Here is a 57,671-nt window from a genome sequence, read left to right on the forward strand (position 1 = left end):
TAGCCTTCCGTCTACTAATTTTGACTCTTGATCAAATTCAGGTGCTATATATGGTATATTTAACGCTGATTTTGTTGTATCTGAATATAATTTTGTATTATAATTATCCTCTTCTCTCTTTAAATTTTTATTGAACCATGTGATAAGATCTGACTTAGCCGCTATATTTTCATCCCTTATTATCCTTAAAATCTTCCTAACAAAATGATAGATTTCTCTTTTATATGGATTAGTAATTTTTAAAAAAATATCTTTTTGCTGACTAATAAATACTTTTTTGGAACTTTGTAATTCTAATAAATTCACTAGTTGCATGGCTTCACTTTTAATGGAATTTAATGATTCTCTATACTGATTCCATGCTATTTTTTGATGTTTCTTCACTTCTTCTTTCACAGACTCCTCTAACTCTTCCAACTCATTTTCTGAAATTAAAGATCGTGAAGTGTTATTATCTAAATTTGGGACTTTAAAGTCTAATATCCACTCTTTAAATTTTTTTAAACAATCAAACTCTTTTTCCCATTGCAAACGCTCTTTAGACTTGTATCTTTCATGAGACCCTGAGGAAGAATGTCCTTGAGGCTGTGTTAATTCATCTACGTGAATAATTACAGGAACATGTTCATTTCTGGCTAACTCTTCTGCTTTGCTGTAAGTTTCAATTAATTCTGGGTAATTCCATCCTTTCACATGAAAAATTTTACAGCCTTTTTTCTCACCGGATTTTTTTTCAAATCCTTGCAATAGTTCTTTAAATTGTTTTTTGGCTCTTTGCTCCGTAGAATCAACAGAAATCCCATATCCGTCATCCCATATGGAAAGAACCATAGGGATTTGTAAAGCGCTGGCTGCATTAATGGCTTCCCAGAAATGTCCTTCGGAAGTACTTGCATCTCCAATGGTACCAAAAGCGATTTCATTTCCTTGATTTGAAAAATTGGATTGTTTTGACAATCCTTTTTCTTGTCTATATATTTTAGAAGCATAAGCCAATCCAAATAATCTAGGGATTTGTCCTGCTGTGGGAGAAAGATCCGCTGCATGATTTTTTTGTTCTGTAAGATTTTTCCAATTTCCATCAACATCTACTAAATGCGTCGCATAATGAGCATTCATCATTCTCCCTCTGGATTGTGGTTCTCTCTCCGGATCTGCATCAGCATACATTTGAGAAAAAAAGTTTTCAATTGTTATTTCGCCTGTAGCAAAAGCCAAGGTTTGATCTCTGTAATAACCAGAACGAAAATCTCCATTTTTAAAAACTTTAGCCATTGCAATTTGTGGCAATTCTTTTCCATCACCTAAAATAGCAAACTTAGCACTTCCAGACAATGCTTCCTTTCTGCCTAAAATACTACATTCTCGGCTTATTAAACAAAGTCGATAGTCTTTTAAAATTTCTCTTTTAAACTCATAAAAACTTAATGCAGATTCTAATTCCATAGAACTATTTTCTTCAACCACTACTCTTTACTTTTAAACGAACAAAGTTACAGAATTTTGCATAAAAATTCTTTCCAAAGAATGTTTTCGTATTTATACGATGTTTATTACTTATTTAGGTATTGTTGAGAATTTTTTTCAAAATCAGTTTTACATTTACTACTGCAAAATCCATAAAGTTTACCATTATAGGTAAGTGTATCTCCCAAGTGTTTGGATGTTTCCATTTCACACACAGGATCTAATTGATTTTCAACTTTAACATTTGAGAGATTATTTGCATTCTCTAGCATATCTGATTTTTTTTCGCATGCGATTGCTAAGAATACAACTGAAGATATTAAAATGAGTCTTTTCATATTGATTAATTTATAATTGAATTAACTGTTCTGCCATTGTTGGGTTAATTGTATAAAATTTTCTACAGACAATTGTTCTGCCCTAAGATTTAAAAATTCATGGTCATGCAAAGATAAGGGAACGCCTAAAACTTTTAGCGCATTTCTTAAGGTTTTTCTTCTTTGGTTAAATCCTGCTTTTACAATTTTTATAAATAATTCTGATTCTACTCCCTCAATTTGTTCTCGATAACGAGAAAGGCGAATAACTGCCGACTTTACTTTGGGGGGTGGATTAAAAACATTTTCGTGTACTGTAAACAAATATTCCGTTTTATAATATGCCTGAGTCAAAACTGAAAGTATTCCGTAAATCTTCGATCCTTTTTCTGCAACTATTCTTTCCGCAACTTCTTTCTGAAACATTCCAACAACTTCAACAACTTGCTCTTTATTTTCTAAAACTTTAAATATTATTTGAGATGAAATATTATAAGGAAAATTTCCAATGATTGACAAATTCTTTGGGACAATTTGATGAATATCAATTTTTAAAAAATCATCAACAATTTTAGATTTTAACTGTGGATAATTAATTTTTAAATACTCAACAGATTCATCATCTATTTCTGAAAGGAATAATTCTACATTTTTGTTTAATAAAAATTGAGTTAATACCCCCGTACCTGGTCCAATTTCAAGAATTGTATCGTAATTTTTATAGGTTAAAGAATCTACAATTTTTGATGCGATATTTAAGTCTTTTAAAAAATGCTGCCCTAAGTGTTTTTTTGGCTTTACTTTCAAAATATTCTCTTTTCTTTTAACATTATTTTATACCCAAAATTACATTTAAATCTATGAAGATTTTATACTTTAGCAAACATTTTATAAATTATGGCAATCAAAGCAGATAACTTAGATAAAAACAGGCTACGCTCATCCAATATTACTGTAGTTATTAGTATAGCTATGGTTTTATTTTTAATTGGGATTATTGGATTAATTATTATTAACACTAATTCTTATATTGATTATCTGAAGGAACAAATGGTTATAGAAGTTTTTTTTAAAAATGAAAAAAAATCTAACCCCAACAGCCAATCTCAGGTTCAGTACGTAGATAGCTTAAAAGGTCATCCTTACGTAAAATCTATTAAATACATTACCAAAGAAGAGGCTACTGATATTGGTAAAAAAGAACTGGGAGTGGATTCTCAGGTGTTATTTGAAGAAAATATTTTCCCTGCTTCAGTTATAGTTGGATTAAAGCCTGAATTTATTGATTCTACACATATTGAAACTATTAAAAAACAGCTGATAAAAAATCCTATTGTTGATGAAATAAAGTCTGACAATAGCCTTTTAGAAAAAATGGATAAGAGTGTTAAAAAAATAACCATTGGAATTTCTGTCTTAGCCATTATTATTTTGTTTATCGCTGTATCGCTTATAAACAACTCCATCCGTTTAAAAATTTATTCTAAAAGATTCATTATTAAAACCATGCAGTTGGTGGGAGCAAAACGTTCGTTTATTATACGTCCTTTTATAACAGAATCTTTAACTTTAGGTGTTTTAGGAGCCTTTATAGCTTTGCTGTTGCTGTTTGCTACCAACTACGTTATAACCAATGTTTTACACATTCTTCCTCCAATTATAGTTTTTAAAAATCACCTTATATTAGCTGCTTTTATTCTTGTATTAGGTATATTAATAACATCTTTAAGTACTTGGTTTGCAACATGGAGATTTTTACGCTTAAAGTCTAACGATTTGTATTATTAACAGTATAAATTTTTATTTAAAATGAAAAAAAATTCAGAAAATAAAAGTGATCTTCTTTTCGGTAAAAAAAATTATATTTTCATGTTCATAGGAGTTGCTGTTATAGCTTTAGGTTTTTTACTTATGACTGGCCCTGATGCAAATACGGTGAATGGAGTTTACGATCCTAATAGTTGGAACCAAGATATATTTAGTTTTAGAAGAGTTCGCTTAGCACCGACGCTAATCATTCTTGGTTTTATCATTGAAGGTTATGCAATAATGATCCATCCTAATCCATCCAAAACTAATAAAAAATAATGAATACTTTAGAAGCTATTATTATTGCTGTTATTGAGGGATTAACAGAATACCTTCCTATTTCTTCAACAGCCCACATGATTTTTACTGGTTCCTTGTTAGGCATTGAGGAGAATAACTTTGTTAAAATGTTTGAATACTGCATTCAATTTGGAGCAATATTAGCTGTCGTTGTATTGTATTGGAAAAAATTTTTTGATTTAAAAAAAATCAATTTTTATTTAAAACTTGTATGCGCCGTTATTCCAGCTTTAATATTAGGCAAGCTTTTTAGCGATAAAATTGATGATGTTCTTGAGAAACCTGAAATCATTGCGATCGTTCTTGTTTTGGGAGGAATTGTTCTACTATTCATCGATCGTTTTTTTAAGAATCCAACTATCCTAAAAGAAGAAGATATATCTATAAAACAGGCAATTACTATTGGATTTTGGCAATGCTTAGCAATGATGCCTGGAACTAGCAGGTCTGCAGCATCTATTATAGGTGGAATGCAGCAAAAACTAAGCAGAGAGGTTGCCGCAGAATTTTCTTTCTTTTTAGCTGTACCGACTATGTTGGCAGTAACCGTTTATTCCTTAACTCTTAAAACTTGGGAAGAAGGTGATTTAAAAATGAAAGGATATGAATTGCTATTATCAAACTCTGAACATTTTGGACTGTTTATCCTTGGCAATATTATAGCCTTTGTGGTTTCAATTTTTGCAATTAAATTCTTTGTAGGAGTGATAAAAAAGCATGGTTTTAAAATCTGGGGTTGGTATAGAATAATTATAGGAACTTTATTACTGATATACTTTTATTTTTTTCAGCATAAATAGTTTACTAGACTTTAAATTATTTATATAAGTTTATCATGCTTTATACACCCATTAAAATCTTCTTTAAGATATCTTAAACAATTTTAATTGTTTAAATGTTCTTACCTCACAACCTAATAAAATTTAGTATAAACCGTGGTTAGCTGTTTTTATAAGTGATTTCCATTATCTACGTCGTGTTCATAATCTTTAAAATTATATAAAGAAGACTAGACCTATAGTAATTACTTTTAAATCAATATAAATAAAATTTAATAACTGATTGAATCTATCAACTATGAAATCATTCCGAACTATTATTTTTCTTGTTTTATTTCTTAACTTCACTATACTTTTTGCACAAAAAGATAGCCTAAATCTCACTTTAGAATATCTACCTAATAAAAATTACACTTTTAACTCTGACATTCAAATGATTATTGAAGGCTGGGAGAATAACACTATCAATTACACGAACCAAATTAAAAATCTGTATTCAAAAATAATATCTACTGGAAATCTAAATAATAATAAATTCCCATTTTCAATAAGGTTTAATGATGAAAATAATATTGATTTAAATAAATATGAATTCAAAGGCATTTGTTCCCCCCTTGAATACCCTAAGATATCTTATGTAGTACCAACTATAGAAAATAAGGATATTGAAAACTTTTATTTGAATTATATACAAGAAGCGATTAAAGAAATTCCTATTTTAACTAAAAAGTTAAAATTAGGTGAATCTTTCACCACTAGTTCTCCATTAAAATATACTTTAAGTGAATTTTTAAGTTTAGATTTGTTAGTTCTAAAACATTATACTTTAGTTAAAATAGATTCTAATTATGCTTATTTTGACTATGAGATGAAAGCATCCATTAAGAACTTTGAATATATGGATATAAAATATTCCGGAAAAAGTTCAGGTAAAGGAAAGCTTGTTTATGATATAAATAATCATTTCTTTATCTCTAGCAAGAATAATGAATCAATATTAAATCTTAATATGCTTCATCAAGGCAAAACAAGTTTGTTAAAGATTAAAACTTTTATTAATGAGGATATATTAATTCATGAAAACTAAATAATTCTTATTACTAATCATAGTTATTTAAACTTACAAATCCATTCAATACTTTAGTTTATTTAATTTATTTTCTATTAACTTTATAATTTAAAAAACTAAATGGAAGAAAATTATTTCTTTTTAAAATATTTAAAATATGTCTGTACACGCCAAGATAAATAAGGTAACTGTTGAAACTTTAAAGAAAATGAAAGCTACTGAAAATAAAATATCAGTACTTACAGCCTATGATTACACAACGGCAACTCTAATTGATCAAGCTGGTATAGACGCCATATTGGTTGGAGACTCTGCTGCTAATGTAATGGCTGGATATGAAACTACACTCCCTATTACCTTAGACCAAATGATTTACCATGCGCAATGTGTAGGTAGAGGGATTGAAAAAGCTTTACTCATTGTAGATCTTCCATTTGGAACCTATCAATCGGATGCTAGGCAAGCTTATCATTCTGCGGTAAGGATTATGAAAGAAACTTCGGCTTCAGCCATAAAAATTGAAGGTGGAATAGAGATTAAGGAGTCCGTGAAAGCGATTGTAAATGCTGGAATTCCTGTAATGGGACATTTAGGACTTACTCCCCAATCTATCAATCAATTAGGATCATTTAAGTTAAGAGCAAAAGAAAAACAGGAAGCTGAAAAGTTAATTTCAGATGCTTTACTTTTAGAAGAACTGGGTTGCTTCTCCATAGTTTTAGAAAAAATACCTTCGCAGTTGGGAGAAGAGGTTAGTAAACTATTAAGTATTCCAACCATTGGAATTGGTGCAGGAAATAAAACTGATGGGCAAGTACTTGTCATTCATGATTTATTAGGTTTAAATCCTCATTTTAAACCCAAATTCGCAAGGCAATATGCAACACTCCACGAACAAATAACTAATGCCGTCTCTTGCTATGTAAAGGATGTTAAAGAAGAAACCTTCCCTAACCAAAATGAAAGTTTTTAGCAAAATTTCAAATTTAATATAAAATTATTATTTATAATTCATGGTTTTAGAAGATCAAATTCTCTTTGAAGACAATCATTTACTTATCATAAACAAAAAAGCAGGACAAATTGTTCAAGGTGATAAAACAGGAGATGTTTCTTTAGTTGATGAAGTTAAAACTTATATAAAAAAGAAATATAACAAACCTGGAAATGTATTTGCAGGTTTGGTACATCGTATAGATAGACCTACTTCCGGAATAGTCATTTTTGCTAAAACTAGTAAGGCTCTCAGCCGTTTAACAGAAATGTTGAAAAAGAGAGAAATAAAAAAAACTTACTGGGCAGTAATTAAAAAGACAGAGATTCCGAATAAACAAAGATTAATTCATTTTTTAAAAAAAAATGAAAAAACTAATAAAGCTATTGTATATAAAACACCTAACATAGGCGCTAAAGAGGCAATACTAAGCTACGAAAGTATACAAACCTCCAACAATTATATGCTTTTGGAAATAAATTTAGAAACTGGAAGACATCATCAAATTAGAGCACAACTAAGTAGTATAAAATGTCCAATAAAAGGAGATTTAAAATATGGCTTTGATCGATCCAACCCAGACGGAAGTATACATTTGCTTGCTAGAAAAATAGAGTTTATCCATCCCATTAAAAAAGAACCTCTACAAATAATTGCACCAGTTCCACAAAATGATAACTTATGGAAGAGTTTTGTAAATTAAAAATATATTATTTAGTAAAAAGTTCTTCAGAATTACCATGAAAGATTTTACCTTCTTCACATTTAATGGTCTTAGCTGGAAAATTTTTAATCATTGAATAGTCATGGGTAGCCATTAAAATAGTACAACGAGTTTTTTCTACAATGCTTTTTAGTAATAGCATGATATCTCTTGAAGTTTCAGGATCCAAATTCCCAGTGGGTTCATCAGCTAAAATTAATTCCGGGTGATTTAATAAGGCTCTAGCTATTGCTATACGTTGTTGCTCTCCTCCAGATAATTCATAAGGCTTTTTATTTTTTTTAGATAACATCCCAACACTTTCCAATACCTCATCAATTCTACTATGCATTTCCTCTTTATCTTTCCAACCGGTTGCTTTTAATACAAATATTAAATTTTTCTCAACAGAACGATCAGTAAGTAGCTGGAAATCTTGGAAAACTATTCCTAACTTTCTTCTTAAACTTGGAATTTGACTTTCCTTTAAAGACGTTAAAAATACATCTGCAACTTTCCCCTCTCCTTCTTTTAAGGGAATATCTCCATATAAAACTTTTAATAAAGAGCTTTTACCACTCCCAGTCTTACCTATAAGATAATAAAAATTACCTCTAGCTAATGAAAGGTTTACATTATTTAATACAGGATGGTTCTTTTGATAAACACTTGCATTATTTAAATATATAATAGGCTCACTCATTTTAAAAGTATTATTCGTATATAATGTATCTTTTACAAAGATATAAATTACTAAATAATGTTATTTCTTGTCATAACTAAAATTTTGTTAAAAAGCTTTTAAGGAAATTAGAGGTTTAAATCTAGAACTTTTAAGTATCATATCCTTCTCTCATATAAAAACATTTTTTTTAATAAAAATATGATATATATTATACTATATTAATATAATTACAATTAATTTAGTAGTTTTATAAACCTGATTAACTAAAAATACAATCATGAGCTTTAAAAATTTTCTAAAAAAAACTATTCATTATTTACTAGGTTTCTTTTTTTTCCTTGAGACCATCTTTTTTTTGGATACAAAACCAGAATCTTTTTTAAGCGGAATAATATCTCTAGCTTGTGCTTTAGTAATCCTTCCAATAACTAGAAATTTTTTAGAAAAAATCTTAAACTTCAATTTTGGAAAAGGTATTAAATATTCTTTACCTTTTATTGGCTTTATTTTTCCGCCTCTATTCTGTGTTTCTACAATTAAAAATGATGATCATTTAAATAATTATAGTAATTCAAAAATCTTTAAAAATTCTATAAATACAAATGTAAACAACTTTATATCCCAAACTTCCATTAATAGTGCTTATAATGATAAAAAAAATGATGAGGTACAAGCCTCAAATCTACTAACCTCAGCATCTACTAAAAATTCATCCTATAAAAAAGAAAATAGACCTACAAATAAAGTAAAAAAACCATATGCTTTTTCAAAAAAAATTAATAAAAGCTCTAAAAATAAAGTTCAAAATGGTTTACCAAATAGAAATTTTTCTTCTGGCCTCTGTGGACATGCTAATAAATCGGGAGGATTTTGTAAAAGAAGAGTGAAAGGTGGCGGATATTGCTGGCAACATCGATAACATTGGTGGTTTATGAATAAATTCTATTAGAATTTATTCAATTATAACTTATAATACACCAGTACAATAGCAGAATTTAAATATTATAATCCCATGATTTACAAATAATTTCTTATAATTTTTTTACAAATTTTATTATTTTTTTTTAAATATATTGAGAAATGAAAATTAAATACTTTCGGCTAATTTTTAAATGAGCAAGCTTAAGTGAATTATATAAACTAAATTGCGGATTCCAACCTTCCTTTTATTGATATTTAAAACTATAAATAAAAAAAATCACAAAATGAAAACTCTCAAGAATTGCTGATTGAATAACTCCAACAGGAATAAACTATTTTACGTAAATGAGATAGTAGCCAATCATATTATTTTTTTAATAAATAAAAGATATACTCTATAATTATTGAATAAATTTTATAAATTAATACAATCAACTAAGGATCAAAAAATGAAAAAAAATGTACTCATCACAGGAGCTAACGGTTTTATAGCAAAAAATATTTCTAAATTACTACAGGAAAATTACAATGTTCGTTTTCTTACTAGGAGAAAAACCAATGATCAAGAGTACGAATGGAACATTGATAAACAAGAAATTGATGTAAGGAGTTTAAAGGATGTAAATCATATCATTCATTTAGCTGGAGCAAATATTGGAGAAAAGAGATGGACTAAAGAAAGAAAGAAATTAATACTTTCAAGTAGGATTGACTCAGCAAAATTAATTTTAAATACGCTAATCAAAGAAAATATATCGATTGAATCTTTTATATCTGCTTCTGCTATCGGGTATTATGGAACACTCACATCAAATAAAATATTTGCAGAAACTGACAAGCATGGAGCTGATTTTTTAAGTCATGTATGTTTGCAATGGGAAAACATCGCTGACGAATTTAAAACTAAAAATATAGCAAAAAGGGTAATTAAAATTAGAACGGGGGTTACTTTATCAGAAGATTCCAACGGAGCACTGTTCAAGATAAAAACACCTATTCAATACCATCTGGGCGCCTGCCTAGGCTCTGGAAAACAATATATGCCTTGGATTCATATTAAAGATTTATGTTCCATTTATAAATATGCCTTAGAAAATATCAACCTAGAAGGTGCCTACAATGCTGTTTCACCAGAACATACTACGAATAAAGATTTAACTTATTCTATAGCAAAACACTTAAACAAGAGAATATGGCTTCCTAATATTCCTAGCTTTTTTATACAATGGGTTATGGGAGAACGAGCAAATTTACTTTTAGAAGGTAATAGAATTTCTGCCCATAAATTACTGGAGAGTGGTTTCTATTTTAGATATAAAGAACTTGACGATTCACTTAAATCATTATTACAATAAATTTTATTCCTCATTTAAAATTTCTGCAATATCTTTAATATATACAGTCCTATTTCTTTCCTTAGCCTTAACCCCATCTGTTAACATTATACTACAAAATGGACAGCCCGTAGCTATAATATCAGGATTTACATCTAGAGCTTCTTCTACCCGCTCTATATTTATTTCTTTATTCCCTTTTTCTGACTCTTTAAACATTTGAGCTCCACCTGCACCACAACACAAACCATTTTTTTTACATCGCTTCATTTCACTCAATTCAGCTTCAAGTTTTTCAAGAACAAATCTAGGTGCCTCATACTCTCCATTGCCTCTTCCTAAATAACAAGGGTCGTGAAAAACAATTCTTTTTCCTTTATATTTTCCTCCTTCAACCTTCAATCTTCCTTCATTAAGTAAAGTTTGTAAAAATTGTGTATGATGCAAAACTCTATAATTACCACCTAACGAAGGATATTCATTTTTTAATGTATTAAAACAATGAGGACATGCAGTTACGATTTGCTTAATTTCATAAGAATTTAAAATTTCAATATTCGCTAAGGCTTGCATTTGGAAAAGAAATTCATTGCCTGCTCGTTTAGCAGGATCACCGGTACATCCTTCTTCTTGTCCTAATATAGCAAATTCTACTTTAGCCTTTTGTAGTAAAGAAGCAAATGCACGTGTAACTTTTTTGGCTCTTTCGTCAAAACTGCCCGCGCAACCTACCCAAAAAAGAACTTCCGGACTTTTGCCTTCTTCTATATATTGCGCCATTGTCTTTATTGGTTGATTCATAGATTTAATTTTTTTTACTCTTTAGACCAATTCTCTCTATCTGTATTGTTAAATGGCCAAGGCGCATTATTATTCTCTATACAACTCATCATTCCATTAAGCTCTTGAGGTACTTCAGATTTTTCCATCACTAAATATCTTCTCAGGTCAATAATTATTGATAGAGGATCTATTTGAAGTGGACAGGACTCAACACAGGCATTACAAGTGGTACAAGCCCAAATCTCCTCCTTTGTTATATAATCCCCTAAAAGTTGCTTTCCATCCTCAACAAATTCCCCATTTTTATCAATATTTCTCCCAACTTCTTCAACTCTATCCCGAACATCCATCATAATTTTACGCGGAGATAATTTTTTACCTGTAAGATTAGCTGGACAGCTAGAAGTACATCGTCCACATTCAGTACAGGTATAGGCATTTAGTAATTGTATCCAAGATAAATCAGTAACCTCGTTTGCTCCAAATTTCTCGGAAATTTGATCAGAACTTCCCTCCTCTGTGAATGGATTTATATTGGGATCCATCATTAGCTTAACTTCCTCAGTAACTGAGCTTAGATTATTGAACTCTCCTTTGTTTTTAAGGTTTGAATAATATGTATTGGGAAATGCAAATAATATATGTAAATGCTTTGAATAATAAAGATAATTCATAAAAATTAATATCCCTATATAATGCAACCACCAGCAGGAACTAAAGACAATGGTTAGTTGATGGATAGTAAGATTAGATAACCAAGGACTTATTAACCAACTACTTAACGGAAAATAACCAACGATATGAATTGCATTTTTTTGTTGCAAGACTACCTCCGAAGAATTTGCAAATATAACGGCTAACATCATTAAAAATTCTACGATCAGTATTATATTCGCATCCTTTTTAGGCCAACCCGATAATTCATTACTTTTAAGACGTGGTACTTTTATGAAATTTCGTCTACTAAAAAAAACTACAACGGCTATTAAAACTAGGTAGGATAAAACATCTAAACTTGCTGTTATATAATTATAGAGGTAGGGAGATAGTAGTTGTCCTATATATCTATGGGTGTCAAAAATTCCATCTATAAATATTTCAATTAAATCTATATTGATTAGAATAAATCCAACATATATAAGTATGTGAAAAAAACCTGCTACAGGTTTAAACATCATTTTTCCCTGACCTAAAGCAATCCGCAACATCAATTTAAACCTTTGTTTAGGCTGAACGCTTCTATTTTCAGGTTTTCCTAATAAAATATTTCTTCTAATTTTAAATAAATTTCTTAAGAAAAAACCAATTCCTATAAATGCTAAAAGTATAAATATAATATTTGATATATATTCCATTATTTATTTTAGCATTGAGAATCTTTATTTTAATTTAGAGCTTGAGCAGTACTATCCACTTTTTTATTTTTCTTATTTTTATTTCCCCCACCAAATACCGAGAAATGTACATAACGTTTTGGATTCTCTCTGAAATCTACCAATAGCAAGTTCAAATTTTTAGAAGCATTTTCTAAGTTTGTATACAACTGCTTATCATTCATAAGTTTACCTAAAGAACCTTCTCCAGAATTAATTTTTGCTGTTAATTGATTTACATTACTAAGAGTTGATTCTAAATTTTTTATTGTTTTTTCAAAATCTGATTGGTTAATCTTTTCAGCTAAACTCCCGTACTGAGAAACTGTTTTATTTGTTGAAATCAACATTGTATTGACATTTGTTAACGCTGTAGTTAATGCAGCAGAATTTTGAGATACTAATGAATTCATGCTTTTTCCAAGTTGGTTAAATTGAGCTATAGTACGATTTAAATTGTCAAGCGAAGCTTCAACAGTATTAATATTTCTATTGCTTAACAATTTATTGGTTGCTGTTAAAGTAGAATCTAAACGCAATAAAACAGAATTAACGTTTTTACTTAATGGCTTTAATTCATTCCCAGCTACATCCATTATCCCAGGAATAATAATCCCCTTTAAAGTATCACCCGGTTGTGCTATAGGTCCATCTTCAGATAACTCTAAATGAATTTCAGCCCCGCTCATTAAACTATTCTGTATCTCAGCAACAGAATTTTTGGAAAATGAAAATTCTTTATCAATGCTTAAACCGACAACAAAAGAGATATTATTATTTTTAGTTGGGATTGATTCAATAGATTCAACCATACCCACTTTTAATCCATTAATATATACACTTTTAGATTTAGATAAACCTTCTAGTTTATTATACTTAACATAATAAATCTTTTGAGATGAAAATACATCCTTACCTTTTAAAAACTGAAATAACCACCAAAAACATAGTAAAGTAACGATTACAATGACTCCTGCCTTGAATTCTTTTTTTATTTTCACTTGTATTATTTTAAGTAATAATTAGCAAATATAAAAAATAAAAGAAAAATCAAGATTTTATTTTTAACACTATACAATCAATCAAAATATCTACATATTTAAAAAACTAATATACAAATAGTTAAATAGAACCATAAAGAAATTTACAAAAAATATTAAAAAATATTTGCACGAATAAAAATACCTATATATATTTGCAAACCAATTAAGGAAAAAACGATATTTGAAACGCGAAAATAGCTCAGCTGGTAGAGCACGACCTTGCCAAGGTCGGGGTCGCGGGTTCGAGTCCCGTTTTTCGCTCAGAGTTGAATTTATTTTATAAAAATACTGATGCCCCGGTGGTGGAATTGGTAGACACGCAGGACTTAAAATCCTGTGGCCATTAGGCTGTACGGGTTCAAGTCCCGTCTGGGGTACACTTCAAGAGGATTAAATAATTGCTAGTCAATAATTTAATCCTTTTTCTTTTTACAATAAGCCGACAAACCGCCGAAAAATAAACTCATAACTATTTTTAATGTATTTAAAAGTCTGTATAAACTTAATTTAAACAGGATTTAAAATATATTCTTTATTTTTTTAGCTTATCTCTTTCCTTATCTAAAAAATAAATTTATTTTTGCTCATATTTTATTTTAAATATTTTATTTTATTTTATGAGTTTAACTACTAGGAAAGAAGATTATTTTTATGATCCTGTGCCTTGTTATGATTATGTTGTTCGGGGAAGTTCGGAGTATAAAATTGGGGATCAATCTACTATAAATCATTTTAGTTCTCTGGTTTATTGTAAGGTGGATGAATATAAACAGGCGGTGTTTGTTGTTTCTTCGTTTTCTCAGTCTTCTAAAGCTTTGATTTATCTATTGGCTCAGGATTTTTCTTCTTGTGTTTCTTCTTTGTGTTTGCAATTGAATGAGATCGGTCAGGTTACCAAAATTCTTAATCTGGAGGAAATTCAAGCTAAGTTTTTGAATGCTAAGCTAAGTTTGTTAGACAAATATTCTAAAGTGCCTGATATTTCTGTTATTTTAGATAACTACGGTGCTAGTTTAAAGGAGGAGGGAAAACTTAGGAAATCTCTTTTTTATTATGGGGTCTATCGGTTATTTTTTACGGGGATTAAAGAACTGGTAAAAGATAGTTATCCCCAGAAAAGAATTACGCGCACTCGTAAATTGGATGGTTTCATTCTTTCTTTAGCTTTGCCTGTGATTGAGGATATTTTGATTGAAAGGGTAAAGGATATCTATAGGGTTACCATTGTGGGTAGAATTGATTTTGATAGGCTGGATAAGAATATTTTTATTGATGCTTGTCGTTTTATGTATGGAAAAGAAATTACTTTTTCGGATATTGTTTTTTCGGCTAAGGAATCTTATGAGTTAGATTATAATTTCATTTTCTTAAGGGGTTCTTATAAACATTTTTTTGAGATTAGGGGGAAGTTGTTAAAGAGGGATGAGTTGAGTTTTCATTCTAAAAAATTCAGTTTTGTCTGAGGTTAATAAAAAATATGTGCCTGAGGGGGTATTCTTGGTTTGTGATAAGGGTACGATGGTTACTCAGTTAATTGCGGATGCTAGTCGTAATGTGAAGATTTATGGGGCTAAGCAATGTGTGGATACGGATAATAAGTTTGGGGTGAATATTATTCCTTTTGGGGGTTGTGCTACTTGTGGTACTTGTAAATTTGCTTCAATAGAGTGGACAAAGGTAAAACAGGGTGGTGTTCGGGTAAATAAGGCGATTCCTTTGCTGGAGCATTCGGAGGGTATTTGTTCGGTAGGTCAAGGTAAGATTAGGATCTTTTTTGATGAGTATGAGGCGGATCTTGCCAATGAGAACAATAATGAAAGTGCCTTTGTTAAAGAAAGTATTTCTTCTTCTATATTGGGGGAAGCCTTAACTACTCCTTTTGGTAAGTTGATTGATTTGTTTTGTGAGGATAATGATAAATTTACGGAAGGGGTGGGTCGTGGAGCAAAGAAAGGATTAGAAAGTACTTGGAATTTCTTTACTTCGGATATGTGGAAGGCGGATACTTGGAAGGGCATGGGTAAACTGGCGGTTATTGGGGCTTCGTATTCTTCTCCTTTAACGGGTACTTTAATGGGGGATCGTTCTTTGGAACTATTGGATAGTCAGTTTGGAACGGATTTTAAGCAAACGAAAGATGCTTTAGTGGAGGGGGTAAAGAAATCTGCTGGGAATGCTTGGGAAGATGTAAAGAGGGGAAATATGGGAGAGATTGGGGAATCGGTGGGTCAATTGGAATATGCGATTGCGGAAGCATTGATAGGTTCTAAGGGGGCTGGATTGGCAGTAAAGGGTGCTAGTACAGGGGCAAAGGCTTTGATTGGGGCGGAACGGTTAGCGGAAATTGCTGCTACTTCAGCGAAATGGATGGGTAAGTTGAAAACAGGGGCTTTGGGACTGGTGAAGGTTGGAAGAATGGATTGGATGGGCGGCAAAGGCTTTTTTAGTTGGGGTATGGATGGTGCTACTCTCAGAAATCAAGCAAGATTGTTAAAGTATCCTTCTCCTCATTATTATGATGTTTTAATCCATGGTTATCCCTATATGTTTTCTCCTGCAAAAGGAGAGTTAATTAATGCGAGCCAACTTTATACTAGATTAATTGAAGGTGGATACAAACAAGGAACTCCTATTCGATTAATCTCTTGCAGTACAGGAAAAGAATTGGATGGGGCAGCTCAACAATTAGCAAACCTAACTAAATCTAAAGTAGTTGCTCCTACAGATCTAACTGCTGTTGATAATTCAGGTATAATACATGTTGCTAATGATGGACACTTTAAAATATTTTACCCAGAATAATAAATAAAAAATATATGAAAACAATTGGTTTTTTAAAAATGTATAATAATAACGTTAGATTCAATAACTCTATGAATTTATCAGAAATGATTAAAGACACCAGAGCTTATACAGATTTAGATAAGATTATTAATTATTTAGAATCAGGATATTATTTCACAGATTCTCCTGTTATGTTACAGGATGATGAGGATAAACCTATGTTTGGGTTAGGCTATCAAACTGATGGAGAATGGATTTGGCCTAATTATTTTGCTTATTATTTACAAAAATACTCTAATTATGAAATAGATAAAGATTTTTTAGACTATTTAAAGAGTAAAGATTTTGTATACACAGAACCTGATGAAAGCCAAATAAAAAAAGTAAGTGATTATTTTTTTGCTAACATTTGGTAGGTTACTAATAAATGAAAACAATACTAAAAATAGATGAAATATTTAAAATGTCGTTTGGATACACCTATTTTGTAGGTACTTTGATAGGAAAAAAGGATTTTTTTGAAAAAGGAGAATGGTTATTAAAAGAAAATGGACATTCCATAAAAAAAGTTGTAATAGTTTCTGAACAAATGCCACCAGCTAATAAAATTGATAAAAGAATTTTAGTATCTAATCAATCTTTTGACAAATCAACTGTAAATTTAGATAAGAGTTTAATATTAGAGAGAATAGATAAAGATAAATCAGAAAAAGAAACTTATCCTTATAAAACCTACAAAGGGAAAAATTATACAGAAGAAGAATGGAAACTATTTGAAGAAAAGCAATATCAAGAGTATTTAAGAAAGAAAGGAAAATTGTAAATGAGAGTAAAAAAGATATTTTTCCTAGAAAATGGTTTAAATGTTTTAGTAGTTAATAGAAATGAGTATGCTGAATATTATTCTAAAAATCAAAAATGGGAATTATACCTTAATGGAGATAAATATAAAAAGTTAAATGATTTAAAGGAATTATCTTTATTAAATCAATCTAAAAATTTGGAGGAGATACCTTTAGAAACAACAACAGAGCTAAATAAATTAAAGGAAATTAATTTAGAGTTTAATAATATTGAATTAAAAACTATTTAATAATTAAAAGAAATAAAAATGAGTGATTTTAGTAAACATGAACAGTTAATTGATTTTTTAAATAAAACTTATAGTAAAGATTTTCGTAAGTTTAAAGAACAAAACTTCTCTAAGGATTTTGAGTTTTTAGATACAAATGACATCAATAATGCAGTTGTAATTTTCACAGAAGTATTAAATTTATATGGAGGTTCTGTTGGAAAATATGATTTATATAAGCTGATGCAGGAATATTTAACCAATGCAGAAAAAAGAGATGCTATAAATACAATAATTGGGAAATTATGATTAATAAGTATTTAGAATCTTTAGATGAATTAAAACAAATCTACTTTAATAGTGGAACGGATCTAAAAATATGGAAAAATAAGGCTATTAGTATAATAAATATAATTTATGGAGAAGGAAGTAAATATGAAGACCAAATTAATCAAATTAAATATATTGATACTCCCTCTATCTCTTTTATTAATGCTTATGAAGATGAAGATAAGAGACCAAGACTAACTAGTAAAAGTAATTCAAAAGAATGCGAACAGCAAGCAAGAGAAATAATTGAAAATATTATCCATATTTTGAAAGTATTTGGATTACCAGAAAAAAAAGAAGTTTTAAAAGCTTCTAATGGAATAAATATTAACTTAAATCAAAACCAATCACAAAATCAAAATATTAGTATAAACATAATACTTGAAACGCTTCAAAATGAACTTACAGGAAGGCAATTAAAAGAAATTCAAGAAATATTAAATGAGCAGAATAACGATACTCAAGAAGGTAAAAAAAGCAAAGTTATTAGTAAATTAAAATCATTTGGTAGTGATGTTCTTTCAAATATAGTAGCTAATATTATAACTAATCCTTCAATTTTAGGATAAGAAAGAGATATATTTATTGTTGTTTAATTCTTCTTAGACAACTTTTCAATTAAAATATCCTTGTCTTTTAGCATTTGTTTATAAAGTTCCTCTTTCTCAGTATAAAGCTCAACTATTTTTTCAATTGGATTAAAAGTACAGTTAAAATTGGTATTAGATCCGTGATTAACAGCACTATCATTAAAAGTATTAATATAATTTACAGTAGCCTCCTCATTCATATTCTTAATAGCCTCTACAGGTACTTTTAAAGCCTTAGAAACTTTTTCTAATACCTTTTCTTCTAATTGTTCTTTTTGTTCGTAATCGGATACAGTAGATTGAGTAACCCCTAAATCAAAGGCTAAAGATTCTTGTTTGATTCCTAACATTTCTCTTAGTCTTTTTATATTTCTTCCCTGATGTACTTTTTTAGGGGCTGTTTTTGTATTCATAACCAAAGTATTTTAGCAAAAGTATGAAAAATACAATAAAAAACAGAGTGATATTTTATAGTAGCACAACGATAAGATAAAGGGCTTATCTATACTATATTACCTCCTCTTGTATTTTCTTTGCTATAAAATTTTAGATTATGGTTAATGATATGGATATACTAGAAAAGACTAAGGATTATCTAACCACTTTAAGCCCAACCGATGAGGGTAAATATATGCTTAGGGTTGAGATTGATGGTTATAAGCATTTGGGTTTTATTTTACTTTCTATTTTAAGGGTTTGCGAGAGTTGTTTATTGGCTAGGGAAAGAAATATTGCTATAAATACGGATTTGGATATTTGCAATTTGCTTGATTTGGCTAAAAGCCTTATCCCCTACTCTGAACTGGAGTTTTTGGAAGAATTAAATAGTTATAGTAAGGAAAACAAAAAAGACACCTAGTTTTTTAGGTATCTTTTTATTAGGGATGGATTTATTTTTTTATGACTTTGTTTTTTGGTTTTAACTGGTTTCTTTTTTCTTTCCAGTTTTCCGCACTCATATAGTTTTGTACGGTTCGGTAACTACAATCTAATAGTTTAGCAATCTCTTTGCTAGTCAAGCCTAGACAATAATATCTAAAGGCTTTTTGTGTGTTTAATTTCGATTCTTTCATAAAAAATATACTTTAAATGGTAGTAAATTAACATTATTTGTTGTCATTTTGAGGGTTATACAACGTATTTTATTGAGGCTATTTGTTGCGTACTTTTTAGGGGCTTGATTGAAGTACACCCCCCCTATTATTTTTTTGATTGTTTAAAGTGTTCTTTGTGTGCTTTTGGTTGATTAGGGTTAGTTGTTTGATTAGTTTTTTTGCTCTGAGACTGGTAAGGATAATTATTGGGCTGTTTTTTCGGATTCCTTTTATTTCTATTTGTTTTATTTTGTTTATCCATTGGGCAGGGGATAATATTTCAGACTGATGAAGGGTTTCTGTATAGGTTAGTTTTTTATTGGTATAGGTTATGGTAAGCCAAAGGTTATTTTTGGGTATTTGTTGTATTATTCGGTTGAGGTTTTTTATTTGGGTTATTTTTATTTTTTGTCTCATCTTTTTTCTTTTTCGGGTGTGGTATTGGTTGTTGCATTGTTTGGAGCAGTATTTTGCATGGGTATTTTTATTTTTTAGGGATTGATGACAAACAAGACATTTTTTTATATGTTTTTTGGTTTGTTTTTCAGGCTTTTTTTGTTTTATGTTTTCTAGTAAAAAACGGTCTTTATTTATATTCTTATTTTGGGTACTTATTAACTCTTTATCTAAAGGGTTAAATGGTGGACATTTTATTTTTTGATTGGGCTTATCATTTTGTACTGTTTTTAATGGGATAGGATTTGTTAATTGGTGGACAGTTTTTGGCTTCAATTTTTCTAGTTTTTCTTTAATAAATGTGGTTATTATTTGTTTTTCTTCTTTATTTTGGTAGAGGTTACATATTTCTTTATAGGCTTGTCTGGCTCGTAATCGTTGTTTTTTTTCTTTTAGGCTGTCCCAGTATCGGGGATCTATAAATCGAAGGAATTTTTTTTGTGTTCGGTCGGACATGGTTTTATAGTTAAAGTCTTTTTCATTAATGTAAAGGCATTCCGCCCAGAGGTTAAGTAAATGGTTTGCTAGATACTTCCATATTTCAGGTTTTTTCAGGTCTGCGAGTGTATGAATATTCAGGGCTTTTACGTACTGCATTTTTTTTACTTGTATTTCTATTCGGAGGAGGTTGGGCTGATTGATTTTTGCTTGGATACTTTTATTATATATTTTCAGGGTGTATTGTTGATAATCTGCTATATATCCTATGTTTTGTCTTCCTGTATACATAGTGGAAAAGCTATTGCTTTTATAGGTTTTAAGATGGTTTAATGCGGTTTTTACTGGAAAAGGCAGGGTTATGTTGATTCCAAATTCAAAGTTTTTTAACTGGGCTTTTTCGGGGTTTATTTTTAATTTATTTTCTAGGTCTGTCAGGGTGTTTTGAAAGGCTTGATAATCATAATCATAGGCATTATCTAGTCCGTTATTATGATACTTGGCTATAGAACCGTGTAAATAGCAATTATCTTTATTTTTTATAATGGTGGAGGGTTTTATTTCTAGGTATAGGGCTTGGTATTGGGCATATCGTTTTTTGTTTAGTATTTCTCCTGTTTGTTCGTTTATTATGGTTATAAAGGATAGATAGGGCATCCTTTCCCATGTTTGGGGGGAAAGGTCTTCACAATATATTTTTATGCCGTCTATCATTGGAAAAGGGATATAAAAAGGGCTGTACAGATACTTTAATGTATTGTATTTTAGTTATTTAATGGTTAATAATGGGTTAATCTAAGTAGGATTCTATTAAGGTATAAAGCTCCTGTATTTTGGCTAGTATGGCTTGTTTTGGATTAGGGGCTTGTATGTCTTGGGCATGTAGGTTTAGGATAACTAGTTCATCTAATAAGATAAATAGGTATTCTTTATTGTTGACTGGTTTTTTGTAAGGCATTGTATAGGTCTGTTTGTTTATATCTTACTCTATTTCCTATTCGATAGCTTTTTATTAAGCCTTTTTTTGTCCAATCGTGCAAGGTAGGCAGGGATATTTTTAATAGGTGGGCTACTTCTTTGCGTGTTAATAGTAAATGGGTTTCTGATTCTGTTGCGTTTTTTTCTTGGGTTTTGGTATGGGTTAAGTTTTCGAGTTTTTGAAATAGTTCTTGGAGGCTTACTCCGTTTACTTTTAGATTTTTAAAATCTATTCCGTTTACTTCTAGGTTTACTTGTTTCATGGGATATTTATTTGGTTTTATTTGTTGGTTACAAAATTAATTTGATTCCTACCCTCTTGCAAGTACGTAAAAGACTCTGAAAAACAAAACGTACCCAAATTTTCGCGCGCGCACGTGTTTTTGAGATAAAATTTAGTGTAATAATAACATAGACAATACTTTACAAGTTTTTTATCTGTTCTTAAGGGGGTATGAATTTGCATTTAAAGCTATTTAAAGTGTAAAAATGTACCCTTATACCCCCTCGAATGTGTTTTTTTTTACACGTTTTTGTAGCTCTAATTTCTGAAATTTAACATAAGTTTAACATAAAACCTCCTTTTATGGGGGAAAAATAAAAAAATATTAAAAAAACAAAAAGTACTTTTTTATATAATTGATATTCTATTAGTTAAGTGTTTAAATTGAAGATTATAAGGCTATTAAAGTTATATTTTTAATAGGGCTATTATTCGTTCAATTTTTTTAATAATATTCTTATTTTTCTTGAAATTGATTCTATTTAACTAAATGTAATAGTCAGGAGTACAACTATGAATATTTTTAATTATTAGAATAGAATTAATAATAACAAATACTAAAAAAAATACTTATTATTATAATTTATTTTAATAAATTTAGATAATAATTACATATTATATCTATATGGCAAAACCAACAGTTTTTATTAGTTCAACATTTTATGATTTAAAATATATAAGAACGGAAATAGATCAATTTATTGAAAATCTTGGTTACCAACCAGTAAGAAATGAAGAAGGAGATATTCCTTATGGAAAAGAAGAAGCTTTAGAGGAATATTGCTATAAAGAAATTCAGAATATAGACATTTTAATTTCAATCATAGGAGGGCGGTTTGGCTCAGAATCAAAAAAAACAAAAGAAAAATCTATTTCTCATTTGGAATTAAAATACGCTCTTGAAGAAAATAAACAAGTTTACATTTTCATTGAAAAAAATGTAAATGCTGAATATGAAACATATTTATTAAATAAAGAAAATGATATTAAATTTAAGCATGTAGATGATGTAAGAATATATAAATTTATTGAAGAAATAAAATTATTACCTAACAATAATAACATCAAAAATTTTGAAACAAGCTCAGATATTATAAATTATTTAAAAGATCAATTTGCAGGATTATTTCAAAGGTTTATGCAAAACCAGTCTAGAATAAAAGAAATCAGCTTAATAAATAAATTGGAAACTACTTCTAAAACTTTAGACCAATTAGTTAATTATCTTAGTGATGAAAATAAGGAAAACACAGAGGAAATTAATAGAATTTTAATGATACATCATCCATTAGTTGAAGAACTAAAAAATAAATTAGATATTAAATACTTATTTTATATACAGGAATTATCTGATTTGGAGGAGTTATTAAAGGCTAGAGGATATAAAGATGCTGGTGAAAAAGATGATTATTTTCTGTGGAATAAAAAAATTAGGGATAAGATTAAAACATTGGGTGTATCTAAGTCATTATTTGATATTGATGATAAATTAAAATTTTTAAAAAAGGGTGATTGGAAAGTTAATTATGTATCTGTTAATATTGAAGAAGAAGATGATGATTTACCTTTTTAAATAAAAATTATATTTTTAATACAATATTAGTAATATCGTTTTATCTTATTTATTTAAAATATTTTTATTTTATTATTTTTAACATAGGTTTTAAGCCTTTTTCTTTCATACTTTTCTTATAGAAGTTTCTTAATACTTCTGCATTTTCTGCATTAGTTTTTTTGATATAGGTCAAAAATTGGGTTTCGGTGGCATGTCCTGTAATAGACATTATTACAGGGGTAGGAATTTGACCGTATAGGTTTGTAGCAAAGGAACGTCGACAGATATGGGAGGTTATAAGTTCGTATTTGGGATATGTGCCTTTTTCTTTTCGTTTGGTTTCTTTGTTGATTTTAGCTCCTTGTACTTGTTGGGTTAAGCCTGCTAGTTTTCCTAATTCTTTTATATATTCATTAAATTTCTGTTCGCTTATGGCTTTGGGTAAATTTCCGTTTCGTTTGGCTAGGGTTTGTTCTATATGGTTGTTAATGGGTATTTCTGCTATTTTTCCTGTTTTTTGGGCTTTAATTCGTATGGTATCGTCTTTTATATGGGTTAAGTCTAATCGCATGAAATCGGATACTCTTAGCCCTGTGTTTAATCCTATAATAAAAAGGTCTCGTACGTTGTCTAAACGTGGATTAGTGGAAAGGTCTAGGTTATAGATGGTTTCTATTTCTTTGATGGTTAGGTATATATCTTCTGTTTGTTCTGATAACCCCATAAATTCACTGTTTTTATAGTGGTTAGATATGGGCAAGCCTTCTAATGCAATTTGTCCACAAAAGAATTTTATTTTACCTATATATGTTCCTATGGTATTTAGATTAACTTTTTGTATGGTTTTACAATAGTCTACAAAGTCATAATAGAAATTCATGGTTATGTCTTGATGTAAGAGTTTCGTTTTTTTATATTCTTCATACATAACTAAGTAATTTCGGGTAGTTACATATTTTTTTAATGTACTTTGACTTATTGGTTTTCCTTTATATAATCGTTTAGAAGCTGTTTCTATAAATTTGGTAACCCAATCGGTATAATAGGTTTGTTCTGGTTTACTTTCGTCTACTCTATTAAAGAAAACAGAAACTTTATTTTTAAGCCACATTTTAGATATAGGTAATCCGCTGTTATACTCGGTATTAAAATTTTCTATAATGTATTGTCTGAGGTTTGCTAGGGTATTATTAATAAAGTCTTTGTCTTTTGCTGTTACTTTATTTCGTACGACTTCTTTTTCGTTATTCCAATCTTCATATTTTACTACCAATTCTGTGGAGGTTTTAAAGTCATATTTACGACCATGCCAAAACCTCAAGTGTATAGTGGAATATGGATTTTTTTGTTTGGTTATATAAAAGCGTACTTTCATGAAATAATTATTTATTCAAATTTAATAATAAGCCGACAATTTGCCAACTTTTATTTGATTTAACTTAATTTCTTTTAATTTCGACTAATTATTTAACCTACTTAAATTAAGGATTAAAGGCTTATTAGGATTAAGTTTATAGAGTATTTCATAAAGTTAGTTTTGCTCCCGTCTGGGGTACTAAAAAGCTTCTAATTAAAATAATTAGAAGCTTTTTTTTATTAAAAAACTTCACAAGATTATTATTACTACTAAAATTTCACCTAAATATTATTTGGGAAATTTAAAATTCTTTTACTAAATTTTACACATGAAAGACCATTTAGAAGTTTTAAACTATTCCGGTATATTTTTATCTTGCTTTAGTAATAATTACACTTCTTGTGTTCCTACCCTCAAAGACCATACTCTTATTTATTTATGCTCGGGTGAACATACCATTATTGAAAACAATAAAAAAATTATACTAAAACCTGGAGAATCTGCCTTTGTCAGAAAAAACCACCGTTTAACGATGTTCAAAAACTATGGAGAAAATGGGCAGTACAAAGGTATATCAATCACTTTTCAACGAAAGTTTTTAAGAGAGTTTTACAATGCTCAATGGAAACACCAAAAATTACAGGAAAGCATCACTCCCACCCATCAAAACATTTTCAAATTAAATAACACTCCTGATCTAAAAAGTTTATTTGAGTCTCTTACGCCATATTTTGATTCCGGCGTAGAACCAACGAAAGACCTAATTCAATTAAAATTACAGGAAGGCATTCATATACTTTTGAAAACAAACATGAACTTCTACCCCATTTTGTTTGATTTTACAGAACCTTGGAAAATTGATATTCTTGAATTTTTAAACGAAAACTATACTTACGATCTATCGATCAGCGAAATAGCCTCCTATACCGGTCGTAGTTTAGCCACCTTTAAACGAGATTTTTCAAAAATTAGTCATTTACCTCCACAAAAATGGCTAATTAATAAACGATTAGAGGCTGCCTATGAAACATTAAAGTCTAGTAAAATTATGGTTAACGATTTATACACCGAAGTCGGTTTTAAAAATTTATCACATTTTCAAACCGCTTTTAAAAAAAAATATGGGTTTACTCCGGCTAGTTTTCATAAATCCGGTTCTATGAAGGGATAGTACTAGAAGGGGTATAAACCGTTTAAAATCTACCGAGAAAAAATTAGTATTGCTTCTCTGTTAAGTATTTCCAGAAACATTTAGGCATTTGCTGCCGTTGAAGCTTAAGATTGATGCGTTCTTTGATGGTAAGAGCTTGAAAATATCCTTTCCATAATTTTTGAAAACGTTTTTCATCTTCAGCCATTTGGTGATCCTCTAACTTACCATTGATCCATTGAGGATCCTCACTAAACGTAATTTCCTGAACGCTTTTCAAATCGTAATAAAACCCATATTTACGCTTGGTATCGTAAATTACCCACTGTTGATCTGCAAAACGATCTTTAAAATGATTAATAACTAAGGGCAAAGCATTGTGTGCGGGAGAAATGGGTGCAAAAAAAATGGAATCTGAGGCTTTTTGAAACCGTACAAATTGTTCTAAATGATGCCTTTCTCGGGTCACTTTTTTAGCAATTTGCACAATTTCTAAAACATCTTTATCTCCAAAATTGGTTTCCATTCTTGTATAACTATTGATAGCTTTATGTATGTAACGAAAAATAATTTCATCACTTCCTTCTATTTCAGACAACCATGCATGCATCAACATTCTACAAGCGCGCTTAGATATTTTTTTTTCTAAAGCCTTCCAAACTCTACCCGCTTTCTCTGTACTTGTAACAACGGTATACGTACGTTCCGTAAACAAGGGGGCAATATCTCCTTCCTGCATTAATTGATCCGGGAATTCTTTATGCTTGTAAGAAAAAAATATAGCCGTTAATAAACCTTCAAATGTTTTATCATAAAAATAAACCAACATATTGTCTACTTTATACAGGAAAAATAATTGGCAATTGACCGCTTTTAAAAGTTTTCTTTTTTGGCTCCATTAAAATACTTTTTAATAATTTAGGAGTAGCTTCATGTATGGTGTAATTGGGTAGTTCATTACAAGTAATAAAATATTGTGCTTTCTTCATAACTATTCCCATCTTTCTAAGCTGTGTTGCTGTGATCTTACCATGCCTACGAGACATAACTATTAAACGAGCAGACTTCACTCCTATCCCGGGTACACGCAAAATCATTCCATAATCTGCCCGATTAACATCTACAGGAAAAAATTCCGGATGACGCAAAGCCCAAGACAATTTAGGATCAACTTCTAAATCTAAGTCCGGGTAAGCATCATTAGCAATCTCTTCTGCCTTAAAACCATAAAACCTCAACAACCAATCGGCTTGATACAATCGGTTTTCCCTTACCAAAGGCGCTTGTTTAATGGAAGGTAAGCGCGCATCATAATGGTTAACCGGAATAAATCCTGAATAGTACACGCGCCTCATGGTGGGACGTTTATACAAAAGAGAAGAAATATGTAAAATATCCTTATCTTTTTCGTTCGTTGCGCCAACAATCATCTGTGTACTTTGCCCGGCAGGGACAAAACGTGGGGCTGAACGCAACCTCTTACGATCTTCAATATTCTCCAATACTCCTTGCTGAATATACTTCATGGGTTGAAAAACACTGGTATGATCTTTTTCAGGAGCTAGCAACTTTAAATTCTTCTCTGTGGGAATTTCTAAATTTACACTCATCCGATCTACATACAAACCTGCCTGATTTACTAGTTCCTGACTGGCTCCAGGAATACTCTTCATATGTATATACCCGTTAAATCTATGGAGGGTACGCAAATCTTTAACTACTCTTAGCATACGTTCCATGGTATAATCCGCATTCTTGATGATTCCGGAACTTAAAAATAAGCCTTCAATATAATTGCGGCGATAAAACTCAATGGTAAGTTCTACCAATTCTTTTACACTAAAAGAGGCTCTTTGAATATCATTGGTTCTACGATTGATGCAATAAGCACAATCAAAAATACATACATTGGTTAGTAAAATTTTTAATAAGGATACACATCTTCCATCTTCGGTATAACTATGACAAATACCCATTCCCCCAGCCGTATTGCCTAAACCTCTCGATTTATTATTTCTAGCAACTCCACTGGATGAGCAAGACACGTCATACTTTGCAGATTCTGCCAAAATTTTTAATTTATCATAAACTACATCTTTCATACTATGTATTAAAATATGGGATTTAAAAATTAATCTATAATCTGAAAAATATTATATAAAAAAATATTTTTTTATAAGACTTTGATTAATGTATTATTTTCATTCTTAGGTATTTAATTCAAAAAACATACTAAACTTGTCTTATAGAATAATTTATACCATAAAAATTTTTGTATCTATAAAAAAGGAATTATACGTATGTACAATCTATAGGCTAAACATTATTTGAAGCTCTTATTTTTAAACTTTTACCATTTACATTTCTTTGCCATTAACTAAAATGCTTTCCTTGGTTGAGTTTGTAAATTTCGGACAATATACCCTGGAACTATTTCAATATCCACTTCCCCAATTAACAAACCCACATTCATTCCTTCTTCTGCTGTACTTGGTCTTGTTCGGCTAAAGCCAATATCCAACCCTTTAATTGTTATCGATTTAGAAATTATATTTCCAAAAGAATCTATAAGATAAAGAGTATCTTCAATACTCACATTACCCTTACCAATTCTACCTGTTAAAATAGTTCCTCGCCCCGGAACATTAAACACTTCAGTAATAATCATAAAAAAGTTATCCACTCTATCCATAAATTTTAACTGCAAATTTAAACTATTGGAAGTTCATTAGAGTCCCCTTAAGCTTCTCAACAAATTTTTTTGAGCTTTAAAACAAAATTTTAAACTTTTTTCTGTTCTACTTTTGTCTAGTAAAATTTTAAGAAAATCTATGAGACTTTTAACCCTTGTATTAGCTTCCATTCTTTTATCATTCGGATATATTCAGGCTCAAAATAAAAACAATAAAAATCTAAATTTTAAAAACATGATAAATTCAGATTCATACACCTTTAAACTAAGCGATAAGGTAACACGCGAAAAAGTAACATTTAAAAATAGATACGGCATAGAACTAATGGGAGATCTTTACATCCCTAAAAATCACAGTGGAGAAATGGCAGCCATAGCAATTTCCGGACCTTTTGGTGCAGTAAAAGAACAATCCTCAGGCTTATATGCCAACCAAATGGCTGAACGCGGATTTATAACCCTTGCCTTCGACCCTTCATACACAGGAGAAAGTAGTGGAGAACCACGTCGCATATCATCCCCCGATATCAACACCGAAGACTTTAGTGCTACCGTAGACTATTTAGGACTGCTCAGAGACGTAGATCGTCAGCGAATAGGTATCATCGGTATTTGCGGATTTGGTGGATTCGCCCTTAATGCCGCTGCCATAGATAAACGCATCAAAGCTGTTGCTACTGCCAGTATGTATGATATGTCAAGAGTAAACGCCAAAGGATACAATGACTCAATGACTAAAGAAGAACGCACACAACTATTGGAGCAAATGAGCCAACAACGCTGGATCGATGCAGCCAATGAAACTTTGACTTTCAAAGAAACAGGACTGCCTGACTCGCTTAAAGGTGATGAACCTCTGTTTGTCAAAGAATATTTCGACTATTATAAAACACCCAGAGGCTATCATCCACGCTCCATCAACTCAACCGGATCGTGGTCGTTTACCAATCCAGCGACCATGATGAATATGCCGATAATGACCTACATCAACGAGATTTCGCCACGTCCTATTCTACTTATTGCAGGTGAAAAGGCTCACTCTCGTTACTTTAGCGAAGATGCTTACAAAGCCGCAGCTGAACCTAAAGAATTGGTACTTATACCCAACGGAGTACACGTAGACTTATATGATCGTGTAGATATAATTCCCTTTGATAAACTAGATGCCTTTTTCACAAACAGTTTAAAGAAATAATACACCATGAATATATTGGATCGAATGAAAAGAGGGGATCTGATCTTAGAATCAGACCCGGAATACCATCAACTCCTTGAGGCTTTACATAGAGGAATGCGCATTACAGGAGAGCTCAATGCAAGCTATCATACTCCGGATCAAACGCGCGCTATTATAAGTGAACTTACCGGGCAAGAGCTACACGAATCTACTTGGATAGTTCCACCCTTCCGTACCGATTTCGGACAGTTTATCCGCTTAGGAAAAAAAGTATTTATCAACAGTGGGTGTATGTTTATGGACCGTGGAGGAATTACGCTTGAAGATGGAGTTTTCATCGGTCCGAACGTGAGCCTAATTACCGAAAATCATGCCGAAGAACCCCATCTTCGTCATAACGTATATACTAAGCCTATTTACATCAAGCAAAACGCTTGGGTAGGTGCAGGAGCCATAATATTACCGGGTATAACCATTGGAGAGAATGCCATTGTATCGGCAGGATCTATTGTAACCAAAAATGTTGCCGATAATACCATCGTCGCCGGCAATCCAGCAAAACCGATCAGGAAGATAAAAAAATAAAATGGATGAAAATTTTATTCTTAATAGTATGCCTGCTTCTTACAACAGCCTTATCCGCTTGTAGAAAAGACAATCACCTAAATGCTTCAATACAAATGGATAATAGGAATCAACAAGAAATAAAACTAATCATCGGTACAACAACCTTTAATCTTACTTTAGAAAACAATCATACATCCAACGCTTTCGTATCGCAATTACCTTTAACAATTGAAATGAACGATCTAAATGAAAACGAGAAGTATGGTAATCTGTCGGAAAATCTTCCCACAAATCCATCAAGAGTAAATACCATACACAAAGGGGATGTTATGTTATTTGGATCGAATACTCTGGTAATCTTTTACAAAAGCTTTAATACATCCTATGACTATACACTCATAGGAAAAATTACCCATCCTTATGATTTAGAAAAAGTCTTTGGAAAAGGAAAAGTAAGGGTAAAATTTATTCAATAAAAAAAGTTTGTAAAACTTGTGATTTACTTTTATGAGCAACATACGAATTAAAAACTCAAATATTTATTTTTCTTCTGTATTTTTGTATTTAAATCTATTTAAAAGAATACAATGTCAGAAGTTCGGGTACGTTTTGCTCCAAGCCCTACCGGCTACCTTCATATAGGGGGAGTTAGAACAGCACTTTATAATTATTTATTTGCTAAGAAAAATAAGGGTAAGTTTATTCTTCGTATTGAAGATACAGACCAAAATCGATTTGTAGAAGGTGCTGAACCATATATAAATGAAAGTTTAAAATGGTGTGGAATAGAGGTTGATGAAAGTGTTGAGAAAGGCGGTGCATTTGGACCTTACAAACAATCTGAAAGAAAAGAAATTTACGATCAGTACATCAAACAAATTTTGTCTACAGACTACGCTTATATTGCTTTTGATACACAAGAAGAATTAGAACAATTGCGCGCAGAACATGAAGCGAAAGGAAAGGTTTTTTCCTATAATTTTGAAATCAGAAATCAATTAAACAATAGTTTAACCTTAAGCGATGTAGAGGTTCAAAAGAAAATTGAAGAAGGTATTCCTTACGTTGTAAGATTTAAAACACCTCCATACAGAACTTTGGTTTTAAGTGATATGATACGTGGAAAGTTTACTATTGAAACAAATACTTTGGATGACAAAGTCCTAGTAAAGGCAGATGGTATACCTACTTATCATTTAGCCAATATTATTGATGATTATACCATGAAAATCTCTCATGTGATTCGTGGAGAAGAATGGTTACCCTCTTTACCTTTACATATACTTCTTTATGAAGCTTTTGGATGGAATCCTCCACAGTTTGCCCATCTTCCATTGATTTTAAAGCCAGAAGGTAAGGGTAAGTTAAGCAAAAGAGACGGGGATAAGTTTGGATTTCCCGTTTTTCCACTTGCTTGGAAAGACCAGAAAGAAGGAACCTCTTCCATAGGATATAAAGAAGAAGGCTACTTACCTCAAGCTTTTACCAATATGCTAGCTTTGTTGGGTTGGTCTCCCGCAGATAATAAAGAAATATTGTCTTTGGATGAGATGATCCAAGAATTTGACTTGGAAAAAGTACATAAATCCGGAGCACGTTTTAGTAAGGAAAAGGCTGTATGGTTTAACCATGAATATATTTTAAAAAGCCCGGCACAAAATCTTTTACCTTTATTTGAAGAAGTTTTAAAAGAAAACGGAGTTACACCTAATCCTACTTTTGACACAAAGATTATAGCTTTATTGAAAGAAAGGGTTAATTTTGTAAAAGAAATATGGAAGGAAGGTTCCTTTTTCTGGAATGAGCCCAAGGAATACAACGAAAAAAATTATAAAAAAGTAGTAAAAGAAGATACTGATTCTATTCTTTCTCAAATACTAGAACTATTAGAAGGAATTAACTTTAATGAAAAAGAAATACATGATTGTATTCATAACTTTGTAGAAAAATCCGAATTGGGATTCGGAAAAGTAATGCAACCTATTCGTTTAGCTCTTGTAGGTGCATTAAGCGGTCCGGATATACCTGTGATTATGGAAATTTTGGGTAAAGAAGAAAGCTTACAAAGAATTCAAAAATTTATTAATGAAATAAAAAATTAAATATGAAAATAGCCGTAGCAGCAGATCATGCAGGGTTTGAATATAAAAATCATATTTTTAAATATCTTACCGACCGAGGTTTTCAAGTTCATGATTTTGGTACTTATTCCCAAGATAGCGTTGATTACCCTGATTTTGTTCATCCTCTGGCAACTGCCATCGAAAACAAAGAATTTGATTTTGGATTTTTATTTTGCGGAAGCGGTGAAGGGGTTTCTATTACAGCAAATAAACATGCAGGAATACGTTGTGCACTATGCTGGCAAAATGACATAGCTAAACTCAGTCGACAACACAACAATGCCAATGTTATGGCAATACCTACAAGGTTTATTGCTAAAGAACTAGCACAAGAATTGGTAGATACTTTTTTAAGCACCCAATTTGAAGGCGGAAGACACGAAACAAGAGTTGAGAAAATCTCAAAATGGTGAACCCAATTTTATATTGGAACAAAATTTGTGAATTAATATTAAAAATAAATACGTATTACTAAAAAATGGAAAACAACGAATACAGAAATACTGCTGAAAATTACACTTTAAAACAAACAGTGGCATCACAACAAGCTACTTTTATTGCTAAAGTTTATATGTGGATGAGTTTAGCCTTGGCTATAACTGGTTTAGCCGCTTATTATACGGCTACTTCAGAGCCTTTACTTAATTTAATGTTTAAGCCCATTACAGGCGCACCAACTTTTCTTTTTTATGCATTGATTATCGGAGAGCTTGCATTAGTTTTTTGGTTAAGCGCAGCTATCAATAAAATGACACTAAGTCTAGCTACCGCAGTATTTTTATTCTACTCGCTAGTGAATGGGATGACTTTGTCCATGATATTCATTGCTTATACCATGAGCTCTATCGCTACCACCTTTTTTATTACAGCTGGAACCTTTGCGATTATGAGTGCCTATGGATATTTTACGAAAACAGATCTTACCAAAATGGGTAAAATATTATTTATGGCTTTAATTGGAATCGTTTTAGCAACTATTGTCAATATTTTTCTACACAATGGTACTTTAAATCTTATCATATCTATAGTTGGAGTTTTAGTTTTTGTAGGACTAATTGCTTATGACACTCAAAAAATAAAAGAAATTGGAGCTACCATCGGAGAAAATGGCACTGAAAATTATTCGAAAGGAGCTATTATGGGCGCTTTGTCTTTATATTTAGATTTTATAAATCTATTCCTATTTTTATTAAGATTTTTAGGAGATAGAAGATAATTTTCCTTCATAAATAATAAAAAAGCCCTAATTAATTAGGGCTTTTTTATTACTGAAATTATTCTTAAGAATTCTTATCTTTCAATATCTGATTATTAATAGTTACTAAAATATTTGAAATATAAGTATCAAATATTTGAATATCTATCCCTTATAATTTTGAATTAAATATTTAAATAATTATACCTCCTATCTAAAATTACGATTTTCATCTATTTAAATATTTAATCAAATAATTTATTTTCAGAATATACTTCATCACCAATTATCATCAAGATTTAGGACTTTGAAAAGTTTAGTGTAATAATTATTATTCTTATCATTAAACCGACTTAAATTATTATTTTTGTAGCTTAATTAATTTATAATTAATAATGGAGAAACCCTCTAAAATTCTAGAGAAAAAACAAAAAAAAAGAGTTCTAATAACAATCTTTGGATTGTGCTTATTTATATTTTCTATTGCATTATTTCTCTCATTCATTTATTTCTTTCTTTATTGGAAAGAAGATCAAAGTCAAATAACCAAATTTCTTGATAAAAATGTGGTAGCTCTAAATCCCATGGGTAAATTTGGTGCTTTTTTAGGAGAATTTTTTATTTTTAATGGAATTGGAATAACAGCATTTTTTATACCTTTCTATTTGTTTTGTCTTTCCATTAAAGTTCTTATCGGTAAAGAAATCCTTAAGCTATGGAAGCTTCTTTCCCACGCAATATTCTTTATCATATGGCTACCTGTTTTTTTAGCTATGATTTTTAGTTATAAATGGTTACTTTCTGGCTTGATTGGTTATGAAGTTCACGATTATTTAAAATCCTTACTGGGTAGTGTAGGTACTGTATTTTTATTACTTCTGTCTCTTGCTGTCTATTTTATATTAGAATTTAATTTGAGTATGGATCATATTAAAGAAAAATTTAATTCTATACATCACAAAAATAGAAAAAGGACTACAGATAATTCTATAAATAATGAACCCTTTGCGGAAGAAAATATATACGAAAAAATAGAAGATCCAAGTACTATACAATCAGAAACTATATTAACGAATACTAAAGATGATATTAATGACAAGAATATCATTTCAAATTCAGATCCTGAAATAAACATAGAAGAAAGAAATATTGAAATTTCTGTACAAGAAAACATTTCAACTAGTTTTGAAATAGATATACCAAAAGCAGAGGAGACGATTGAAGAAATAAGTTTAACCATTGAAAATCCAGAGATTGAAGAAATTATTTCTGATGAAGAATTATCCAAAAATATCATAGATAAATCTGGTCCCTACGATCCAAAATTAGAATTAGGAAAGTATAAATACCCTCCCTTAGAATTACTAAAAACGTATAATATAGCTAACGATGCTATCACCATTAATAATCAAGAACTAGAAGAAAATAAAAATAAAATTGTTACTACCCTAGGAAACTATGGTATAGGAATTTCCAGCATAAAAGCTACTATTGGCCCTACGGTTACTTTATACGAAATTATCCCAGAGGCAGGCATAAGGATTTCTAAAATTAAGAATTTAGAAGATGACATAGCATTAAGCTTAGCCGCGCTAGGAATCAGAATTATAGCTCCCATCCCAGGCAAAGGTACAATAGGAATAGAAGTTCCCAATAGTACTCCTACTATGGTATCGATGCGTTCCGTTATAGCTTCTCAAAAATTTCAGAAAATTGAAATGGAACTCCCAATTGTTTTTGGTAAAACAATTTCAAATGAAACTTTTGTAACTGATTTAACTAAAATGCCTCACTTGCTAATGGCTGGAGCAACAGGACAAGGGAAATCCGTAGGTTTAAACGCAATTGTTACCTCATTGCTTTATAAAAAACACCCTAGTGAATTAAAATTTGTTTTTGTTGATCCTAAAAAAGTAGAACTTACTCTGTACAATAAAATTGAAAGACATTTTTTAGCTAAGCTTCCAGGATCTGATGAATCAATCATCACAGATACTAAAAAGGTAATAAATACCCTAAACTCACTTTGCGAAGAAATGGACAGTCGCTACAAATTATTGCAGGATGCCTACGTTAGAAACATTAAAGAATACAACGAAAAATTTATACAGAGACGATTAAACCCTGAAAAAGGTCATAGATATTTACCTTACATTGTTCTTGTTGTTGATGAATTTGCTGATTTGATTATGACTGCGGGTAAGGAAGTAGAGCTACCAATTGCTCGCTTGGCTCAATTGGCTCGTGCCATTGGGATTCATTTAATAATCGCTACACAAAGACCTTCCGTAAATGTGATAACAGGGATGATTAAAGCCAATTTCCCCGCAAGAGTAGCTTTCCGAGTTACTTCAAAAATTGACTCAAGAACAATCTTGGATGGAAACGGAGCCGATCAATTAATTGGTAAGGGAGACATGTTATTTACCACAGGAAATGAACTTATACGTATGCAGTGTGCTTTTGTTGATACTCCTGAAGTTGATCAAATTACGGAATATATAGGTTCTCAACAAGGATATCCAGATGCTTATTTGTTACCAGAAGTCTATGAAGATAAACCAAGTGGGTTTGATTCTGAAGCGGAAGAAACAAAAAGAGACGACCTTTTTGCTGATGCTGCTCGCGTTTTAGTAAGTGCTCAACAAGGCTCAACATCATTAATTCAAAGAAAATTATCCTTAGGTTATAATCGTGCAGGACGAATTATGGATCAGTTGGAAGCTGCTGGTATTGTAGGACCTTTTGAAGGAAGTAAAGCCAGAAAAGTCTTAGTGACAGATTTAAATAGTTTGGAACAATTATTGGAAAATTTATAAAAGTAAAAGTTTATTTTATATGAAAAAAATATTATTTATTATGCTCTTTACCTCTTCATTCTTACTATGGGGGCAAAAAATAGATGCTAATGCTAAAACTATATTAGACAATGCCAGCGCTCAGCTAAGCAAAAGCTCAACATTTTACATTAAATTTAATTACTTATACACTGTCCCGGAACAAAAAAGCACCACGGAGGTCGGGCAAATTTATGCCGCTGGTAATAAATACCACCTAATATTGCCTAGCATAACTCAAATTTCAGACGGATCAAAAATTTATACAATTTCCAAGGATGATAAAGAAATTACAATCTCTAATCCTGAAGATGGAGATGGTATCTCGCCCATTAATATTTTAAATTTATATAAGAAAGGATTTAATATAAGTTCCGAAGGAAGCTCTACGGTTAATGGTGTAAAATGTTCTCTTATAAAATTGGTTCCTACCAACAACAAATCTAAATCCATTGTTTTAGCCATTGCCAATAATAAAATTGTACGAGTTTCGGAAAATTATAACGATGGTAGCTCACTGATCTTAACGATCACTGACTTTAAAGAAAATATCATTGTTAATAAATCCTTGCTGTCATTTGATTCAAGCAAATACCCGGATTATACAATTACTAACTTATAACATTTTTTATAACTGAACGAATGGTTAAAAAGCTAGACTGGTACATTATACGGACATTTTTTGGACCCTTTTTATTTATTTTTAGTGTTTTAATGTTCATCTTTGTTATACAGTTTGCTTTTAATCAAATGGATAAGTTCCTAGGGAAAGGATTAACACTATGGGACATTACCAAACTTCTTTATTATTTAGGACTTGATGTAATACGATTAGTACTACCACTAACCATACTACTTTCTTCTATAATGACATTTGGTGGATTTGGAGAGCGTTACGAATTAGCTGCCATGAAATCTGCTGGAATTTCTTTAGCTAGAGTTATGTTTCCTCTTTTCTGCTTTGTAGTCGTCATGTCTATTTGGTTGTTTTATTTTTCAAATACAGTACTTCCAGACAATCAAAGAAAGGCAAGAACCATGTTAACTAACATTATAAAAACCAGACCTGCCTTAAATTTTGAAGAAGGGAAATTTATAAAAGAAATGAATCCCTTTAGCATAAAAATTGGAAAAAAAAGTGGAGACAATGGAGAAATATGGGAGGATGTTTTCATTTATAAAAATACTTTCCCTAATGAAGATCAACAAACCATAATTTCAAAGAAAGGTAATATTGTTTCTAAAAATAACTATTTTCTTAAATTAGAATTGTACGATGGTTACATCTACCAAGAAGATATTAAAGGCAAAAGTCCTGCAGCCTTGGCTAAACAAGAAAGTAGTGTTATAAAATTTGATACATTAACCCAATACTTTGATATTTCTGATTTAATAAAAAAGTCATTAGATCAAGAATCAGGCGGAGATAATTACAGATACAAATCCTTTTCTAAACTTGATGTATATATAGACTCTATACAAAAATCTAATCAAATTTATTACAAACAATTCGCAGATTATAGTCTATCTTTTTTATTAAGTAATAGTAGCCCCTTGGACTCTATAGATTACTCAAACTATAAAGCTAATCTCCCTTTTGATTGGAATAAGTTAGACAGTAATACTCAAGTAAGAATAGTTCAATCAGCCATTGATAATGTAAAGTATGCTAAATCAGAATTAGAAGCTAGAACTCCCGAAATAAAGTCTACCGGTAAGTACATCTCAAAAATGATTATATGGCAACATAAAAATGTAATTTCTTTTTCATTTACTTGCATAGTATTCTTTTTAATAGGGGCACCTTTAGGATCTATAATTAGAAAAGGAGGTGTGGGTATGCCTGTTATTGTCGCTGTTATCATATTTATTATTTTTTACGTATTGGGCTTGTATATGGAAAATTTAGCCAAAAATCAAATTATGAACGCCTATTGGGCTTCATGGATACCCAACCTAGTTTTTTTTCCTTTAGGTATTTTTCTAACATTAAAATCAATGAAAGATTCTGACCTTTTTGATGTTAATAACTACTTAGGTCCTTTAAGAAAATTTTTTAAAATGATCAACGGCAATAAAAACACAGAACACAAAAGATATCAATAATTTATTCTAAATATTGCACAATCCATTGATACTTGCTGTCTGAAGATGAGATAGCTTTAATTGGATTTTCTCCTTTTAACCTAAGTTCAATTATTTTATTTTTATACTTACGCAAATAAATATTCCTTTGTAGTTCGTCTTCTGTAGCCTTATTTAAATTTATCTTTTTAATATTTTCAACTTTTACAACAAAAGCATTTAAAAGTGAATCTTTATTTCTACTAGTAATACCATAAACATCATCCAACTGATTTTTGGATACAAATCCCCCTAATCCATTACGAAAACTTATTAAACGTTTCGCTAGCACAGCATCGCCCAAAATTGCATAAATATCATTGTATGTTGCTTTATTTAAATCTATTTTATTTTTCAAAGTTGATTTCAGTTGTTTATGAATTGAAGACTCACCTTCCGGTAATCGAATATAAGCTGCTAGTTCTTTATATTTTTCATCAGATATAACAAAACACTTTTTAATTTGTTCTTTAGAAGTAAACTTACCACCCAAGATCCCCTTATATTTAAGTATAACCTCTGCCTGCTTTTTGGTGAAACCAATTTTAACCCAATCATGTAAAGTGTAATCATTAGGATCAAATAAAGTCAATGAATAAGTATTTTTTTGTAAATTTTGAATTTCTTGTTTTGCTGTATTGGTACGAAACTTTTCGGGCAGTTGTATGTATGATTCTAACTCTTTATATTTTTCCTCTGATATTACAAAACATTTTCTAATTTGTTCTTTTGAAGTAAAAGTCCCGCCCAGTAATTCTTTATACTTCAAAATAACATCTGACTGCTTTTTGGTAAAACCTATCCTTTGCCAATCTTCAGAAGTATATTGATTCGGATCAAAAAATTTCAATGAATCCTTAGGATATGAAGAGCCAAATTCTGTAATCTGGGATTTTATGGAATGAGGCAATTCATTAACTATTATTGAAGATTTTTTTATAAACTTATCCTTATGTAAAAATATTTCTAAAGCAATAATAAATACTATAAGTAGTAACACTCCTACTCTTTGCTGTTTGATCATTTTAAGCCGAAACATACTCATAATTAAATAAGATTTTACAAACTATTAATAAAGATTTAGTGCCAAGTTTAAAATTCGTTACAAACTAAGAATCAAAATTAAGGAAAACTTTCAGTGTTTTATCTAATCCTTAATTGTAAATGTTATGCATAAGTTTATTATTAAAATTTACTAAATAATCTTCTTACTCAACAAAAAAACTACAAACCTAATTAATTATTAATTCAATAATTTTAAGCGTTTATTCAGCCAATTAAAAATAAAATTCAAAACAAATCCACCTTATTACTATCAATAATTAAAAACGAATAATTATTTTTTATCTTATTATAGATGTAGTATTTAAATAAACATGCTATTATTCTCAATAAAATACTTAAATTTATCAAAAAATATTTGTGTATAATAAAAAACTATTCTAAATTTGGTTTAAGATTTACGAAAAAGACAATTATTTAATAAAGATGTTCAATACAAACCATAATATAGTCATTCTCATTCTTTTGGTCATTTCCTTATAAGAAGAGAAAGGTTATTGGTATTATGCATCCATTTAAAAAAGATTTATATAAAGCCTTTCTCTAGAAGTGAGAAAGGTTTTTTATTTATAAAAAATATCGGACAATGAAAACACAATTACGAAGTCATACAAGCACACAAGGGAGAAGAATGGCTGGAGCCAGAGCATTATGGAGAGCTAATGGTATGAAGGAAGAACAAATGGGTAAACCTCTAATTGCCATAGTAAATTCATTTACTCAATTTGTTCCTGGGCACGTGCATCTACATCATATTGGACAGTATGTAAAGGAAGAAATTGAAAAACTAGGCTGTTTTGCTGCTGAATTTAACACCATTGCTATAGACGATGGAATTGCTATGGGGCATGACGGTATGCTCTATTCCCTACCATCTAGAGACCTTATCGCTGACAGCGTTGAATACATGGTCAATGCCCATAAAGCTGATGCTATGATTTGTATAAGTAATTGCGATAAAATTACACCTGGTATGCTAATGGCAGCCATGCGATTAAATATACCAACTATATTTGTTTCTGGTGGTCCCATGGAAGCCGGAAATCACAACAATCAACACTTAGATTTGGTTGATGCTATGATAAAATCTGCAGATAGCACAGTTTCCGATAAAGAGGTAAACGCTATTGAAAGGTTAGCTTGTCCCACCTGCGGATCATGTTCCGGAATGTTTACCGCAAACTCTATGAATTGTTTAAATGAAGCTATTGGGCTTGCACTCCCCGGAAATGGTACTATTGTCGCTACCCATGCAAACAGAAAAAAACTATTTATAGATGCTGCCCACCACATCGTTGAAAATGCATATAAATATTACAGAGACGGCGATGAATCTGTACTACCAAGAAACATTGCTACCAAACAAGCCTTTCTTAATGCTATGACTCTTGATATAGCCATGGGTGGATCTACCAACACTATACTTCATCTTCTTGCAATTGCTAATGAAGCTGAAGTTGATTTTACTATGGATGATATTGATGCTTTATCAAGAAAAACTCCTTGTTTATGTAAAGTTGCTCCAAATAGCACGAAATACCACATACAAGATGTTAATCGTGCAGGCGGAATTTTAAATATCATGCATGAATTAGCCAAAGGTCATTTAATTGATATCTCAACCCCAAGGGTGGATGGTCTCACTTTAGGACAAGCGATTGAAAAATACAACTTATGTAAAAGTAATGTTGATGAAAAAGTTCTTGAATTATATAAATCAGCACCCGGAAATAAATTTAATCTAGTCATGGGTTCTCAAAACTCTCAATACGAAGAGTTAGATACGGACCGGAGTGAAGGTTGTATTAGAGATGTAGAACATGCTTATACCCAAGACGGTGGACTAGCCATTTTAAAAGGAAATATAGCACTTAACGGATGTGTGGTAAAAACCGCAGGTGTTGATGAAAGTATTTTTAAATTTACTGGAAAAGCTAAAATTTTCCAATCTCAAGACGATGCTTGCGAGGGAATCCTTAACGGAAGCGTTCAGTCTGGAGACGTAGTAATAATTACATATGAAGGACCTAAGGGAGGTCCGGGAATGCAAGAAATGCTTTATCCAACCTCTTATATTAAATCAAGACATTTAGGTAAAGAATGTGCCTTAATTACTGACGGACGTTTTTCTGGAGGAACATCTGGGCTTTCCATTGGGCATGTCTCACCAGAGGCAGCAGCTGGTGGAAATATTGGTTTGGTTAAAGATGGGGATATTATTGAAATTGATATACCCAACCGAAGTATTAATGTAAAAATCTCCGATCAAGAATTGGCTTTTAGAAGAGAGCAAGAATTAGCCAAAGGTGAAAATGCATTTAAACCCCACAGAGATAGAAAAATTTCTAAGGCTTTAAAAGCTTATGCTAGCATGGTTAGTTCCGCAGATTTGGGAGCGGTAAGAATTATTAAATAAATAAAAATATAAACATAGAAAGCTATGAGTAACAATAAAATTTCCGGGAGTGAAGCTCTAATCCGTTCATTAATAGCTGAGGGAGCGGATACTATTTTCGGTTACCCCGGAGGAGCTATCATGCCTGTATTTGATACCCTATATGATTATAAAGATAAAATTAAACATTACCTTGTAAGACATGAACAGGCGGCCGCACACTCCGCCCAAGGTTATGCACGGGTAACCGGAAAGGCTGGAATTGTTTTAGTAACCTCTGGTCCCGGAGCTACCAATACAATCACTGGTATTGCTGACGCTATGATTGATAGCACACCTTTAATAGTAATTGCTGGTCAAGTATCCTCAAGCTTACTTGGAAGCGACGCATTTCAAGAAGCAGACATAGTAGGTATAACTAAACCCATTTGTAAATGGGCTTACCAAGTAAGAAAAGCTGAAGATATTGCTTGGGCTATTGCTAGAGCTTTCTATATAGCTAATACTGGACGTAAAGGCCCGGTAGTTATTGATATAACTAAAGATGCACAACAAGGCTTACTTGAATACTCCTATAAGCCCATGAACTTCATACGTAGCTACCAACCGGTTCCTGACATTAACCTTAATGATATACAGGAAGCGGCAAAATTAATTAATGGAGCAAAAAAACCTTTGGCTCTTATTGGTCAGGGAGTGCTTTTAGGAGAAGCTGAAAATGAACTAAAAATATTTTTAGAAAAAGCAGACATACCCGCTGCTTCTACGATCCTTGGCTTATCTGCTCTACCCACCAATCATACGCTTAACATGGGAATGCTAGGGATGCATGGGAATGTAGCTCCAAATATGAAAACCAATGAATGTGACGTATTAATTGCTATTGGAATGCGTTTTGACGATCGAGTTACCGGAGATCTAAATACTTATGCCAAGCAAGCCAAAGTTATCCATTTTGATATTGACCCTGCTGAAATAGATAAAAATGTAAAAACAACAGTCAAAGTCTTAGGTGATGCTAAAGAAACTTTAAGTGAAGTTACCAAATTCATTAGTGAAAATAAGCATACTGAATGGAAAAATAGTTTTAAGGTATTCATTGATAAAGAAGAAAAATTCGTAATTGAAGAAGAAATTCATCCGCAAGACGGAGGAATTAAAATGGGAGAAGTAGTAAGAAAAGTTTCTGAAGCTACTAATAACGAAGGAATTCTTGTTACGGATGTTGGGCAGCATCAAATGATGGGGGTACGTTACTTTAAATACAAGGAAACGCGAAGTGTTGTTACCTCCGGAGGTTTAGGGACTATGGGCTTTGGATTACCGGCAGCTATTGGTGCAAAAATTGGAAATCCTGATAGAACCGTTTGTCTTTTTGTTGGAGATGGTGGATTTCAAATGACTTTGCAAGAACTCGGAACTATTATGCAATATGGAATTGATGTTAAAATCATCATTCTAAATAATCATTTTCTGGGAATGGTAAGACAATGGCAAGAACTCTTTTTTGACGAAAGATATTCAGAAACTATTATGGATAACCCTGATTTTGAAGCGATAGCCAAAGCCTATCGAATAGAAGCAAAAACTATTAATAAAAGAGAAGATTTAGATGCTGCTATCCATGAAATGATTCAGCACAAGGGGTCTTACCTATTAGATATACAAGTAGAATTAAAAGGTATGGTTTATCCCATGGTGCCCGCAGGAACATGTGTTACTAACATCTTACTAGGAAATTCTGAAAAAGCCTAAGTCATTAAATTCTTTAATTTAATTAATTCTTATATTAAGAAACCATGGAACAGAAAAATAATAATACTTTATATACCATCACCATTTTTTCAGAAAATACTGTTGGTATTTTAGGTCAGGTTACCAGCGTATTTACTCGAAGATTTTTAAACATTGAAACCTTATCCGTTTCACCTTCAGCTATTGAAGGAATACATAAATTTACCATTACTACTTTCTGCAATAAAGAAACAGTAGAAAAAATCGTAAAGCAAATTGATAAAGGTGTTGATGTACTAAAATCTTACTATAACACAGATGAAGAATTAATTCATCAAGAAATTGCTTTATATAAACTTTCAACCTCTGAATTTTTAAAGATTGGATCTGTAGAAAATTTAATCCGTAAGTATAATGCACAAATTCTAGAAATTAACGAAATTTGTGTGGTTATACAAAAAACTGGACATTATGAAGACACTCAAGCTCTTTTTAAAGAGCTAAGCAATTCCATTCAAGTCTTACAATTTATACGCTCTGGAAGAATCGCAATTAATACTTCAAAAATTGAACGCCTAAGCGATATGCTTTCCGAGCTTAAAATCAAAGAATCAAATGAAAAACAATAAATTAATTAAAAAATAATAATATGGCAGAAATGAATTTTGGCGGAGTAGTTGAAAATGTAGTTACTCGTGAAGAATTTCCTTTAGAAAAAGCTAGAGAAGTTTTAAAAAATGAAACCATTGCAGTAATTGGTTATGGTGTACAAGGTCCAGGACAAGCATTAAATCTTCGTGACAACGGATTTAATGTTATTATCGGACAAAGAAAAGGAGGAAAAACATGGGAAAAAGCAATCGCTGACGGTTGGGTTCCTGGCGAAACTCTTTTTGACATTGAAGAAGCGGCTGCTAAAGGCACTATCATTCAATATTTATTGTCTGATGCTGCACAAATTGAAGTATGGCCGAAATTAAAACCGCACTTAACCGCTGGTAAAGCTCTTTATTTCTCTCACGGATTTGGTATAACTTTTAATGATAGAACCGGTATTGTTCCTCCGAGTGATATTGATGTTATTTTAGTAGCTCCTAAAGGCTCAGGAACTAGTTTAAGACGTATGTTCTTAGAAGGTAGAGGTTTAAACTCTAGCTTTGCAATCTTCCAAGATGCTACTGGAAAAGCTAAAGAAAGAACGATTGCTTTAGGAATTGGTGTAGGTTCCGGATACTTATTTGAAACTGACTTTAAAAGAGAAGTTTATTCTGACCTTACTGGAGAAAGAGGAACTTTAATGGGTGCTATACAAGGTATTCTATTGGCTCAATACGAAGTGTTACGTGAAAATGGACATACTCCTTCTGAAGCTTTCAATGAAACAGTGGAAGAACTTACTCAATCTTTAATGCCTTTATTTGCTGAAAAGGGTATGGATTGGATGTATGCCAACTGCTCTACTACTGCACAAAGAGGTGCTTTAGATTGGATGGGACCATTCCACGACGCAACTAAACCTGTATTTGCTAAGTTATACTCTGAAGTTGCTTGTGGAAATGAAGCACAAAGATCCATCGATACAAATTCTAAATCAGACTACAGAGAAAAACTTGAAGACGAATTAAAAGCTCTTCGTGAAAGTGAAATGTGGAGAACTGGCGCCGTAGTAAGAAAATTAAGACCTGAAAATAATTAAAATTAATTATAAAATAAAAAAGCGATCCCAAAAAAGGGATCGCTTTTTTTGTGGTATTGATTTATGAATTAATTTTTTATAATTTTTTGCACGTTAGAAAATTCTTCGGAAGATAATTTTATAAAATAAACTCCAGAAGTTAAATGCTGAATATTAATGTTGCCTTGCTCTCCTACAAAAGAATATTCTGCGATCTGTCTTCCTGATAGATCTAAAATTTGAACCTCTACCTTTTTTGTATTTCCTTTCATTTTAAAATTTAATACTCCATGCGTTGGGTTAGGAGAAACTCTTGTTTCCGAAGAGATTGAAGTATCAGGTTCAGGTTTAGGATTCAGAATAATTTCTGTACTTTCATTTTCTTCAATTAAAATATTTTTTTCAATATCGGAAATGTAAGAATCAGAATAAGTTACTGTTAAGTGAATTTTATGAACGCCTAGGGATTTGAATGTAACTACTGGATGGGATTCTGTTGAAGTAATTGAATTACTTCCGTCTTCAAATCTCCATAAATAATCAATGGGTTCACCTGTGGTTTGTAAACTAAAAGTAATAGGTTCATTCTGCCGAAGAACTTCCTGATCTTCTAGAATTTCTCCCTTCGGAGCAATGAACTGCTGATTAGAGATTCTTATAAACGTAATATATTCATCTTCTTCAATTTTTTGAGTCCCAAAAACTAAAGGTTGATCGTTGGATTGTAAGAGTAAACCTTGTAAATTTAAAGATTCTTCAAAAGAGATTTTGCCTTGATTGGTAAAAGTAGTATCTAACTGCCCCTCGGCATGTAAACGTATCATTTCATAATATCCATCCGTATGTAAATACAGTAAAAGTAATTTATCGTCCGATTGAGTCTTGAGACTAATTAAACGTTTAGAATGATCAACGGTATATTTTCCCTGATTGGCAAAACTGCTATCTAAGCTACCATCTGTATTTAAGCGTATCACCTCTAAAGCTCCTTTGGAGTTTTCTATTACAAAAATTAATTTGTTATCAGTACGTATAGTATATCTATATACATTTACCTCCTCCGATAGTAATTCATTTAAATTTAAGGTTCCATTATTTCCAAAAGTAGCGTCAATATCTCCATTCTGTAACCAACGTGAAATTAAATTATTTTTAATTCCAATGATTTTATAGTCCGGCTGCACTAAAAGATTATCTGGTAGAAAACTCATTTTTGGTTGAAATGTTGGATCCATTTCTCCGTTAAAATTGCAACGATAGATTCCTTGGTTGCGTGCTCCGGAATCAAATTCATGCCCTAACGACAATACTCCGCTTTTAATAAACAAAAATTTATCTTCATTTTGCAAGATTAGTGAATAAATTTTCTCGTTGTTTATATTGCTATAAGTATTAAAAATTGTCTTATCATTAGATCCATTTATATCAGAAATAAGCAACCTTCTCCCTGTATCATTTCCATTTTTGTATACTAAATTAGTTAAATATCTTCCATTGGGAAGTTTAATCATATCAATTATAGTTGTCGTTTGATTGAGTCCATCTATTCCATAATAATTAATTTTATTTCCATTTTCATCAAGAATTATATTGGAACCTGACTTACCTACAGGAGATGTAACAAAACTTACAGGTAATATTTCACCTATAATATTATCGTCGTTGCTAATACTTGAAACTAAGTCATAATTATCAATTTCATTCTCAATTTGAAAATAACTCCCATCTATTTTTCCTTGATTGTCTATTCTTACGATTCTTGAATCATTGGATGAAAATAATATTTTATCCTCTTTCTGTAAGATGATGCTTGTTAATTTTTGTACAGGTTTTTTAGATCCGAACATCAAAACACCTTGAGTTCCAAACGAAGAATCCATTTCTCCCTTAACATTAAATTTATACAAAGCCAGTTTTGATTTTCGCTTAGTCCCTGTTTGATAATTACCTATAGATATTAAATCACCATTATTTTTTTCAATAGTTCCAATCGTTGATTCATTTAACATAGAACCTGGGGAAGAGTGATTAAAAGACAAAACACCCTTTATACCAAAATTCTCTACTATATCACCCTTAGCGTCTAATAAATAATAGGATATATTGGGAGTCATAGAACTATCTGTACTTCCTGAAAAAAGTAAATTCCCATTGTTAAGCTCTGTAATTTCTTTTATGAGAAGATCTTGAAAGAAAAAATTATCAATTTGGATATGCTCTTTATTAAATAGTATTTTTTTTCCATCGGGAGTGGTCTTTTGAACTATTACTTTTAAAATACCATCTACTGTCTCAACATTCGCAAAAAAAAGAAGGTTTCCGTCTTTAAGTGTTTTAATCTTTATATTCGTTGCCGCATTAAAACTAGAATCATTAATATCATTTATAGAAAGTAATCCGTCCTCAGTGCCAAAACTTTTATCTATAGACCCATTGGAAGTAAATTGTAATGCTTGAAAGGAATTGGATGAAAAAAAATCTGATCCTGAGATTATTATTTCTCCTAAACTTTTAGATACTATATCAGTAGAAAGCCTAGTAAATATATTTGGAATAAGAGCTTTCCCTTGTGCTCCAAAACTAGAATCTAAATATCCATCCTGTCCTATCCTAAGCAAATACCTAAGTTTATTTTGATTATCCGTACATGTTACTAATACTTTATCGTCCTTTTGAATTGTACTACCGATATAACCAAGATTTGTATAGGTAACTTCTCCATTGGTTCCATAATTTTTATCTGAAGTACCATCTGCCAAAAATCTTTGAAGTTTAAAGCTAGTGTTATCATTTTCTGTAGTAATCGCTAAAATTTTCTTATCAAATAATAGAAAAATCTTTGCATTTATTATGTTTTTTATTCTTCCGTTAGTAGCAAAAGAAGTATCTAGAGTATAGTCAGAATTTAATCTAAAGATTCCATTATTGGATGCAATTAATATTTTCCCATCTTCATAGGTTTGATAGCTATAAGGATAGTCGTCTTGCTCATCAGGTTGAAGCTGAACAATGCCATTCTCTCCATAAGTTTTGTCATACCCTAACTTTTGAGAATAACTTAGTAAAGAAAATAAAAAAAATAGCAATAAAAAAAATAGATTTTTTTTATTGTTTAAGGTTAGTTTTAAATTAGTTTTTGTTACAAAAGTAACATTTTATACTGATTACTTTTAAGATAATATTTAAATATTATGTTTAAAATATCAAAAAAAGGATTTTTATTTCTCAATTTACACGAATTTATGCCTTGTAGATTTAGGTTAATCAATGAAATTTTTACAATATCTGCCATTGATTTTATAAAATTTATAAACTACAGAATCTCTACAGAGTTATTTACTACATTTGATCTATATAAATTTTAAAATAAATATGTTATGAAAAAGATTATCATAGTTCTAGCAGCAGTCGCTTCTACTTCTTTCATATTTGCAGGAATTAGTAATCCAGCTGTTTTTTCTTTACAAGGAAAATTTCAAAAAAATCCATACTATAAAATCATTCCTGCTTCTGAGCTACCTGCTAATATTCAAGAGACTATTAACCAATATTTGGGAGGGATGTCTAAAGTTACAAGAGCTACCATTGATGATTATAAATACGAAGTTGAAACCCAAGATGGTTATAGAGCTAAATTTAAATTAAATGGCTCAATAATTAAAGTTGAATCTAACAATCAAGCCATCCCTTTAAGTATTTTATCTAAATTACCGGGCAATATACATACTTATGTCAAATCTAAATATGCTGATTGGAAATTGCTAGAGGTTAAAATAAAATCTTCTAAAATTGAATTGGAACTTGAAAAAGACCATTTGGAAGGTGAATTAGAATTTAATGGTTCAGGGATCTTAATTAAAGAGGATATTGATAGTTAATTTTAATTATTATACTCATAAAAAAAGCTTTCAATTTATGAAAGCTTTTTTTATTTATACTTATCATCTGATCTCAGTTAACTATTTTATTAAAAGCACATTTATGAATTAAAATTTATTCTGAATAAGTAAATATAAATATTTCTTTGATTCTATTGTCTCTTATTATTTTTTATAGGAAAATTTATTTATAATAATACTATTTGTATATAAAAATAGTTTATCTTAGAAAAAAGCCTTAAAAGTTTGTTGTTTGTAACGAAATTTTGTCTCTCCTATGAAATTACTAGTAATTGAAGATGAATTGGATTTACAAGAATCCATTGAATTAACCCTTAGTGCCGAGGGATTTTCTATTGAAACTGCTTCTGATTTTCCTACAGCAGAGGAAAAGATATATCTTTATGAATACGATTGTATTATTGTAGACCTTACTCTCCCTGGGGATGGTAGTGGATTAGACTTAATAAAAAAACTTAAAGAAAAAGAATCCAATTCAGGAATAATTATTATTTCTGCTCGTGATTCTTTGGATGATAAACTTAAAGGATTAGACATTGGAGCGGATGATTATTTAACAAAACCTTTTCATCTTTCGGAATTAAGCGCTCGTATTAAATCTATTATAAGAAGAAGAGGGTTAATGGGCTTGAATGAATATGTATTTCATGAAATAACGATTATTTTGGAGGGACGAAAAGCCATTGTAAATGGGAATGAACTTATACTTACAAAAAAAGAATATGATTTATTGCTATATTTTATTATGAATAAAAACAAAATTTTAAGTAAAGAAATGATTGTAGAGCATTTGTGGGGAGATGAGGTTAGCACCATGGCAGATTCTCTGGACTTTGTTTACACTCATATTAAAAACCTTAGAAAGAAGCTTATAGATAAAGGATGTAAAGACTATGTGCAAACGGTTTATGGTATTGGATACAAGTTTTCAGAAGCATGAATTTAGATCAAATTATTCGTAAAAATTTAATTAAAGGCATATGCCTCGTTATGTTGTTGGGATGTTTATCTCACTTTATTATTTTTAGGTATTTTACTTATAAATATAACGACAAGATTCTTTACGAATATAAAAAAGGGATTGAAAATTATGTGAAGTTGCATGATACTTTACAAGTATACTCTTCTACCATGTTAAAACCTTCAAGAATTGAAGAACAAATTATTAAAGATCCCTCTCATCACCCAGAAAGTGTTAAAGATATTTTATTATATAATGAGGTCACTCAAGACTATCGTTCCTTCCGTCAACTTTGTTTTACCATTTACTATAAAAACCATTGGCATCTTATAAAAGTAAACCAGCCTTACATCGAATCTAAAGATTTGCTTATCCTTATTATCCTGTCTTTATTTCTCATTATGCTTTTGCTTCTTCTTTTTATCTATTTAGTGCTTTACTATTTAAGAAAAGACATAGGAATACCGTTTTATAAAAATTTAAGACTTTTGCGTAACTATAATGTGAAAGCGCATTCCGAATTATCTTTGGTAGATTATAATGTACATGAACTCAATGATTTTAATAAAGTAATTCGAAAAATGTTACGGAAAATTAATGCGGATTATGAAAACTCAAGAATTTTTATTGAAGACGCTTCCCATGAAATGCAGACTCCATTGTCTATCATAAAGTCAAGGCTTGAACTTATTTTACAAAGCAATCTCATCCAAGATGAATGGCAGACCAAAAATATACAAATTATTTTAAGAGCAACTACCCGTCTTTCTAAGCTAAACCGCTCATTATCATTACTTACAAAAATCAATAATGATCAATTTCATAACAAAGAATCAATTGATTTTAAATATCTTATTATCAATTATTTATCAGAAATGGAAGAACTTATGGCAAGTAAAGATATAATAACTGAAGTTCAATTAGAATCTTTTACTTTTGAGATTGATCCTATTCTTGCTGATCAATTAATTTCTAATCTATTAAACAATGCCATTTTTCATAATTTATCTAATGGGGGTAAAATAAAAATAACATTAGAAGAAAACGGTTTTTTACTAATTGAAAATACTTGTCTACCAATTGCTACTTCAGAAAATTTATTTAATCGTCTGATTCATGGTAAAAAAGAAAATTCTACCGGGTTGGGTTTAAATATAGTAAAATCTATTTGTGATAAAAATAATATTTCAATAGAATATAAACATATAGATACGTCCATCTTTCAAATTTTCATAAATTTTTACAAATCTTAAATTTTAAAGATTTAGAATTTTTATACATCATCAGCAGTTAATAAAATTTCACCCAATTTTTAATCTAAAAAATCTGCTAAAAAATTATTTTATTCATTAAAAGGATATAACTAATTTTGCGCTATGACACTGAATGACAGGTTAAAAAATTTAGTAGATAGCATTCCGAAAAATTTATGTGGAGTTTATTATTTGCTTAATGATAAAAATGAAATTATCTATATAGGCAAAAGTATTAATATAAAAAAAAGATTAAATCAACATTTTAAATCTACGGATAAAAAAGAAATAAAACTGCAAAATTTGTCCCACTTTGTACAATATGAAAATACAGGTAACGAATTAATAGCATTGTTAAGAGAATCTGAGTTAATTAAAAAACATTTACCAATTTTTAATCGAGCGCAAAGAAAGATCAATTTCTACTATGCTTTATACAAAGAGACTAATGAACAGGGATATCACTCACTTTTAATAAAAAAAATAGATCCTGCTTTACCAGAAATCTTAACCTTTACTTCCTTGCGTGAGGCTAAAAATTACCTGTTTAAAATTACGGAAATATATCAATTATGCCAGAAAATTAATGGGTTGTACAAAACTCAATCTTCCTGCTTTCAATACAGCATTAAAGAATGTCAAGGGGCTTGCATACAAAAAGAAGATCCTAAATCTTATAATGCTAGAGTCAATAAATTTGTAAGAACTACGAGACTACCAAAAAAAGATTTTTTATTTGAATTGCAAGGCAGAACAGAATCTGAAAAAGGAATTGTTCTTATAGAAAAAGGAGCTTATAAGGGGTTTGGTTATTGCCCTATACCAATTACATCTAAAGAAGAAATGATATCCTACATTGAGACAAAACAAGACAATAAAGATGTAAGGAAAATTTTATTTAGACATATCAAAAAAGAATGGTTGAATTAAATTTACAATATCTACTTCAATCTTTGGATGATAGATGTATTGATTTATAATTTCCAGGATATTTTAGTAGCTCTTAGTTGTATATAACCTATAATAGTTCCTTTGCTTGATTATATAATTCGTTTATATCTCTATATTTCTTAAAGGATATATTTTTATTTAGATCAATAAGTAGACTTAAAATATCAAGAATTAATTTTAATGGCTCAATCTCATCGCCAAATAAATTTTTGTCAAAGTCTATACCTACCATTAAACCGTCATTACACATCCCAACACACCAATTTTCTAAAAATTCACTAAGTAATAAGGGTGATACCTGATAATCCCTCCATTCCTTTTCAATGCATGATTTAGCCAATGATTCATCTGACCAAAAACAAATCATTTCTATGGGATCTCCATTTTCATCTTCAACTCTATTTGAATAAGAGGTTGCATAGCCTTTATTGTTTTCCAGCGCATATAATCTTTCATTTGCAACTACTCTAGTTACAAAATTTTTATATTTATTTTGGATGGTACTAGGGTTCTGAAGCATAATTTATATTATATATTTAGTAATTATTTTCCGATACAAAACTTACCAAAAATATTACCCAACAATTCATCATTAGAAACCTGCCCGATAATTTCACCCAAGGCTTCTAAAGCTCTACGTAAATCTATAGCTACCAATTCACTACTTAATCCGGATTGTAATCCTTTTTTACATAGTTCTAGAGATTCTTTTGCTTTTAATAAGGCATTTAGATGGCGTGTATTATTTACAATGGTTTGAGAAGATGCTTTTTGTTTCTCTATATACAAATACATTTCTTCTTTTAATAGCTCTAAATTAATATTTTCTTTTGCAGAAATTTTAATAACCGGATATTTATTTTCAGTACTTTTTGAAAGTTCGGTATTTTCAATATCTATATTTTTATCTTGTTTATTTAAACAGAGAATTATAAATACATTTTCTCTTTTAACCCTATTTAAGTCTGCTTCTACTTCTTTCCAACTTAAGGTCTCAATATCAACTAAATAAAGAATAATTGCAGCGGTATTAGCTTTTTCTAATGCTTTAGCTACCCCTATGGCTTCAATAGCATCCTGTGTTTCTCTCAACCCAGCGGTATCAATAAATCGGAATTGAATTCCATTAATATTAATAAACTCTTCAATGGTGTCTCGAGTAGTTCCTGCAATATCGCTAACAATTGCCCGATCTTCATTTAATAATGCATTAAGAAGGGTAGACTTACCAGCATTAGGTTTCCCTATGATAGCTACTGGTACACCATTTTTAATAGCATTACCATAAGTAAAGGATTCAATTAAAGGATTAATTTCATACAGAATTTGATTGAGCAATTGTATAAGCTGAGAACGATCTGCAAATTCTACATCTTCTTCAGAAAAATCCAATTCCAGTTCCAACAGAGAAGCTAAATCTAACAATTCAATTCTCAATTCTTTTAACAAAGAGGAAAATCCACCACGCATTTGAGAAATCGCCATATCATGACTGGCTTTATTTTCAGAAGCTATTAAATCGGCAACGGCTTCTGCCTGACTTAGATCTATTCTTCCATTTAGAAAAGCTCTCTGAGTAAATTCACCTGCTATTGCCAAACGACATCCTTTTTTTACCAATAAATTTAGAATTTCCTGTAATATATAAGAGGAACCGTGGCAGGAAATTTCCACCAAATTTTCAGATGTAAATGTACGTGGAGCTAAGAATACAGAAACCATTACCTCATCAATAATTTCTTTCTCATTTACAATATACCCATAATTTAAGGTATGACTTTGCACAACCTTTAGGTTTTTACCTTTAAATATAGAATTTACAATTTCCACGGATTTCTCACCTGAAACTCGAATAATTCCTAAAGCTCCAATTCCTTGAGGAGTAGCTAAGGCGCAAATGGTATCTTGATACATTATATAATATTACGATACAAATGTAGTATTTTTGAATAAGGTTAGTATTTATGAAGCAAGATTAAAATAATTGAATTTTATATTTTATACAACGAAAATTAAAATTTAATATTTAAAAAATTAAGCCCTTAAATTTCACCATTGAATTTAAGAGCTTATTTAAATAAATTATCTAAATATTAGTTTAACCTCTATCAATTAAAGTAGGCTTTAGGATTTTTGTTTTAAAACATTTAATAACTAAACCCTCAACTTTAGTTACATCAAAAGGTCGACAAGAGAAAACATCCAGAGCAGCATACCTTTTTTCCGGCCATGTATGAATACTTAAATGACTTTCTTCTAAAAGAAGAATACCAGTGACTCCTACGGGTTGAAATTGTTTATAGGCTTCTTCAACCTTTTTCAATTCTAAAACCTTAACCAAATTGTTACATAATTCTTGAATGGGCTTCACAAAAGAAATGGATCGTTCATCGCACTCAAAAATGTCTAAAATAAAATGTTTACCAACCATTTCTTAAATTATAAAGTGTGAAATAAATTCGCATTCATCGTTTATAATTTTAGAATTTTGATGTCTTACATTAAAGGCCAAGGGCTGATCGGAATAAAACATTCCAAATTGATAGGAATATCCTTCCTCATCTTTCGGTAAAGGATAATATTTTTGATATACACACGGTTGATTCTGGTAATCTCCCTCCGTTTTCTCAACTCTATCAGTTTTAATCTCTATATTTTCTCCAATTCTGCCATACATGGGCTTTTTTACATATTCTTGTAAAAAATTCGAATTATTATAGGTCTCTGCCACTAGAGAGTTTGGAAATTTTTCAGTAATATAAGATAGAAATTTTTTATTTTGCCAAAGGGTTGTATACAATGGATTTAATACAATCACTTTTCTATCTTGCGAAATTTTTATCAAGGTGTGTGCCAATTCAGGTTCAAACTCAAACATCCAATCCCACGGAATCATTTTAAACCAAATATCTATGGGTTGAAACTCTCCATTTCCTAACTCATAAAACAAACCTTCTTCTTCTGAAAAAATTATGTCGGTTAAGTCCTTATACAACACCTGCAATCCTGCCTGATGAGCTTGCATAAGCATAGTATTACAGTTAGCTAAATCTTCGGGATGCCCCAGCGAACTAGCAACCATTTGTATCTCCTCAAAATTAAAAAATTGCTTTAGCTGTTTAAATTGAGTGATTAAATGATCTTCCAAGAAATTAAAAGCTGTTGATTGTGCCTCTCTATTTTGCATTTTTTGCCATAGAATAGTTTCTGGAAGTGTACTAAATGTGTCTGCATTAAACTCAATAACCCTCAATCCTAAACCATCTACTCCACCATTGAAGTCAAATCTCCCAGCAAAAAATGGAAAATCTGCTCTATTCTCCCAAGAATGAATAATCGCTGACTGGAAGGATTTTGGAATTCCTAGATAGTCTAAATGATTATTTTGAATTAGATGATCGGTAGCTTTTACGAAAAGATCAAAGGTTTCATTCGTAAGTTTTTTAAAAGATTCCATTTCTTGCGAGTAAATCCCAATCATTTCATCTACAAAATATTCTTGTCCTGCCAACCATTGCAAGACAGGAGGAAGCTGAGCTTTTTTAAAACTCTTTACTCTTTTAAATCTACTATCCTCCATAAGAACGGGTGGATCTAAATCCTGAACGTGAAGTACTACTGCTTTTAGATCCAAATCCAGATTTAGGATTTTTGATAGTCCTAACTGTTCGGGTAGCCGTTCTGTTTACTTCGTTATTGGTTTGATTCGCTTGATTATAAGCTTCTGGTGTTTTATATGCATTAGGATTGGGTACAAAATTAGAATTCATTCCTCCCCCCATAAATCGAGACATCAAAGAATACATTAAAATACCAGAAAGAAAACCTGTTCCTGCATGGCTTGAAGGAGCTTTTTCAATCTCATTTTTGACCTGCGTAGAATTTAAAGTATCCACCTTACCATCTGCATAATGGACAATAGCTTTAGATTCATCCGGATTTGCTATAGTTTTCTCACTTATAATTTTGAATTCCCCATCTTTCCCTTCTTCAATTTCCGTTATCACTCCTTTCGTAGGCTTTACTTCTTCTACACTTATCGTTTCTTCCTCATTGGAATTTCCCTTGCAAGCGCTCAACATAAACGTACTTGCAATAAAAATACCTCCCAAAGCTATTTTGGATAACTTATTAAGAGTTAAAATATTTTTTTTCATATTTGTGAATCCTTAGTTAGATAAGCAAAATTAACAAATTTAAATGAAAGTAAAATATTCTCTGTCTCTGGCTGTCTTTATTGCTGGATTATGTTCTATTGTTTATGAATTATTAATAAGTGCTACCGCTAGCTACTTTATCGGAGATAGCATCACTCAGTTTTCCATCCTTATTGGGATATATTTATTTTCCATGGGAATAGGGGCCTACCTATCTAAATATTTCAAAAATAAACCTATCCATTATTTTATTTACACAGAACTTCTTTTAGGAATTATAGGAGGATTATCCATTCCTATTCTTTACTTTATTTTTGTAACTTTCCCCATTTCGGTTTTGCAATGGAGCTGTTACACCGTTATGCTTACGATAGGACTGCTTACCGGCATGGAAGTTCCATTATTAACTTTTGCTTTTGATTCAAACAACTATAAAAATTTTTTATCCAACATTCTTTCTTTAGATTATATTGGTGGATTAATAGCCACTCTCTTATTCCCTTTTGTTCTTTTGCCTTTTCTCGGTTTATTTGAATCTTCATTAATATTTGGTATAATAAATATTGCTTTAGGAATATGGGTTTGCTTTTGCATTAGTAAAAAATTGAATTTTATTTCTCTGGCAGGGCTAATATCCATTTTATTTTTAGCCATCTTATTATCGTTTTCTAATCATTTATTAAAAAACTGGGAAGAAAAGATCTATAAAAATCCTATTATACTTAATAAACAATCACCTTATCAAAAAATTGTACTTACTGAAAATAATGAAAAAGATGTAAAATTATTTCTTAACCGACAATTACAATTTAGCTCAAAAGACGAATATAGGTACCATGAAATGCTGGTTCATATTCCTTTACTTTGGGTTCCGAAAGCTGAAAAAATTTTAGTATTAGGCGGTGGAGAAAATTTAGCTACCCGAGAACTTTTAAAACACCCTAATATTAAACAGATTGATGTGGTAGATATTGATAATGCTATGTTTGATGTATCTAAAAAAAATGCTGAAATAGTAAACATTAATAATAAAGCAGCCTTCAATCCAAAAGTACATTTAATCGCTGAGGATGCTTTTTTATATTTAAAAAACACTAAAGAATCTTATGATTTAATTATTGCCGATCTCCCAGATCCTTCCAATGATATTTTGGCTCGCTTGTATAGTAAACAATTTTATTTATTAGTTAAAAAAAATTTAAAAA

At 30.7% G+C, this 57,671-nt stretch carries 59 protein-coding genes and 2 tRNA genes (2 of these 61 only partly in view); 38 read left to right on the forward strand and 23 right to left on the reverse strand.

Going from position 1 to position 57,671, the window contains the following annotated elements; translation table 11 throughout:
- From ETU08_RS06130 to rsmA, 3 genes are all read right to left on the reverse strand, one after another.
- On the reverse strand, positions 1-1,446 hold the 5' portion of the coding sequence (locus tag ETU08_RS06130) for an alpha-ketoacid dehydrogenase subunit alpha/beta (RefSeq protein WP_146262143.1). Its footprint begins 993 nt before the window's first position; only the first 1,446 of its 2,439 coding nucleotides appear in the window; its start codon is at positions 1,444-1,446; its stop codon lies off the left edge, out of view.
- 107 nt (positions 1,447-1,553) lie between these two features.
- On the reverse strand, positions 1,554-1,805 hold the full coding sequence (locus ETU08_RS06135; RefSeq protein ID WP_146262144.1) for a YHS domain-containing protein: 252 nt from the start codon (positions 1,803-1,805) through the stop codon (positions 1,554-1,556).
- 21 nt (positions 1,806-1,826) lie between these two features.
- Positions 1,827-2,591, reverse strand: coding sequence for a 16S rRNA (adenine(1518)-N(6)/adenine(1519)-N(6))-dimethyltransferase RsmA (gene rsmA, locus ETU08_RS06140; protein WP_146262145.1), 765 nt, complete (start codon positions 2,589-2,591; stop codon positions 1,827-1,829).
- A 90-nt stretch (positions 2,592-2,681) separates the two neighbouring features.
- On the opposite strand from rsmA, the gene ETU08_RS06145 reads away from it, so the two are divergent.
- From ETU08_RS06145 to ETU08_RS06170, 6 genes are all read left to right on the forward strand, one after another.
- Positions 2,682-3,572, forward strand: coding sequence for a cell division protein FtsX (locus ETU08_RS06145; RefSeq protein WP_146262146.1), 891 nt, complete (start codon positions 2,682-2,684; stop codon positions 3,570-3,572).
- A gap of 21 nt (positions 3,573-3,593) precedes the next feature.
- Entirely contained in the window at positions 3,594-3,872 is a 279-nt protein-coding gene (locus tag ETU08_RS06150) for a DUF3098 domain-containing protein (protein WP_146262147.1), read from the forward strand.
- On the forward strand, positions 3,872-4,693 hold the full coding sequence (locus ETU08_RS06155; RefSeq protein WP_146262148.1) for an undecaprenyl-diphosphate phosphatase: 822 nt from the start codon (positions 3,872-3,874) through the stop codon (positions 4,691-4,693). Before ETU08_RS06150 ends, ETU08_RS06155 begins: the two co-directional genes overlap by 1 nt.
- 277 nt (positions 4,694-4,970) lie before the next feature.
- On the forward strand, positions 4,971-5,759 hold the full coding sequence (locus tag ETU08_RS06160) for a hypothetical protein (RefSeq protein WP_146262149.1): 789 nt from the start codon (positions 4,971-4,973) through the stop codon (positions 5,757-5,759).
- A 139-nt stretch (positions 5,760-5,898) separates the two neighbouring features.
- Positions 5,899-6,714: a 3-methyl-2-oxobutanoate hydroxymethyltransferase gene (panB, locus tag ETU08_RS06165; protein ID WP_146262150.1), complete on the forward strand. Its 816-nt coding sequence runs from the start codon at positions 5,899-5,901 to the stop codon at positions 6,712-6,714.
- 40 nt (positions 6,715-6,754) lie between these two features.
- Entirely contained in the window at positions 6,755-7,438 is a 684-nt protein-coding gene (locus tag ETU08_RS06170) for an RluA family pseudouridine synthase (protein ID WP_146262151.1), read from the forward strand.
- A 7-nt stretch (positions 7,439-7,445) separates the two neighbouring features.
- Here the strand turns inward: ETU08_RS06170 and ETU08_RS06175 are convergent, their stop codons facing one another.
- Entirely contained in the window at positions 7,446-8,141 is a 696-nt protein-coding gene (locus ETU08_RS06175) for a cell division ATP-binding protein FtsE (RefSeq protein ID WP_146262152.1), read from the reverse strand.
- 259 nt (positions 8,142-8,400) lie between these two features.
- Here ETU08_RS06175 and ETU08_RS06180 point away from each other — a divergent pair, with 259 nt between their 5' ends.
- Together ETU08_RS06180 and ETU08_RS06185 are read left to right on the forward strand one after the other, a co-directional pair.
- Complete coding sequence (locus ETU08_RS06180; protein WP_146262153.1) at positions 8,401-9,042, forward strand: hypothetical protein; 642 nt, start codon at positions 8,401-8,403, stop codon at positions 9,040-9,042.
- A 451-nt stretch (positions 9,043-9,493) separates the two neighbouring features.
- Positions 9,494-10,399, forward strand: a complete 906-nt coding sequence (locus ETU08_RS06185) for a TIGR01777 family oxidoreductase (protein WP_146262154.1) — start codon at positions 9,494-9,496, stop codon at positions 10,397-10,399.
- A gap of 3 nt (positions 10,400-10,402) precedes the next feature.
- Here the strand turns inward: ETU08_RS06185 and ETU08_RS06190 are convergent, their stop codons facing one another.
- Genes ETU08_RS06190 through ETU08_RS06200 form a run of 3 tightly spaced genes read right to left on the reverse strand, consistent with a single transcriptional unit; the run spans position 10,403 to position 13,535 of the window.
- Positions 10,403-11,179 carry a (Fe-S)-binding protein gene (locus ETU08_RS06190; protein ID WP_146262155.1) on the reverse strand — a complete coding sequence of 259 codons (777 nt, stop codon included), beginning with the start codon at positions 11,177-11,179 and terminating at the stop codon, positions 10,403-10,405.
- A 14-nt stretch (positions 11,180-11,193) separates the two neighbouring features.
- Positions 11,194-12,516 carry a 4Fe-4S dicluster domain-containing protein gene (locus tag ETU08_RS06195; protein ID WP_146262156.1) on the reverse strand — a complete coding sequence of 441 codons (1,323 nt, stop codon included), beginning with the start codon at positions 12,514-12,516 and terminating at the stop codon, positions 11,194-11,196.
- 29 nt (positions 12,517-12,545) lie between these two features.
- Entirely contained in the window at positions 12,546-13,535 is a 990-nt protein-coding gene (locus tag ETU08_RS06200) for an MlaD family protein (protein WP_185145288.1), read from the reverse strand.
- 230 nt (positions 13,536-13,765) lie between these two features.
- Here ETU08_RS06200 and ETU08_RS06205 point away from each other — a divergent pair.
- The 9 genes from ETU08_RS06205 (at position 13,766) to ETU08_RS06245 (ending at position 18,332) form a co-directional block, all read left to right on the forward strand.
- A tRNA-Gly gene (locus ETU08_RS06205) sits at positions 13,766-13,838 on the forward strand.
- Between the two features lie 32 nt (positions 13,839-13,870).
- Positions 13,871-13,954, forward strand: a tRNA-Leu gene (locus ETU08_RS06210).
- 240 nt (positions 13,955-14,194) lie between these two features.
- Positions 14,195-15,040, forward strand: coding sequence for a hypothetical protein (locus tag ETU08_RS06215; protein WP_146262158.1), 846 nt, complete (start codon positions 14,195-14,197; stop codon positions 15,038-15,040).
- The gene (locus tag ETU08_RS06220; protein ID WP_146262159.1) at positions 15,033-16,379 is read left to right on the forward strand and encodes a DUF8616 domain-containing protein; all 1,347 of its coding nucleotides are present in this window, start codon (positions 15,033-15,035) and stop codon (positions 16,377-16,379) included. Before ETU08_RS06215 ends, ETU08_RS06220 begins: the two co-directional genes overlap by 8 nt.
- A gap of 14 nt (positions 16,380-16,393) precedes the next feature.
- A complete protein-coding gene (locus ETU08_RS06225; protein WP_185145289.1) occupies positions 16,394-16,777 on the forward strand; it encodes a hypothetical protein in 384 nt (127 codons plus the stop codon).
- Positions 16,778-16,788: 11 nt separating this feature from the next.
- Positions 16,789-17,184, forward strand: coding sequence for a hypothetical protein (locus ETU08_RS06230; RefSeq protein ID WP_146262161.1), 396 nt, complete (start codon positions 16,789-16,791; stop codon positions 17,182-17,184).
- Positions 17,185-17,454, forward strand: coding sequence for a hypothetical protein (locus ETU08_RS06235; RefSeq protein ID WP_146262162.1), 270 nt, complete (start codon positions 17,185-17,187; stop codon positions 17,452-17,454).
- Between the two features lie 18 nt (positions 17,455-17,472).
- Complete coding sequence (locus ETU08_RS06240) at positions 17,473-17,742, forward strand: hypothetical protein (RefSeq protein ID WP_146262163.1); 270 nt, start codon at positions 17,473-17,475, stop codon at positions 17,740-17,742.
- A complete protein-coding gene (locus ETU08_RS06245; protein ID WP_146262164.1) occupies positions 17,739-18,332 on the forward strand; it encodes a hypothetical protein in 594 nt (197 codons plus the stop codon). Before ETU08_RS06240 ends, ETU08_RS06245 begins: the two co-directional genes overlap by 4 nt.
- Positions 18,333-18,355: 23 nt before the next feature.
- On the opposite strand, the gene ETU08_RS06250 is transcribed toward ETU08_RS06245, so the two are convergent.
- A complete protein-coding gene (locus ETU08_RS06250; RefSeq protein ID WP_146262165.1) occupies positions 18,356-18,766 on the reverse strand; it encodes a helix-turn-helix domain-containing protein in 411 nt (136 codons plus the stop codon).
- A gap of 140 nt (positions 18,767-18,906) precedes the next feature.
- On the opposite strand from ETU08_RS06250, the gene ETU08_RS06255 reads away from it, so the two are divergent.
- Positions 18,907-19,212 carry a hypothetical protein gene (locus ETU08_RS06255; RefSeq protein ID WP_146262166.1) on the forward strand — a complete coding sequence of 102 codons (306 nt, stop codon included), beginning with the start codon at positions 18,907-18,909 and terminating at the stop codon, positions 19,210-19,212.
- A 31-nt stretch (positions 19,213-19,243) separates the two neighbouring features.
- Here the strand turns inward: ETU08_RS06255 and ETU08_RS06260 are convergent, their stop codons facing one another.
- The 4 genes from ETU08_RS06260 to ETU08_RS06270 form a co-directional block, all read right to left on the reverse strand.
- The gene (locus ETU08_RS06260) at positions 19,244-19,426 is read right to left on the reverse strand and encodes a helix-turn-helix transcriptional regulator (RefSeq protein ID WP_146262167.1); all 183 of its coding nucleotides are present in this window, start codon (positions 19,424-19,426) and stop codon (positions 19,244-19,246) included.
- Positions 19,427-19,522: 96 nt separating this feature from the next.
- Positions 19,523-21,055 (reverse strand): hypothetical protein, encoded by a 1,533-nt coding sequence (locus ETU08_RS06265; protein WP_146262168.1) that lies wholly within the window; start codon positions 21,053-21,055, stop codon positions 19,523-19,525.
- Between the two features lie 76 nt (positions 21,056-21,131).
- The gene (locus ETU08_RS11890; RefSeq protein ID WP_185145048.1) at positions 21,132-21,299 is read right to left on the reverse strand and encodes a hypothetical protein; all 168 of its coding nucleotides are present in this window, start codon (positions 21,297-21,299) and stop codon (positions 21,132-21,134) included.
- Positions 21,271-21,582 (reverse strand): helix-turn-helix domain-containing protein, encoded by a 312-nt coding sequence (locus ETU08_RS06270; RefSeq protein ID WP_146262169.1) that lies wholly within the window; start codon positions 21,580-21,582, stop codon positions 21,271-21,273. The genes ETU08_RS11890 and ETU08_RS06270 overlap by 29 nt, the downstream gene beginning before the upstream one ends.
- A gap of 645 nt (positions 21,583-22,227) precedes the next feature.
- On the opposite strand from ETU08_RS06270, the gene ETU08_RS06275 reads away from it, so the two are divergent.
- Complete coding sequence (locus tag ETU08_RS06275) at positions 22,228-23,175, forward strand: DUF4062 domain-containing protein (protein ID WP_146262170.1); 948 nt, start codon at positions 22,228-22,230, stop codon at positions 23,173-23,175.
- Positions 23,176-23,239: 64 nt separating this feature from the next.
- Here ETU08_RS06275 and ETU08_RS06280 read toward each other — a convergent pair whose 3' ends face one another.
- Complete coding sequence (locus tag ETU08_RS06280; protein WP_146262171.1) at positions 23,240-24,532, reverse strand: site-specific integrase; 1,293 nt, start codon at positions 24,530-24,532, stop codon at positions 23,240-23,242.
- A gap of 310 nt (positions 24,533-24,842) precedes the next feature.
- Here ETU08_RS06280 and ETU08_RS06285 point away from each other — a divergent pair, with 310 nt between their 5' ends.
- On the forward strand, positions 24,843-25,685 hold the full coding sequence (locus tag ETU08_RS06285; RefSeq protein WP_146262172.1) for a helix-turn-helix domain-containing protein: 843 nt from the start codon (positions 24,843-24,845) through the stop codon (positions 25,683-25,685).
- A gap of 43 nt (positions 25,686-25,728) precedes the next feature.
- Here the strand turns inward: ETU08_RS06285 and ETU08_RS06290 are convergent, their stop codons facing one another.
- The 3 genes from ETU08_RS06290 to ETU08_RS06300 form a co-directional block, all read right to left on the reverse strand.
- Positions 25,729-26,493 (reverse strand): TIGR03915 family putative DNA repair protein, encoded by a 765-nt coding sequence (locus ETU08_RS06290; RefSeq protein ID WP_146262173.1) that lies wholly within the window; start codon positions 26,491-26,493, stop codon positions 25,729-25,731.
- Between the two features lie 10 nt (positions 26,494-26,503).
- Positions 26,504-27,766: a putative DNA modification/repair radical SAM protein gene (locus ETU08_RS06295; RefSeq protein WP_146262174.1), complete on the reverse strand. Its 1,263-nt coding sequence runs from the start codon at positions 27,764-27,766 to the stop codon at positions 26,504-26,506.
- A 275-nt stretch (positions 27,767-28,041) separates the two neighbouring features.
- A complete protein-coding gene (locus ETU08_RS06300) occupies positions 28,042-28,356 on the reverse strand; it encodes a hypothetical protein (protein WP_146262175.1) in 315 nt (104 codons plus the stop codon).
- Positions 28,357-28,495: 139 nt separating this feature from the next.
- Between ETU08_RS06300 and ETU08_RS06305 the strand changes: the two genes are divergently transcribed.
- From ETU08_RS06305 to ETU08_RS06345, 9 genes are all read left to right on the forward strand, one after another.
- Positions 28,496-29,551, forward strand: coding sequence for an alpha/beta hydrolase (locus ETU08_RS06305; RefSeq protein WP_146262176.1), 1,056 nt, complete (start codon positions 28,496-28,498; stop codon positions 29,549-29,551).
- A 330-nt stretch (positions 29,552-29,881) separates the two neighbouring features.
- Positions 29,882-30,118: a DapH/DapD/GlmU-related protein gene (locus ETU08_RS11965; protein WP_221410541.1), complete on the forward strand. Its 237-nt coding sequence runs from the start codon at positions 29,882-29,884 to the stop codon at positions 30,116-30,118.
- Between the two features lie 5 nt (positions 30,119-30,123).
- Positions 30,124-30,576 carry a cyclophilin-like fold protein gene (locus ETU08_RS06315; RefSeq protein ID WP_146262178.1) on the forward strand — a complete coding sequence of 151 codons (453 nt, stop codon included), beginning with the start codon at positions 30,124-30,126 and terminating at the stop codon, positions 30,574-30,576.
- 111 nt (positions 30,577-30,687) lie between these two features.
- Complete coding sequence (gltX, locus tag ETU08_RS06320) at positions 30,688-32,202, forward strand: glutamate--tRNA ligase (protein WP_146262179.1); 1,515 nt, start codon at positions 30,688-30,690, stop codon at positions 32,200-32,202.
- A gap of 2 nt (positions 32,203-32,204) precedes the next feature.
- Positions 32,205-32,636: a ribose 5-phosphate isomerase B gene (gene rpiB / locus ETU08_RS06325; protein WP_146262180.1), complete on the forward strand. Its 432-nt coding sequence runs from the start codon at positions 32,205-32,207 to the stop codon at positions 32,634-32,636.
- A gap of 65 nt (positions 32,637-32,701) precedes the next feature.
- The gene (locus ETU08_RS06330; RefSeq protein ID WP_146262181.1) at positions 32,702-33,439 is read left to right on the forward strand and encodes a Bax inhibitor-1/YccA family protein; all 738 of its coding nucleotides are present in this window, start codon (positions 32,702-32,704) and stop codon (positions 33,437-33,439) included.
- Positions 33,440-33,813: 374 nt separating this feature from the next.
- A complete protein-coding gene (locus ETU08_RS06335) occupies positions 33,814-36,237 on the forward strand; it encodes a DNA translocase FtsK (protein ID WP_146262182.1) in 2,424 nt (807 codons plus the stop codon).
- 19 nt (positions 36,238-36,256) lie between these two features.
- A complete protein-coding gene (locus ETU08_RS06340) occupies positions 36,257-36,877 on the forward strand; it encodes an outer membrane lipoprotein periplasmic chaperone LolA1 (protein WP_146262183.1) in 621 nt (206 codons plus the stop codon).
- 20 nt (positions 36,878-36,897) lie between these two features.
- Positions 36,898-38,361 carry an LptF/LptG family permease gene (locus ETU08_RS06345; RefSeq protein WP_146262184.1) on the forward strand — a complete coding sequence of 488 codons (1,464 nt, stop codon included), beginning with the start codon at positions 36,898-36,900 and terminating at the stop codon, positions 38,359-38,361.
- Position 38,362: 1 nt separating this feature from the next.
- Here the strand turns inward: ETU08_RS06345 and ETU08_RS06350 are convergent, their stop codons facing one another.
- Entirely contained in the window at positions 38,363-39,424 is a 1,062-nt protein-coding gene (locus tag ETU08_RS06350; RefSeq protein WP_146262185.1) for a ComEA family DNA-binding protein, read from the reverse strand.
- A gap of 603 nt (positions 39,425-40,027) precedes the next feature.
- On the opposite strand from ETU08_RS06350, the gene ilvD reads away from it, so the two are divergent.
- From ilvD to ilvC, 4 genes are read left to right on the forward strand one after another with little or no spacing between them, the layout of a single operon-like run.
- Positions 40,028-41,857, forward strand: a complete 1,830-nt coding sequence (gene ilvD, locus ETU08_RS06355) for a dihydroxy-acid dehydratase (protein ID WP_146262186.1) — start codon at positions 40,028-40,030, stop codon at positions 41,855-41,857.
- Between the two features lie 24 nt (positions 41,858-41,881).
- The gene (gene ilvB, locus ETU08_RS06360) at positions 41,882-43,591 is read left to right on the forward strand and encodes a biosynthetic-type acetolactate synthase large subunit (protein ID WP_146262187.1); all 1,710 of its coding nucleotides are present in this window, start codon (positions 41,882-41,884) and stop codon (positions 43,589-43,591) included.
- 44 nt (positions 43,592-43,635) lie between these two features.
- The gene (ilvN, locus tag ETU08_RS06365; protein WP_146262188.1) at positions 43,636-44,199 is read left to right on the forward strand and encodes an acetolactate synthase small subunit; all 564 of its coding nucleotides are present in this window, start codon (positions 43,636-43,638) and stop codon (positions 44,197-44,199) included.
- 20 nt (positions 44,200-44,219) lie between these two features.
- The gene (gene ilvC, locus ETU08_RS06370) at positions 44,220-45,266 is read left to right on the forward strand and encodes a ketol-acid reductoisomerase (protein WP_146262189.1); all 1,047 of its coding nucleotides are present in this window, start codon (positions 44,220-44,222) and stop codon (positions 45,264-45,266) included.
- Positions 45,267-45,334: 68 nt separating this feature from the next.
- On the opposite strand, the gene ETU08_RS06375 is transcribed toward ilvC, so the two are convergent.
- A complete protein-coding gene (locus ETU08_RS06375) occupies positions 45,335-48,331 on the reverse strand; it encodes a T9SS type A sorting domain-containing protein (RefSeq protein WP_146262190.1) in 2,997 nt (998 codons plus the stop codon).
- Between the two features lie 291 nt (positions 48,332-48,622).
- On the opposite strand from ETU08_RS06375, the gene ETU08_RS06380 reads away from it, so the two are divergent.
- From ETU08_RS06380 to ETU08_RS06395, 4 genes are all read left to right on the forward strand, one after another.
- Positions 48,623-49,123, forward strand: a complete 501-nt coding sequence (locus ETU08_RS06380; RefSeq protein WP_146262191.1) for a PepSY-like domain-containing protein — start codon at positions 48,623-48,625, stop codon at positions 49,121-49,123.
- Positions 49,124-49,400: 277 nt separating this feature from the next.
- Positions 49,401-50,084: a response regulator transcription factor gene (locus tag ETU08_RS06385; RefSeq protein WP_146262192.1), complete on the forward strand. Its 684-nt coding sequence runs from the start codon at positions 49,401-49,403 to the stop codon at positions 50,082-50,084.
- Positions 50,081-51,358, forward strand: a complete 1,278-nt coding sequence (locus ETU08_RS06390; RefSeq protein ID WP_146262193.1) for a sensor histidine kinase — start codon at positions 50,081-50,083, stop codon at positions 51,356-51,358. The genes ETU08_RS06385 and ETU08_RS06390 overlap by 4 nt, the downstream gene beginning before the upstream one ends.
- A gap of 123 nt (positions 51,359-51,481) precedes the next feature.
- Complete coding sequence (locus ETU08_RS06395) at positions 51,482-52,288, forward strand: GIY-YIG nuclease family protein (protein ID WP_146262194.1); 807 nt, start codon at positions 51,482-51,484, stop codon at positions 52,286-52,288.
- Between the two features lie 88 nt (positions 52,289-52,376).
- Here the strand turns inward: ETU08_RS06395 and ETU08_RS06400 are convergent, their stop codons facing one another.
- The 5 genes from ETU08_RS06400 to ETU08_RS06420 form a co-directional block, all read right to left on the reverse strand.
- Positions 52,377-52,829: a DUF2750 domain-containing protein gene (locus ETU08_RS06400; RefSeq protein WP_146262195.1), complete on the reverse strand. Its 453-nt coding sequence runs from the start codon at positions 52,827-52,829 to the stop codon at positions 52,377-52,379.
- Positions 52,830-52,852: 23 nt separating this feature from the next.
- On the reverse strand, positions 52,853-54,226 hold the full coding sequence (gene mnmE, locus ETU08_RS06405; protein ID WP_146262196.1) for a tRNA uridine-5-carboxymethylaminomethyl(34) synthesis GTPase MnmE: 1,374 nt from the start codon (positions 54,224-54,226) through the stop codon (positions 52,853-52,855).
- Between the two features lie 181 nt (positions 54,227-54,407).
- Positions 54,408-54,740, reverse strand: a complete 333-nt coding sequence (speD, locus tag ETU08_RS06410) for an adenosylmethionine decarboxylase (RefSeq protein ID WP_146262197.1) — start codon at positions 54,738-54,740, stop codon at positions 54,408-54,410.
- A gap of 3 nt (positions 54,741-54,743) precedes the next feature.
- Positions 54,744-55,943 carry a glutathionylspermidine synthase family protein gene (locus tag ETU08_RS06415; RefSeq protein WP_146262198.1) on the reverse strand — a complete coding sequence of 400 codons (1,200 nt, stop codon included), beginning with the start codon at positions 55,941-55,943 and terminating at the stop codon, positions 54,744-54,746.
- Positions 55,879-56,466, reverse strand: coding sequence for a Cj0371 family chemotaxis-regulating polar lipoprotein (locus tag ETU08_RS06420; protein WP_146262199.1), 588 nt, complete (start codon positions 56,464-56,466; stop codon positions 55,879-55,881). Before ETU08_RS06420 ends, ETU08_RS06415 begins: the two co-directional genes overlap by 65 nt.
- A 43-nt stretch (positions 56,467-56,509) precedes the next feature.
- Here ETU08_RS06420 and ETU08_RS06425 point away from each other — a divergent pair, with 43 nt between their 5' ends.
- On the forward strand, positions 56,510-57,671 hold the 5' portion of the coding sequence (locus ETU08_RS06425; protein WP_146262200.1) for a polyamine aminopropyltransferase. The gene runs 359 nt beyond the window's last position; only the first 1,162 of its 1,521 coding nucleotides appear in the window; its start codon is at positions 56,510-56,512; the stop codon falls past the right edge of the window.

It is taken from the genome of Apibacter muscae (assembly GCF_007845635.1).
Lineage (GTDB): Bacteria > Bacteroidota > Bacteroidia > Flavobacteriales > Weeksellaceae > Apibacter > Apibacter muscae.

What these genes read in the sequence shown, in the direction of transcription:
- ETU08_RS06135 (WP_146262144.1), bottom strand. Translation starts at nt 1,805, where the DNA reads ATGAAAAGACTCATTTTAATATCTTCAGTTGTATTCTTAGCAATCGCA.
- ETU08_RS06145 (WP_146262146.1), top strand. Translation starts at nt 2,682, where the DNA reads ATGGCAATCAAAGCAGATAACTTAGATAAAAACAGGCTACGCTCATCC.
- ETU08_RS06150 (WP_146262147.1), top strand. Translation starts at nt 3,594, where the DNA reads ATGAAAAAAAATTCAGAAAATAAAAGTGATCTTCTTTTCGGTAAAAAA.
- ETU08_RS06155 (WP_146262148.1), top strand. Translation starts at nt 3,872, where the DNA reads ATGAATACTTTAGAAGCTATTATTATTGCTGTTATTGAGGGATTAACA.
- ETU08_RS06160 (WP_146262149.1), top strand. Translation starts at nt 4,971, where the DNA reads ATGAAATCATTCCGAACTATTATTTTTCTTGTTTTATTTCTTAACTTC.
- panB (WP_146262150.1), top strand. Translation starts at nt 5,899, where the DNA reads ATGTCTGTACACGCCAAGATAAATAAGGTAACTGTTGAAACTTTAAAG.
- ETU08_RS06170 (WP_146262151.1), top strand. Translation starts at nt 6,755, where the DNA reads ATGGTTTTAGAAGATCAAATTCTCTTTGAAGACAATCATTTACTTATC.
- ETU08_RS06175 (WP_146262152.1), bottom strand. Translation starts at nt 8,141, where the DNA reads ATGAGTGAGCCTATTATATATTTAAATAATGCAAGTGTTTATCAAAAG.
- ETU08_RS06180 (WP_146262153.1), top strand. Translation starts at nt 8,401, where the DNA reads ATGAGCTTTAAAAATTTTCTAAAAAAAACTATTCATTATTTACTAGGT.
- ETU08_RS06185 (WP_146262154.1), top strand. Translation starts at nt 9,494, where the DNA reads ATGAAAAAAAATGTACTCATCACAGGAGCTAACGGTTTTATAGCAAAA.
- ETU08_RS06190 (WP_146262155.1), bottom strand. Translation starts at nt 11,179, where the DNA reads ATGAATCAACCAATAAAGACAATGGCGCAATATATAGAAGAAGGCAAA.
- ETU08_RS06195 (WP_146262156.1), bottom strand. Translation starts at nt 12,516, where the DNA reads ATGGAATATATATCAAATATTATATTTATACTTTTAGCATTTATAGGA.
- ETU08_RS06215 (WP_146262158.1), top strand. Translation starts at nt 14,195, where the DNA reads ATGAGTTTAACTACTAGGAAAGAAGATTATTTTTATGATCCTGTGCCT.
- ETU08_RS06225 (WP_185145289.1), top strand. Translation starts at nt 16,394, where the DNA reads ATGAAAACAATTGGTTTTTTAAAAATGTATAATAATAACGTTAGATTC.
- ETU08_RS06230 (WP_146262161.1), top strand. Translation starts at nt 16,789, where the DNA reads ATGAAAACAATACTAAAAATAGATGAAATATTTAAAATGTCGTTTGGA.
- ETU08_RS06235 (WP_146262162.1), top strand. Translation starts at nt 17,185, where the DNA reads ATGAGAGTAAAAAAGATATTTTTCCTAGAAAATGGTTTAAATGTTTTA.
- ETU08_RS06240 (WP_146262163.1), top strand. Translation starts at nt 17,473, where the DNA reads ATGAGTGATTTTAGTAAACATGAACAGTTAATTGATTTTTTAAATAAA.
- ETU08_RS06245 (WP_146262164.1), top strand. Translation starts at nt 17,739, where the DNA reads ATGATTAATAAGTATTTAGAATCTTTAGATGAATTAAAACAAATCTAC.
- ETU08_RS06250 (WP_146262165.1), bottom strand. Translation starts at nt 18,766, where the DNA reads ATGAATACAAAAACAGCCCCTAAAAAAGTACATCAGGGAAGAAATATA.
- ETU08_RS06255 (WP_146262166.1), top strand. Translation starts at nt 18,907, where the DNA reads ATGGTTAATGATATGGATATACTAGAAAAGACTAAGGATTATCTAACC.
- ETU08_RS06260 (WP_146262167.1), bottom strand. Translation starts at nt 19,426, where the DNA reads ATGAAAGAATCGAAATTAAACACACAAAAAGCCTTTAGATATTATTGT.
- ETU08_RS06265 (WP_146262168.1), bottom strand. Translation starts at nt 21,055, where the DNA reads ATGATAGACGGCATAAAAATATATTGTGAAGACCTTTCCCCCCAAACA.
- ETU08_RS11890 (WP_185145048.1), bottom strand. Translation starts at nt 21,299, where the DNA reads ATGCCTTACAAAAAACCAGTCAACAATAAAGAATACCTATTTATCTTA.
- ETU08_RS06270 (WP_146262169.1), bottom strand. Translation starts at nt 21,582, where the DNA reads ATGAAACAAGTAAACCTAGAAGTAAACGGAATAGATTTTAAAAATCTA.
- ETU08_RS06275 (WP_146262170.1), top strand. Translation starts at nt 22,228, where the DNA reads ATGGCAAAACCAACAGTTTTTATTAGTTCAACATTTTATGATTTAAAA.
- ETU08_RS06280 (WP_146262171.1), bottom strand. Translation starts at nt 24,532, where the DNA reads ATGAAAGTACGCTTTTATATAACCAAACAAAAAAATCCATATTCCACT.
- ETU08_RS06285 (WP_146262172.1), top strand. Translation starts at nt 24,843, where the DNA reads ATGAAAGACCATTTAGAAGTTTTAAACTATTCCGGTATATTTTTATCT.
- ETU08_RS06290 (WP_146262173.1), bottom strand. Translation starts at nt 26,493, where the DNA reads ATGTTGGTTTATTTTTATGATAAAACATTTGAAGGTTTATTAACGGCT.
- ETU08_RS06295 (WP_146262174.1), bottom strand. Translation starts at nt 27,766, where the DNA reads ATGAAAGATGTAGTTTATGATAAATTAAAAATTTTGGCAGAATCTGCA.
- ETU08_RS06300 (WP_146262175.1), bottom strand. Translation starts at nt 28,356, where the DNA reads ATGGATAGAGTGGATAACTTTTTTATGATTATTACTGAAGTGTTTAAT.
- ETU08_RS06305 (WP_146262176.1), top strand. Translation starts at nt 28,496, where the DNA reads ATGAGACTTTTAACCCTTGTATTAGCTTCCATTCTTTTATCATTCGGA.
- ETU08_RS06315 (WP_146262178.1), top strand. Translation starts at nt 30,124, where the DNA reads ATGAAAATTTTATTCTTAATAGTATGCCTGCTTCTTACAACAGCCTTA.
- gltX (WP_146262179.1), top strand. Translation starts at nt 30,688, where the DNA reads ATGTCAGAAGTTCGGGTACGTTTTGCTCCAAGCCCTACCGGCTACCTT.
- rpiB (WP_146262180.1), top strand. Translation starts at nt 32,205, where the DNA reads ATGAAAATAGCCGTAGCAGCAGATCATGCAGGGTTTGAATATAAAAAT.
- ETU08_RS06330 (WP_146262181.1), top strand. Translation starts at nt 32,702, where the DNA reads ATGGAAAACAACGAATACAGAAATACTGCTGAAAATTACACTTTAAAA.
- ETU08_RS06335 (WP_146262182.1), top strand. Translation starts at nt 33,814, where the DNA reads ATGGAGAAACCCTCTAAAATTCTAGAGAAAAAACAAAAAAAAAGAGTT.
- ETU08_RS06340 (WP_146262183.1), top strand. Translation starts at nt 36,257, where the DNA reads ATGAAAAAAATATTATTTATTATGCTCTTTACCTCTTCATTCTTACTA.
- ETU08_RS06345 (WP_146262184.1), top strand. Translation starts at nt 36,898, where the DNA reads ATGGTTAAAAAGCTAGACTGGTACATTATACGGACATTTTTTGGACCC.
- ETU08_RS06350 (WP_146262185.1), bottom strand. Translation starts at nt 39,424, where the DNA reads ATGAGTATGTTTCGGCTTAAAATGATCAAACAGCAAAGAGTAGGAGTG.
- ilvD (WP_146262186.1), top strand. Translation starts at nt 40,028, where the DNA reads ATGAAAACACAATTACGAAGTCATACAAGCACACAAGGGAGAAGAATG.
- ilvB (WP_146262187.1), top strand. Translation starts at nt 41,882, where the DNA reads ATGAGTAACAATAAAATTTCCGGGAGTGAAGCTCTAATCCGTTCATTA.
- ilvN (WP_146262188.1), top strand. Translation starts at nt 43,636, where the DNA reads ATGGAACAGAAAAATAATAATACTTTATATACCATCACCATTTTTTCA.
- ilvC (WP_146262189.1), top strand. Translation starts at nt 44,220, where the DNA reads ATGGCAGAAATGAATTTTGGCGGAGTAGTTGAAAATGTAGTTACTCGT.
- ETU08_RS06380 (WP_146262191.1), top strand. Translation starts at nt 48,623, where the DNA reads ATGAAAAAGATTATCATAGTTCTAGCAGCAGTCGCTTCTACTTCTTTC.
- ETU08_RS06385 (WP_146262192.1), top strand. Translation starts at nt 49,401, where the DNA reads ATGAAATTACTAGTAATTGAAGATGAATTGGATTTACAAGAATCCATT.
- ETU08_RS06390 (WP_146262193.1), top strand. Translation starts at nt 50,081, where the DNA reads ATGAATTTAGATCAAATTATTCGTAAAAATTTAATTAAAGGCATATGC.
- ETU08_RS06395 (WP_146262194.1), top strand. Translation starts at nt 51,482, where the DNA reads ATGACACTGAATGACAGGTTAAAAAATTTAGTAGATAGCATTCCGAAA.
- ETU08_RS06400 (WP_146262195.1), bottom strand. Translation starts at nt 52,829, where the DNA reads ATGCTTCAGAACCCTAGTACCATCCAAAATAAATATAAAAATTTTGTA.
- speD (WP_146262197.1), bottom strand. Translation starts at nt 54,740, where the DNA reads ATGGTTGGTAAACATTTTATTTTAGACATTTTTGAGTGCGATGAACGA.
- ETU08_RS06420 (WP_146262199.1), bottom strand. Translation starts at nt 56,466, where the DNA reads ATGAAAAAAAATATTTTAACTCTTAATAAGTTATCCAAAATAGCTTTG.